The organism is Vibrio sp. OY15 (assembly GCF_000742455.1).
Lineage (GTDB): Bacteria > Pseudomonadota > Gammaproteobacteria > Enterobacterales > Vibrionaceae > Vibrio > Vibrio alginolyticus.
In genome coordinates, this window is sequence record NZ_JPIL01000001.1 from 346,030 (window position 1) to 403,700 (window position 57,671).

Sequence of the window (57,671 nt, forward strand, 5' to 3'; positions counted from 1 at the left end):
CGCTGGTGAACAATGCGGTAGAATGTGGTGATCTTAAGTTTTCTCCCGCAATTGGTTCTGATGCTATTGTATTCGCCAACTGGTCTATTGCATTCGGTTCAAACGCTTTGGCGCAAAATGCATCGAACAGTCGATGTATTCAGCGAATTCAAGACCCATTCTCAGTACTGCACAACGCGAATATGTTACTTGATGGTTTAGGTTGGTCGCCTTTATCTACAGAATGGGACTACCGTAAAACCTGGCGTCGAGTGGAGCAGGAGTTATTTAGTGAAGAGCTTGCTTATTTAGAGTCAGTGAATCGCTAATAAACTGGAAAGGCCAATCTGACGTTATGGTTGGCTTTTTTATCGCACTATTGTGACGAATCGTCATTGAATCTCGAAGGTTGGCGTTCAGCCAATGATCACGAGAAGCATAGGAAGTTACTAAAAACTAACTTATGTAGCCAAATTCATTCGATCTAAAGTTTGCATGTCGAGTTTGTCTGGTTATTTACAGCATTTGCTGTTTTTTTTAGTTTTTAAATTTGACGAAACGTCACAAAAGGAGAGTGTGATGCCACATCACAACGTTCAACAATACGCCCGTTCAGGGTGGGGTAAGCTACCAACGAATTACAGTGTATTGGTGATGCTTGCTACCGTTTTATTGATTTTCATAGCAACCATTGGAGGAAAAAATCTTTACTTTAGAGGAGATTACGACATCTTCTTTGATGGAACAAATGAGCAGTTACTTGCGTTTGATGAAATTCAAACCACCTTTGCAAAATCTGACAGTCTTGCTTTGGTTATAGCGCCAAAGAGCGGCACTGTTTTTACTCCTAGCACATTATCTCTTATTCAGCAGATCACTGACGAGGCGTGGCAAGTTCCATACTCCACCCGCGTTGATTCCCTCGCTAACTACCAGCATACCGAAGCGTTTGAAGATGATCTTCTTGTCGAAGATTTACTGTATAGCGAATATGAATTGACACCTCAACGAATAGAGAAAGTCAAAAGTATTGCGTTGAGTGAGCCGGTTTTGAAAAGTTCACTGATTTCTGAAAAAGGAGATGTCACGGTCGTAAACATTACGGTCCAACTCCCTGAAATAGATAAAACTGCTGAAGTACAAGAGGTGGTTGCTTACATAAACGGAATGATTGAGCGTTATCAGCAAGTGTACCCAGACACGGAATTCCACAAGGCTGGTATTATTGCAATGAACTACGCGTTTATGACCGCAGCCCAAGACGATAGCGCAACATTAGTGCCAGCTATGTTACTAGTGATATTGGTGTTTCTGACCATCATGTTGCGCTCATTGCTTAGCGTCATCGCGACGCTCATCGTTATTATCGGCTCGGTTATGGTTACAATGGGCTTGTCAGGATGGGCTGGTATGTTCTTAAGCACGGCGACCGTTAATGTGCCTACCTTGGTGATGACGCTTGCCGTCGCAGACTGTGTACACATCATCGCGACAATGCGTCAGTCTATGCAAAACGGCTTTAGTAAAGCCCACTCTATTGAGCGAAGTATTGCGCTCAATTTCATGCCTATCTTGATTACCTCCATTACCACCGCGATCGGCTTTTTAATGATGAATATGTCGGATTCTCCAATCCTGCGAGATTTCGGCAACCTATCAGCCCTTGGCGTCATGGTTGCTTGTTTCCTTTCCATCACGTTACTTCCCGCCTTGCTTAATATCCTTCCGGTTACGGTGAAGTCGGATACTTCTGATGAAAGAAAGCACTTTATGGATCATTTAGGAGATTTCGTGGTGTCAAAGCGACATGCGTTATTGCCGTTGTCGGTGCTTGTTATTGTCGCGAGTGCGAGCTTGATTCCGCTGAACAAAGTCAATGATGAATCCGTCGAGTACTTTGGCCATAGCAATGAATTTCGCCGAGCGGCTGATTTTATGGAAGAGCGAATCAGTGGCATGGCGAACATCAGTATCGCGATAAAAACCAACGAATCGCAGGGCATTGCCGATCCTAATTTTCTCAGTTCCGTGGGTAAATTTACTGACTGGCTAAGGTTGCAGCCAGAAACGGACCATGTTGCGACCTTGAGCGATGTTTATAAGCGCCTAAACAAGAACATGCATGGAGATGATCAGGCTTATTACTCGCTCCCTCAAGACAGAGAATTAGCGGCTCAATATCTGCTGCTTTATGAAATGTCACTACCGTATGGTTTAGATTTGAACAACCAAATCAATGTAGATAAGTCGTCGATCAAGATGGTTCTCACCGTGGAGAACTTGGGCAGCGTCGAGCTTGTTGATTTGGAAAATCGCATTTACCAATGGTTTAACGAAAACGCGCCTCAATATGATGTTGTTGCGTCTAGTCCTTCACTGATGTTTGCGCATATTGGTGAAACGAATATGGCCAGCATGCTGTCAACCTTGCCCATTACTCTTGTCTTAATCTCTGCATTACTGATCTTTGCCTTGCGTTCGTTCAAGCTTGGCTTAATTAGTCTTGTCCCGAATATTGCTCCTGCGCTTATTGGTTTTGGTATTTGGGCGCTGGTTTCTGGCGAGATTAACTTGGGATTGTCTGTCGTTGTGACATTAACGCTTGGTGTTGTTGTCGATGACGCCGTTCACTTTCTTTCTAAATATCAACACGCTCGTAAAGATGGCCACAGTGCGGAGCAAGCGGTTCGCTACGCCTTTCGTACCGTGGGGCGCGCACTCTGGATTACGACGGTCGTGCTTGTTGCTGGTTTCTCTGTTCTGGCGATGTCGAGCTTCCGTTTAAATGCCGATATGGGACAGCTGAGTGCCATTGTCATCTTTATTGCCCTTGTTGTGGATTTCATCTTCCTACCGACTCTACTGATGTTGTTTGACAAAGGCGTTTACGACGAGGTGGAGCGCCGAAATAAGCTTAAATCAACTGACTCTCAAACCAAGACTGTTACTCAGTCATAACGAATTAAAGGATCGAACATGAATTTAGTAAAAAATGCCTTAAAAGTATCAGTACTTTCTGTCTCGCTTATTATGAGTCATGCGGTGTTGGCGGATGAAGCCAAAGGACTAGAAATTGCCCAAGAGCGCAAAGCCCGTGATGAAGGGTGGGGGGATTCTGTTGCTACGATGCAAATGATTCTGCGAAACGCGCAAGGAGAAAGCAGCACACGTTTAATGCGCTTACAATCACTCGAAGTTGATGGCGATGGTGACAAAGGGCTCACGATATTTGATGAACCGAGAGATGTAAAAGGCACGGCGTTTCTTAACCATTCTCATACGGTGGGTGCCGATGACCAATGGCTTTACCTTCCTGCACTGAAACGTGTGAAACGTATTTCCTCGCGTAACAAATCAGGTCCTTTTATGGGCAGTGAATTCGCGTATGAGGATCTCAGTTCCTTTGAGATTGAAAAATACCGTTTCAACTACCTAAAAGATGACAGCATAAACGGGCAAGATGTTTTCGTCGTAGAGCAAATTCCGACCGATAAGAACTCAGGTTATACCAAGCAAACGGTATGGTTAGATAAAGCGCATTATCGTCCACTTAAAGTTGAGTTTTACGACCGCAAAGGCTCTTTGTTAAAAACGCTTTCTTTTTCCGATTACAAGCAATATCTCAACCAATATTGGCGAGCGCACACTATGGCGATGACAAACCATCAAACAGGAAAAAGTACTGAGCTAACGACTAGCGAAATGCGTTTTAACACTGGATTACAAGACAATGACTTTCATAAGAATGTGTTGAAGCGAGTGAGATAGTGGAGGAAAAATGAAGCGATTAAATGCTGGGTTGTTGCTTAGTGCAGCAGCCTTTTTTTACTCGATGCCTCTGACTGCCGTCGAGCTTGCAGGACAAGTCAATATTGAGCATCGTCAGTTTTTTAAAACGGGCTCTCAGGGTCAGAGCAAAGCGCAAACGTCATTGGTTTTGCAGCCAGAATTTTACTGGGAGATGCAAAATGGTGATGCAAACTTTACTTTCACACCTTTCTATCGTCTGGATGGTCTAGACGATGAGCGAAGTCATGGTGACATACGAGAGGCACTTTATCTGACTTATTGGGATGATTATGAGCTTCGAGTTGGGATTAGTAAGGTCTTTTGGGGAGTGACTGAATCAGCCCATTTAGTTGATGTAGTAAACCAAACAGATACCATTGAAGCCGTCGATGGTGAAGATAAACTCGGTCAGCCGATGTTACATTTTACCTCTTTCAAAGACTGGGGCACCGTCCACGCAATGTTGTTACCTTACTTTAGGGAACGAACGTTTGCGGGTACAGATGGCCGCTTGCGAACCGACCCCGTTGTCTATGATGATGCTATCTATGAATCAAGCAGAGAAGAGAAGCACGTAGATGTGGCTTTTCGATATTCGAAAATGCTTGGCGATTGGGACGTAGGCCTGAGCTATTTATATGGAACAAACCGGGATCCTTACTTTCGTTTTGAGTACGGAGAATTAAAGCCTTACTACGCTCTGATGAGTCATGTCGGTCTGGATGTGCAAGGAATCGTTGGCGATTGGTTATGGAAACTAGAAAGTGTTTATCGAGATAGCGCTGATAATCATGTCGGTCTTGTGACGGGTTTTGAGTATACCTTCGTCGGTGCATTTGACACGGTTTGGGATGTGGGAGTTATTGGTGAGTACCTCTATGACAGTCGTGGGAACAACGCACAAACTATCGGTCAAAATGATGTGTTTGCAGGTATTCGTTGGGCGCTCAATGATGAGGACGGAACGGAAGTATTGACGGGAATTACGAAGGATTTAGATAACGATGATGTTTACAATGCTAAGTTAGAAGCATCGAGCCGAATATCGAATCACGTTAAGTGGCAAATTGATGCTTGGTTGTTTAAAAATGAAACACCAAATGATTTGCTCTACTTCGCTAGAGATGACGATTTTATCGAGCTATCTATTCAATACTATTTCTAAAACAAAAGGGCACAACTAAACGGCAGATTAACTAAAGATGACATTTTTGACGTTTTTGTGCTCTTTTTATTCAATAACCTCTTCTTTTCGTAATTCAATTTGGCATTGGTGCCCGGTTTGGCTACTATGTACAGCTATCAAAAAACCAATCACTCCCTTATGGACACTACCTACAGGTAGATGAGGAAACGATGCAACATCTAGAAGAGATCATTGCTAGCGCGAGCACTGCAATTGAAGCTGCCGAATCGCTAGTCGCACTTGATGAAGTGCGTGTTCAGTATCTGGGTAAAAAAGGTGAGCTAACTGCTCAACTTCAAAGCCTAGGCAAACTACCACCAGAAGAACGCCGTGAAGCTGGTCAAGAGATCAATAAAGCGAAAGGCGTAGTTCAGCAAGCTATCGCAGCTCGTAAAGATGCACTACAACGTGCAGAGCTTGAAGCAAAACTAGCAGCAGAAACAATCGACGTAACACTACCAGGTCGTCGTATTGAAAACGGTGGTTTACACCCAGTAACTCGTACTGTAGAGCGTATTGAGAAGTTCTTTGGCGAACTTGGTTTTAACACCGAGGCTGGACCAGAGATCGAAGATGCATTCCACAACTTCGATGCGCTAAACATCGCAGCTGATCACCCAGCGCGTACTGACCACGATACTTTCTTCTTCAACCCAGACTTGATGCTTCGTACTCATACGTCAGGCGTACAGATCCGTACGATGGAAAATGGTAAACCACCATTCCGTTTCATCGCACCAGGCCGTGTATACCGTAACGACTACGACCAAACGCACACGCCAATGTTCCACCAAGTGGAAGGCATGCTGGTTGATGAGAACGTAAACTTTGCTCAGCTGAAAGGCATCCTGCACGATTTCCTATGTAACTTCTTCGAAGAAGAAGTAGAAGTACGTTTCCGTCCATCTTACTTCCCATTCACTGAGCCTTCAGCTGAAGTAGACGTGAAAGGCAAAAACGGTAAATGGTTAGAAGTACTAGGCTGCGGTATGGTTCACCCGAACGTGCTACGTAGCGTAGGTATCGATCCTGAAAAATACTCTGGTTTCGCATTCGGTATGGGTGTTGAGCGTCTAACAATGCTTCGTTACGGCGTGAACGACCTACGTGCGTTCTTCGAGAACGATCTTCGTTTCCTAAAACAGTTCAAGTAATCCAGAGGGTTCATCAACATGAAATTCAGCGAATCATGGCTTCGTGAGTGGGTAAATCCTGCGGTTACTACTGACGAGCTAACTCACCAAATTACAATGGCCGGCCTAGAGGTAGACGACGTTCTTCCTGTTGCTGGTTCTTTTACTGGCGTTAAAGTCGGTCACGTTGTTGAATGTGGCCAACACCCAGATGCAGACAAACTGCGCGTAACTAAAGTTGACGTGGGTGAAGAAGAGCTTCTAGACATTGTTTGTGGCGCACCTAACTGTCGCCAAGGTCTGAAAGTAGCAGTAGCAACAGTTGGTGCTGTTCTTCCAGGTGATTTCAAAATCAAAAAAGCGAAACTACGTGGCCAGCCATCTCACGGCATGCTTTGTTCATTCACTGAACTAGGTATCGACGTTGAGTCAGACGGTATCATGGAACTAGCAGAAGACGCAGTAATCGGTACTGATTTCCGTGAATTCCTAGGTCTAAACGACGTAACGGTAGACGTAGACCTAACAGCAAACCGCGCAGACTGTTTCAGCATTCGTGGTCTAGCTCGTGAAGTTGGCGTACTAAACCGTGCTGACGTGACAGAGCCATTAGTAGAAGCAGTTGCCCCTTCAATCGACGATAAAGTGTCTATCGAAGTGAAAGCGCCAGCTGCGTGTCCACGTTACCTAGGTCGTGTAGTTAAGAACGTAAACGTTCAAGCTGAAACGCCACTATGGATGCAAGAGAAACTGCGTCGTTGTGGTATTCGCTCGATCGACCCTGTAGTAGACATCACTAACTACGTTCTTCTAGAGCAAGGCCAACCAATGCACGCATTCGATCTAGCGAAGATCGAGGGTGGCATCGTAGTTCGTATGGCTGAGCAAGGTGAGAAGCTAACGCTTCTTGACGGCAACGAAGCAGAACTAAACGCAGATACACTAGTAGTTGCTGACCACAACAAAGCACTTGCAATCGCAGGTATCTTTGGTGGTGAAGAGTCTGGTGTAACAACTGAGACTAAAGACGTTCTACTAGAGTGTGCATTCTTTGCACCTGACCACATCCGTGGCCGCGCACGTAGCTACGGTCTTCACACTGATTCTTCAATGCGTTTCGAGCGTGGTGTGGATTACGCACTACAAGTGAGCGCAATGGAGCGTGCAACACAGCTTCTTGTTGAAATTTGTGGTGGTGAAGTAGCACCTGTTGTAGCTGTAGAATCTGAAGCAGACCTACCTAAGCCAAACAAAGTTGCACTACGTCGCACGAAACTAGACAACCTACTAGGTCACCACATCGTTGATGCTGATGTAGTAGAAATCCTAGAGCGCCTAGGTTTGACTGTTGAAGCTTCAGAAGAAGGTTGGGTGGCAGTAGCGCCAACATGGCGTTTCGATATCGCTATCGAGCAAGATCTGATTGAAGAAGTTGGCCGTATCTACGGTTACGACAACATTCCTAACCAAAACCCAGCAGCAGCACTTAAGATGCACAACCACGTTGAAGCGGATCTTCCACTGAAACGCGTTCGTGATCTTCTTGTTGACCGTGGTTACCACGAAGCAATCACATACAGCTTCGTTGAGCCTGAGCAGCAAAAGCTAGTTGTACCTGGTGTTGAGCCTCTAGTACTTCCAAACCCAATTTCTGCAGACATGTCAGCAATGCGTCTTGGTCTTATCCAAGGTCTGCTGAACACGGTTGTTCACAACCAGAAGCGTCAACAGCCACGCGTTCGTCTATTCGAATACGGCCTACGTTTCATCCCATGTGAATCTGCAGAAAACGGCATGCGCCAAGAGCCTATGCTAGCGGGTGTTATCGCTGGTACTCGCGGTGAAGAACATTGGGATATCGAAACTAACACGGTTGATTTCTTCGACCTTAAAGGCGATCTAGAAGCGATTCTAGAGCTATCTGCGAACGAAAAAGCGTACTCTTTCGCTGCACTGTCACCTGAAAGCAAAAAAGCTAACCCAGCACTTCACCCAGGTCAATCTGCGGCAATCATCGTAGATGGCAAAGAAGTGGGCGTGATCGGTACCGTTCACCCTGAGCTTGAGCGTAAGTTCGGTCTAAATGGTCGTACTATCGTATTCGAAATCGAATGGTCTGCAATTAACAGCAAAGTGATCCCAGAAGCGGTAGCACTTTCTAAATTCCCTTCAAACCGTCGTGATATCGCGGTAGTAGTGGATGAAGCTGTTGCATCTGGTGACATTGTTAACGCTTGTCTAGAGCAAGGTGGCGAGTTCCTTAAAGATGCAAAACTGTTCGACGTTTACGTAGGTAAAGGCGTTGAAGAAGGTAAGAAGAGCCTAGCAATCGCTCTGACTCTACAGTCACTTGAGCGTACGCTTGAAGATGCAGATATCGCTGGTGCGGTTGACGCTATCGTTGCTCACGTTTCTGAGAAGTTTGGTGCGTCTCTACGTGACTAATCTCGCGTAACGTATCTTCTTAAGAAATGAAAACCCTGCCAGTTTGGCAGGGTTTTTTTATTTTTAGGATTACCTTATCGTTGTTCAAGTTCCTTACTGCTCGCACCATCCCTCATTACTTTAAAATACTAGACCAAACTAGGGATGGCCCTTACCCGAGATTAGGCACGTATTGTTTTTCAGCTAATACACGCTAACGATAGCTTGTTGGCGGTTAGGCAGCGAGTGAGAGGGTATAGCTAAGCAGAAGAGGCAGCGTAAGAATGCTGAAAAAGTTGCCAAATAGTACCATTGACGCCACTTTCATGGGTTCTATATTCAGCCTTTCCGCAAATAGGTAATTCATGACGGCTGGCGGCAGCATTGTGAAGAGCACCATCATTTGCAATTGCATCGTTGGAAGGGGAATTAACCAATAAATAAGTGCAAAAGCGACAGCACCAGTTGCCAGTGACTGCACGGTACACAACACACCAATCTTTAAACCGTCCAACCTTAAATGACACATTTGTGCCCCCAGAGATAAAAGCATCACGGGTACGGCCGCTTGCCCAAGTAGAGCCGTGGCTTCGCATAAAGGCGCCCATGCACCCACATTTGACACGTTGAGAAACAGAGCCAACGACGCTGCTAAAAAGATTGGCATCTTGACTATTTGCTTAAAAGGGTTGCCATGACTAAGCAGCATTACGCCTAAGCTGATATGCAAGCATGCTGACACGACAAATAAAAGCACTGCTGACGACAGCGCAATTTCTCCAAACGTATAGGTAAACAAAGGAATAGCTAGATTTCCGCTATTCCGAAACATATGTGGTGGCGCCCAGGTTTTAAACGAGAGTGACGTCCATCGACATACCGGGATCATGAGTAGTGCGGGAATTAAAACCGCAACAATTGCCGCCAAAAGAAGCGGCCCCTGATTTGAATCGAGCGGCATGCTAACGAGTGACGAAAATACCAGTGCTGGCGTAAACACCTCAATATTAATGCGGTTTATTGGGCGAAAGTCAGGCTTGATGTAACGACCGACCAAATAGCCAACTCCGACAAGAGCAAAAACAGGGAAAAGAATATTTATGATTTGATTAATCATGGTCGCCTAGAAGCAGTGTAAGAAGCTAATGAGGAAATACACGAACTTCCACATTATCAATCTTTATATATGGCGTCATCGTTAAACAGCGAGAAGCGTGGGTTTAATCAAGCTTTCAAAGCACAGTTGCAAAGTACAGGTGGTCATACCTTTTAATCTAATTGTTACGTATCGAGTTACATACAAATCACTGAATTTACGACAAGTTCTATGTCAAGTGTCTGTTAAATAACCAATATCTGATATTTTTATTAAATAGTGTTTAATGTTGATATTTAAACTACTTTTAGTTTTATAATCTGGATGTTTTTCCTGATAAAGATGAAACAAAAACAAAAATATCAAATTTCTGGCGTTTAACAATAATTTACGTAGTGCTATTCCTTTTGTTTGCCAAGAAAAAAGTTGGCGAAAATCATAAGCTTGTCATACACTTCCTGATGTAACCCCGATATGTTGTTGAATTGGTAGGGTAAAACTGCTCTGGCGCTACACTAACGTAGCATTGTTTAACATAGCTTTGAGGAAAGTTTTATGGCGCTCACAAAAGCCGAACTGGCAGAAAACCTGTTTGATAAATTAGGATTTAGTAAGCGGGACGCCAAGGAAACGGTGGAAGTGTTCTTTGAAGAGATTCGTAAGGCACTGGAAAGTGGCGAACAGGTAAAACTGTCAGGTTTTGGTAACTTTGATCTTCGTGACAAGAATGAACGACCTGGTCGTAACCCGAAAACTGGTGAAGATATTCCAATTACTGCTCGACGTGTAGTGACTTTTCGCCCGGGTCAGAAGTTAAAAGCTCGTGTAGAAAACCTGAAGAAAGTACAGTAAGCCGAATAAATGGATCACGCTAAGGCGTGGTCTTTTTTTGCGTAAAATTCGTGTGCATACAAATGAAAACCACCGCAATGCGGTGGTTTTTCTGTTTATGAGAGACGCTTAATGATATCGGTTACGCCGCTTCTAGATGCGTTGTTAAGTATGGTTGCCATGCTTGTTGGTACAAGTTCTTAGACTGTGTACGCATGTTGCGAATAGAGGCAAGCTCTATTTCGCTTAGCTCACGTTTTTCCAACATCGCTTGACGTTCTAGTTTCTGGATTTTTTCGTATAGGTCGTGTTCGGGACCGCTTTTTACATCTGCGATTGCTTTCAAGTGCAGTTGAACTTCGGCTACTAGGTTTGTTTTTGGTAAACGAACGAGCAAGTTCAAGTCTCTATATCCTGAAGGGCCAGGTTTTTTGAATCGATTTTTTACTTTCACAATCGTTGTTTCACGCTCTAACGTTTCATAAATGGAGACTAAGCTCGCGACGTCTTCAGCTACAATCGTTGCACGTGCTAGGTCAGTAATACGTTCAACTTTCCCATCTAACTCTAAAGCTATCTTTTCTTCTGCTCGTTGTTTGGATTTCACGCCTGCGAAGTATGGCTGAGCGTCATTAAGAAGTGCGGTACTCTTACAGATAGTTTCAAGTTCAAATTGTGCTTGGTGAGCTTTGCTGTAAAGGATGTCGAAGTCAGAATATGGCTGAGTTGGTGTGGTGTCGATTGACTGAATGCCATATAAACCGCTAAGGCTGTGTTTAAAAAGTTTCGAACAAACTTCGTTTTGGCTGGTTGAACGATTTTGTTCGCCATTAGGCGCAGGGGTAATTGGAAGTGCGGCAAATGCCGGTGCACGGCTAAGTACCAAAAGCATCAATGCTGTAGTACGAAGAAATAAGCTCATTCACTCTCCTTAACTTGCTTGTACTTAGAAAATAGGGAACATAAAGGTCGCTAAGTTCGGCAAATCAGGTACTAACTTATAAATGGGGCCATTACGAAAGATTCCAAGGTTTCAGTTTTATCTTGAAGTAGAATCGTGCGTTAGATCACCATTTATCTTTTCTTTATTCTGATTATCAGATAAAGGCGCGTCTCCTATGAGACCGATTACATCCTATCACCGCAGTATTAACCAAAGATGAACGGCATAGACAAATTGAAAAAAAACGTTAGTCTTACCTCTCAAAATGAAAACAGCCGACAAGTAGAAAGTAAAATGAGAGACCAAGAATTTTGGCATAACAAATGGGCCAGCAATCAGATCGGATTTCACTTGGAAGATGTAAACCCGCTATTACCAGTATATTGGAAACACACTAATCCAAAGCGTGAAGATAAAGTGTTAGTTCCTTTATGTGGAAAGTCAGAAGACTTGATTTGGCTAGCGATGAAGCATGATTCGGTTGAAGGTGTTGAGCTAAGCCATATTGCTGTGCGTGCCTTTTTTGCTGAACATTTTTACACGCCAACGGTAACGCCTCTTAATGGCATGCACGAGCTTTATCAATTTGATGAGCTCTCTATTTATACTGGGGACTTTTTCACTGCACCAGTATCTCAAGCCGATATCATTTATGATCGCGCCGCGTTGGTTGCTTTACCGCAAGATATGCGAGAGGAGTATGTAGAGCGTCTCAAGCAACTTTTGAACCCAGGCGGTCGTATTTTGCTTGTTACACTCAACTATCCTCAAGAAGAGATGGCGGGGCCTCCATTTAGCGTGCCGGTCGAAGAGATTGAGCAGTTATTTTCAGGTTACAAAGTTACTTGTTTGAACGTAGATGAAGCTGACGAGAATCATCCTAAAATTGCGAAAAAAGGCTTAAGTCGCTTCTCTGAAGAAGTGTACTTAATCGAGAGTGAATAGGCTCTCTTCGGTTTGGAACACGAAATAGCGCAGCAATTTGAGCTGCGCTATTTTTGTATGAGTGGTTCGTATTTAATAAATGATATTCACTTTTGAAGCACTTTCAACAGCATCTTGAACGGCTTCTTCGGTGGTTTTTCGTCGCGTAAGGACAACACCTAAACGGCGGCGACCATCGATTTCTGGCTTACCGAATAGACGAACTTGTGTTTGAGGTTGAGCTAAAGCTTTGCTTAGGTTTTCAAAGCGAATGTTTGTGGAAGTCCCTTGTCCAAGAATAACAGCAGACGCAGATGGGCCATATTGTACAATATTATTAATTGGCATTCCGGTAAACGCGCGCACGTGGAGAGCAAACTCAGACATTTCCTGCGAAATCATTGTAACCATACCCGTATCGTGAGGGCGAGGAGAGACCTCATTGAAAATGACTTTATCGCCTTTGACAAACAGCTCTACACCAAAGATGCCGTAGCCACCGAGCGCGTTTACCACTTTCTCAGCCGTGTATTCAGCTGCTTTTACTGCGTTTTCTGACATAGTTTGCGGTTGCCATGATTCGCGGTAGTCGCCATCTTCCTGACGATGACCAATTGGAGCACAGAAATGCACACCGTCAACGGCTCTGATGGTCAATAAAGTGATTTCGTAATCGAAGTCGATAAAACCTTCCACGATAACGCGACCTGCACCCGTACGCCCGCCTTCCTGAGCGTAATCCCATGCTTGTGTAACGTCGTCTTCGGTCTTGATAACACTTTGCCCTTTACCTGAAGAGCTCATCACAGGCTTCACCACGCACGGAATACCCACATGCTCAACCGCGGCTTTGAAGTCTTCAAAGTTATCTGCAAAACGATAAGGTGAAGTCGTCAATTCCAGTTCTTCTGCTGCCAAACGTCGGATACCTTCACGATTCATTGTTAGCCTGGTTGCCTTAGCGGTTGGAACAACATTCAGTCCTTTTTCTTCAAGCTCTACCAGTTTGCCGGTTGCGATGGCTTCAATTTCTGGTACGACGTAAGTAGGTTGTTCCTTCGTAATAACTTCTTCTAAGGCGTTCCCATCTAACATGTCGATAACATAACTACGGTGAGCGACTTGCATCGCTGGAGCATTGGCATAGCGATCACAAGCAATCACTTCTAAACCAAGTCTCTGGCATTCAATGGCGACTTCTTTACCGAGTTCGCCAGAGCCTAAAAGTAATACACGGGTAGCATTTGCGCTAGTTGCAGTGCCAAACATAGTGTTCCCTTACAAAATAGAGTGATGAGACAGAAATTGCAGGAGATCATACTGAAGTTTTATGACAAAGCAAACGTTTGCTTTTGGTTTTTAGGTAATAAAAAAGCTCTACATGTTGTAGAGCTTTTTGTTGAATTTGTCGTTTATACGTTGACAAAACTAAGCGGAATATCTGGATTCAACGCTTCCAACGTTGATTGCGTATCGGCTAAGTGACTGATCTTACCTTCAGAGTTTTCTACCAATGCAGCGGCTTTGATGCTGTCAAAGGTTTCACCCGCAAGTAAAACTTGGATTAGCGCAACTTGTAGCGGTGGCAAGCTAGGATTAAACGCTGCATTTTCTGCATAAGCGCCTTGGAATACACGGCCGCTAGTCATCTCTAATGCTAAACCACTCAAGTTGTTGGTGTATGGAGAGTGGCTCATGTTCATCGCTTCAACTGCACTTTGGATGAGTGCGTCTTCATCATCACATGAGAATTGGTGTTTAACTTCTGCCATTAAGCCGGACTCGATACCGAGATCGTTTGGTCCAAAGGCTTCAGGCAGGTATTCATGAAGTGACTTTTCTTCACGTTCTGGGAGCTGGATTTTAAGCTCGTTTGCGGTAGATAACTCATTCATGAACTGGCGGCAGTGACCACATGGGCTGAAGTTGATAGTGATATCCTTAACACCACGTTCGCCTTTCATCCAAGCATGGCTAATCGCAGACTGCTCTGCGTGAACCGTTTGACCCAACTGTACACCAAAGAATTCCATGTTGGCACCGAAGTAAAGGCGACCTGAAAGACCACGAACGATAGCGCCGACATAAAAGTCAGAAAGGGGAGCATAGGAGTACGCTGCGGCAAAAGGAAGTAGCGCAACACGAAGCTCTTTGTCTGATAGACCGGTAGCTGAAAGCAACTGCTCAAATTGTTGAACTGAAAGCGTAGCATCAAAATCATCAGCTTGGATGATAGGAGCAAGTTGTTTGGAAAGTGCTTCTGGAGCGCCTGCTAGCGCCTGTTCAATGCGACTTTTCATGTTGAATCCTTGTTATTGCATGGACAGTTATTCTATGTGAAAGATAGAAATGTTCCGTGCGTTAGATCACGATAAATAATGCAATTGATAATTCTGTTACATAATTAGAGTGAGCTCACACATGTATTCGATTGCACAGGTGTGAAGCGTTATCTCCGTCTCACAATTAACCATATCAGTATATATTCATATGACCAAGGAGCAGGAGTATGTTACCAACGCGACTTTTACCGCTATGCTACTTTATACTTACGTAATCTAGAGCGAGTGGTAGCAGCTAGAATGCTAATGCTATGAATGTATATCTCAGTCAAGTCCCTTCACGATATTACTGGGTGAGTTTGATAGATAAGATAGGGTTTTGAAAAGGGATAAGTAAGAAACGTAAAGGCTATGGCCTGCCGGAAGGAGGGCAGACCGAGAGCGCTTAACTATTGATATAGCCAGACCGCCAAAGCAAAAAAACTTGGAGCCAAAATAGAAGTTATGATCCCACATAAAACCAATGCGAGTGATGAGAACGCGGCATCTATGGGCTGTTTCTCTGCACATGTCGCGGTGCCTAAGGCATGAGACACGGTACCCATTGTTAGGCCACGTGCAATCGGGTGTTTAATTCCAATTAAGTTGTAAATTGGGTATGCCAAAATCGCGCCCAATAAACCAACAATCAGAACCAAGATCGCCGCAACGGCAGCTTCACCACCGAGGTGACTCGAAATTTCCATTGCTATTGGCGTAGTGACGGATTTACCCACTAGACTTGCGATTAAACTGATATCCGCTTTGAAAGCGACTGCGAACAAGGTGGTTGTCATCATCGACATCACACTGCCTACTGTGCAAGCGAAAGTGATGATTCGCCAGTTTGCTTTAATTTGTGGTAGTTGTTCATATAGTGGATAAGCCAGAGCAACTACAGCAGGTTGAAGCAAAAAGCTAATTCCTTCGTTATCCGCATAATACGTTTCAAATGGCACATTTAAGTAAGTAAGCAAAGGAATGAGCACTGCGATACTGATCAGCAAAGGGTTTGCTAGAGGATTGTTCACTTTGATTGCGATTTGACGAGCGATAAGAAAAACCGCAATGGTAACAACTAACCACATATCAGTGTTTCTCCTGTAGCAAGTAATCTAGCAGCCAAGCGAGGCTGACCAGTACAATGAGTGAACCGCCAACCGCGCTAGCGATGATAGGGAGCGCATTGGCGAGTAGTAGGTCGAAATGCTGCATTAATCCGACGCTGATAGGAACGAACAATAAGATCATATAGCGGATAAATAGCGTGGCGCCCGGTTTGACCCAGTCGACTTTTACAAGCCCAAGAGTCATGGAGAAAAACAGTACGAGCATACCGATGACACTTCCTGGAACGGAAACGCCAGTGAACTTTTGAATGGTAATTCCGATGCCAAGTGCTCCCATGATGAGGAAGATTGAAATGAGCAGTTGGATCAGTTGTAAGAATCGTTCTTTAATCATTTTGACAGTATATAAACAACAAGCACACCATAAGGTGCGCTTGTATTAGGAGGAGTTAGGAAGCTAAGCTCTCTACATAACGGTACACGGATTTTAATATCGCAATCTTCTTTTCGTCACTTTCATGTTCGTGAACTAAGTTTTCTAAATTCAGCATGTACTCTTCAATTTGGCTTTCAAACACTTCTCGACAGTGTAGTGCCCAGCGTCTTTGTTCTTGCTCGTCTAATGTGCCTGGGAAGTTACGCGCACGATAGCGGAACAATAGAGGTTTAATACGCTTGTCATCAAATTCAATGTCTAATGCAGCAAGATTATTCGGGTCGGTTTCTCGAATGATATCCATAGCTGCGCGATCAGCCGGAGAAAAGAACCCGTCGTAAAGCTGTGTATCGACGTCATCACTTTTATCGAATTTACGCTCGACGGAAAAGAGGCTAATCAGCTTTTCTCTAATTTCAGGATGTTGGCGCAACAAAGCGAGATTGGCGAGACATTGTTGGCGATCAATGCCAATAGACTCTGCATTTTCAGCCGTTAACGTTTTTGCAGGGGCGAGAATAGGGCATTTGTTCAAATGAACTAGTTTAACTGGCACTGGTAGCAATTCACCAAGATCTTCGCGCTTCGTGTAGAGTCTTTCGTGCAGCTCTTCTGCGGATAGCTCAAGAATAGGTTGAGGGTCTTTCGCTAAATCGATGGTGATAACGGCGTTATTATTGGTTGGATGCCAAGCAACAGGCACAATCCAGCTAGTGTACTGACATTCGCGCCCTAGCATGCCTGAAACGTGCATCAACGGTGTCATGTTGACGATGTCGACTAAATCATTGAGCTTGCGCTTTTGGCGCATAGAAAAAAAGTAATCAAACAATTTTGGTTGCGCTGCTTTTACTTTCTTTGCCATTTCGATAGTCGCAACCACATCTGCCATGGCATCGTGCGCGTTACTATGTTCTATGCCGTTAGCCACAGACAAGTGTTCTAATTTAAAGCTAGTGAAGCCATCTTCGTTTTCTGGCCATTCTACGCCTTCTGGGCGAAGGGCATGGCACGCGCGTAGTACATCGAGTAAATCCCAACGTGAGTTACCGTTTTGCCAACTCCATGCGTATGGATCGATAAAGTTGCGATAACAAGTATAACGGGTCACTTCGTCATCAAAGCGAATGCTGTTGTAGCCTAAACTGGTGGTATTTGGTCTCGCGAGTTCAGTGTGAATCTTAGCGATAAACTCTGGCTCAGAAAGGCCTTCTTGAACCGTTTTTTGCGGAGTAATACCAGTAATAAGCGCAGCTTCAGGAGACGGAAGATAATCAGCCGGTGGTTGACAGTACATGACTAAAGGCTCGCCGATGATATTAAAGTTTTCATCTGTACGAACACCAGCAAACTGGCTTGGGCGATCTTTCGCGGGGTTGGTTCCCCATGTCTCATAATCAAAGAAGAAAAAAGTGGGCTGATTATCTTGGTGCATTCTGCTTACCGTTTACAAAACCGATGACAGTATTAGACCATTCAACGCCTTGACTAGCAACGAAAGATGCAAGTTGAATTTTTGAAAATGAAAAAAGCCGATGGCGAACCATCGGCTTGATATTTTACGTTTTATCGCTTTGGAAGGAATTTGAGTTCTATGCTCGTGTTTCTTCCAATGTTGCTTCACTTTCTGGTGACTTCAGCACTCGGCTAGCAATTGTACCCGCAGTCATTGAGCCTGAAACGTTTAGTGCGGTACGTGCCATGTCAATCAGTGGTTCAATAGAGATAAGCAGTGCCGCGATGGTCACAGGTAAGCCCATTGCAGGAAGAACAATCAAGGCTGCAAACGTCGCACCGCCGCCGACACCTGCAATACCAAATGAGCTGATGGTGATAATCGCAATCAATGACAGGATAAAGTGTAGATCAAGTGGGTTGATACCCATTGTTGGAGCTACCATCACTGCAAGCATTGCAGGATAGATACCCGCACAGCCGTTTTGGCCGATAGTGGCACCAAACGATGCTGATAGGTTTGCAATCGCTGGTGGTACGTTAAGCTTGGTGATTTGCGCTTCTACGTTTAGTGGAATTGTTGCTGCTGAGCTACGAGATGTAAACGCGAAGGTCAGTACAGGCCAGATTTTCTTAAAGTATTCCGCAGGGCTAACGCCAACAAAAGAGACCAATACGCCATGAACAACAAACATCAGTGCGATAGCAACATAAGACGCCACAATAAAGCCAAGTAGGTTTAGGATGTCGCCTGCGCTTGATGTCGCTACCACTTTTGCCATCAGTGCTGCGATGCCGTATGGCGTTAGGGCCATGATCATCTTCACTAATCGCATAACGATAGATTGAGCAGCTTCTACGAAAGTACGAATCGGTGATTCCAACTCTGCTTTTTCCATCATCACTTTACGAGCGGCGATACCAGTTAACACGCCGAAAATCACAACAGCGATAATTGATGTCGAGCGAGCACCTGTTAGATCAGCAAATGGGTTGGTTGGAATGAAGCTAACTAGCATTTGAGGAATAGTTAAGTCACTTACTGTACCGGCACGGCTTTCTAAAACGGCGATACGAGCGGTTTCACGCGCGCCTTCAGTTAAACCTTCTGCTGAAAGGCCAAATGTTGTTGTCACCAAGATACCGATGAGTGCAGCAATTGCAGTCGTTACTAGAAGAACAGAGATGGTCAGGCCAGAAATTTTACCTAATGATCCACCTTTCTCCAATTTAACAACTGCAGAGATCATCGATACCAACACCAGTGGCATGATGACCATTTTCAGTAGACCAACGTAGCCACTGCCTACAATGCCTACCCATTCAAGTGTTTGAGCAATTGCGCTGTTGCCTTCACCGTGAATGAGTTGCAAAGCAAGACCAAAAAGAGAACCGGTAACAAGACCGATTAAAACGAGACGAGAGAGTGTGTGTTTCTTTTGTTGTTGGTTAAATAGAAAGAACAATATGCCAACAAAGACGGCTAGAGAGGCTATCACTGCAAAATTCATAATCTGACCTTATCAACCTGCCGAAATGGCGGTTGTTTTTTATACGGGGTTTTATACGGATTTGTTTATGGGGCGTAAGATAACGCTCGTGATATAACTTTAAAAATGACAAACGGGTATTAGCTAGATCTAAAATGAATATAAAAACGAGATCTAAGTCGCGTGAGAGCGTGAATTAGCACGTTAATTGTACAAAATGGTTATTCGTAGTGATGCAGTAAGTCACGCATTTCTTTCCTTTGTAAGTAAACCACCGAGTCTTCTTGATAACTGAAAAGTTGATAAACCATCGCTTTGGCGACATCTTCTGCTCGAATCGGTAAAAAGTTGGACAGTTTGCCAAGCATGAATGGGCGAATTACCTTAAACAGAGTTTGTACTAACTTCTCGTCCATTCTTGGGCTTTGACGTTGACCAACAAGCGGGCCTGGGCGAACAAATACGATTTCCTCAAAATCCATAGCTTCGATTCGTTGTTCCATTTGTCCTTTACAAGCTAAGTAATGGGATGGCGATTTACTATTTGCACCGAGGCTAGAAACAACCGCAAGGCGTTTGACTCCGATTGTTTTCATTTGTTGGGCGACTTTACACACCAGATCAACATCTACTCTACGCAAATTATCCTTACTGCCTGCTTGCTTAAGGGTCGTGCCTAAACAGATAAAGCCGATGGTTGGTGTTGGTTGGTTCTCATCCCATTGGTGGATAGAAAGGTCTGCATCAATGAGAGGAATAAGCTTGTTGTCCACATCTAGGACGCCATCGAGTGGGCGGCGAGAAAGATAATATAATGTTCCAACACCTGATTGATTTATGAGGTTTGCAATGACTTTTGAGCCTACTAAGCCAGTTGCACCGGCGATGATTGCGCAGGTGTTGTTATCCATATCTTTTCTCCTATATGGGAACATAGTCTAAGCTATTGTAGCGGATTTCAACGAGTTACTTATAATCTCGTGCAAGAAAGGTGAGACGCTCTGCGAACTCGGCAGACTATCCTGAGATAAACTTGATTAGCGCTGCCCCAATTGGATGCAAGTGTATACAATAGTGGGCGCGCAAAAACTGTCGCTGAACAAGACCTCTTGAACAACAGAACACCTCTCACCCAGACAACATCAAAGGAACGTAAAAAATGGATGACTCTTTTGCTGCGGAGATACAAGCACGCATAGATAACAAAACCAAACCCGTCGGTTCTTTAGGCTTATTGGAAAAGGTGGCACTGCAGTTAGCTCTTATTCAAAGTCAGGATAAACCTCAGCCAGTTGATTCCATCGCTATCTGCAAACCGAGCATGCTGGTATTTGCTGGAGATCACGGCGTTGCAGAGGAGGGTGTGAGCATTGCGCCAAGCGAAGTCACTCAACAAATGGTGGCTAACTTTCTCGCTGACGGCGCAGCCATCAACTGTTTTTGCGACATTAATGGCATTCAACTCAAAGTAATAGATTGCGGCATGTTGGCTCCTATTGATGTGCTGGTTCCAGAATTTAAATCCCATCCCAACTTGGTTGAACAACGGTTGGGTAACGGTACGGCTAATTTTTCTAAACAATCAGCGATGTCCCCAGAACAAGTGGCGTTAGGTTTAGAATATGGTGCGAAGATTGCTGAGCAAACCATTTTGCATGGTTCAAACCTCTTGATGTTCGGTGAGATGGGCATCGGTAATACCAGTTCGGCCTCAGCACTGTTATCGGCACTGAGCTCATTAGATATTGATTATTGTGTTGGCGTTGGCACCGGAATCAATCAACAGCAGTTGAGCCGCAAATATAAACTGGTAGCACAGGGGGTAAACCGATGTCGAGGTCTTGATACCAAAGCGATTCTCGCACAGGTTGGGGGCTTTGAAATCGTACAGATAGTGGGCGCTTTTTTAGAAGCCAAGCGGCTTAAAACTCCAGTTTTAGTGGATGGGTTTATCGTATCGGTAGCGGCTTATATTGCGACGTTGTTAGACGAAGAAACGCGTGAATACATGTTGTTTGCCCATCGCTCTGAAGAAAATGGACATAAATTTGTATTGGAACATCTAAAAGCAGAACCTCTGCTCGACCTTGGTTTACGGCTAGGGGAGGGAACAGGAGCCGCTCTTGCCTTGCCTCTGTTAAAAGCTGCTGCCCAGTTTTACAACAAAATGGCGAGCTTCGAGAGTGCAGGAGTTACAGTTTAGTGTCAGTCCCTGATAATTCTGAGAAAGTCATGCCGTCATCGTTAAGATACCAGTGGGAGTTATTTCTATTAGCTACCAGTTTTTTTAGCCGCTTACCCGTGCCCCAAGCGTTGCATTACAGTGAAGAACGCATGAATCAGGCAGGCCGTTACTTTGCGTTAGTTGGTCTCGTGCTTGGAGCACTTTGCGCTTTGGTATTCTCGCTCACCTCAATTTTTTTCCCAGAGTCGGTTGCCATAGTATTAACGATGGTGTTTAGCTTATTGTTAACTGGGGCTTTTCACGAAGACGGCTTGACCGATATGGCGGATGGCATTGGCGGTGGCATGACCGTAGAGCGACGCCTCTCTATTATGAAAGACAGTCGTATTGGCACTTATGGTGCCGCCACTCTCATTATGGCGTTATTGGCTAAGTATGTTTTTTGGAGTGAACTGGCTAACTTGCCGCACTTTTGGTTGGTCATTGTCGTCGCTTACACCGCAAGCCGAGCACTAGCAGCGACGCTTATTTATGACATGCCTTATGTCAGTGACAGTGATACGTCGAAAAGTAAACCGCTAGCAAGTCGCCAGTCTTCTCTAGAAGTCTCCATTTTGTTGTTTACTGGTGGCATAACATTGCTTGTGCTTGGTATCGCGGATGCGATCTTGATATCGCTTGTTCTCGTGGTATTTCGTTTGATGTTCAAACGTTGGTTAACCAAGAGAATTGGCGGCTTTACGGGGGATTGCCTTGGCGCAGCGCAACAGTTGTCGGAACTGCTTATTTATCTCACTATGATTGGGTTGTATCACTCCTCATGAAGCAATTGATACTCGGTGGCGCGCGCTCTGGGAAGTCGCATTTGGCAGAAAAAACAGCTAAGCAATTATCGGTCGCTTCTCATCGATCATTACACTATGTTGCAACCGCGCTGCCATTTGACCAAGAAATGCGAGAGCGAATAGCGCATCATCAAAAGCAACGCGGGGGCGAGTGGCAAGAGCATGAATGCCCCCTTAATTTATCTGAGTTACTGACAAATTTCGCTACCACCGATGTTGTATTGGTCGATTGTTTAACCTTGTGGCTCAACAATTGGATATTTGAGTTAGGTGATGAATGTTCCAATGAGAAGCTAGAAGCAGAAATTGAAAAGCTTATACAGGTGGTGCGTGGCTCAGATGCGACGTTAATATTCGTCTCTAACGAGGTTGGAATGGGCATTGTACCTTTGGGGGCGGTTAGTCGTTATTTTGTGGATAATGCAGGACGGATGAATCAAAAACTAGCCAGTGTTTGCCATCGCGTTACCTTTGTTGCTGTTGGTTTGCCGTTGGTTCTTAAAGAGTAGGATGGAACAAAATGAAAACACTCAATATCTATCTTGTGCGTCATGGAAAAGTAGACGCTCCACCAGGACTCCATGGCCAAACAGATGTAAAAGTTACGCCTGCTGATCAAGAGAGTATTGCTCGGGCTTGGGCCGAGAGTGGACGAGGTGTGGGTGGAATAATTTCTTCTCCGCTTTCACGCTGTCAAGAACTGGCAAACATCATTGCTGAACAGCAATTATTACCAGTAATGACGGATGAGTCTTTACAAGAGATGGCATTTGGTGATTTTGATGGTATGCCTTTTGATATGCTCACTGAGCAGTGGAAAAAGCTAGATGCTTTTTGGCAATCGCCAGCACAACATACGTTGCCGAATGCTGAGAGCTTAAGCACATTTTCTGAGCGCATATGTCGCGTTTGGTCTCAAATCATCAACGATATCAATGACAATCTACTTATCGTCACGCATGGTGGCGTCATTCGTATGATTCTTGCTCATGTATTGGAGTTAGATTGGCGTAACCCAAAGTGGTATTCGACGTTGTCGATAGGAAACGCTTCTGTCACGCATGTAACAATTACCATAGATGAGCAAATTTACGCCTCGGTGCGTTCGATTGGCGTACCTCTTTTAACTCGTTAATTTATAAATATTAAAATGCCCAGAACGATATTGCTTACGGGCATAGTCACGGAAGATGTCAGTGGAGGCCCATCTGCTAGGTGCAGGAAGCGAAAATTGACTCAGTTACTTAAAAAGGAAATATAGAAATGACAACGCCGAGTTGGGATTTGTCCATCGTTTATAACGACCTTTCTGACCCACGAATTCAAGACGATATTGCTCTTGTGGAACAATGTATTGATCTTTTGAATAAACAATCAGCAGATTGTGGCAACGTAGAGATCATGCAAAATGCGATTTTAACCAATGAAGCCGCGAGTCGTTTAGCGGGTACAGTTGCAAATTTTGCGAGTTGTTATGCTTCTGTTGATGCAACAAACGCCGAAGCGAAATCGTTACTTGGTAAAATGACCCGCATCTTTTCGGAGCTTTCCCAAGCGTTCAGTCCCTTTGATTTGACATTAACTCATGCCGACAAAGAGTTTATCTTGCGCGTGTTAGACCATGAGAATCCTGATATCAGTGGGCAAGCTTTTTCTATCTTGAATTCTAGAAAGTTGGCGGATACTCGTCTTAGCAACGCAGAAGAACAGTTACTGGCTGCGATGAGTGTGGATGGCAAATCGGCTTGGGGTAACCTATACGATAACCTGACTGGCTCATTGAAAGTGAAGCTTGAGTACACAGATGGTAATAGTGAAGAGCTTGGATTTTCTCAAGCGGCAAGCATTCTTTATGGTTCTGAATTCGAGCGTCAAGAAGCCGCGTGGCGTGGCGTACAAGATGCAATGCAAACGCACCAAGAATCATTCGCTGCGATTTTGAATGCGTTAGCAGGATGGCGCTTAACTGAAAACAAAAAGCGTTCTACGAAGCGTGAAGTTCACTTCCTAGAGCCGAGTTTGCATGGTAGCCGAATCCAAGCTGAAACTTTAAATGCGATGATGACAGTAGCCAAAGACAGTCGAGCTATTGGTCAGAAAGCAGGTTTATTGATGGCGCAAGTACATGGTCTGGATGAGATGAAACCTTGGAATCATCTGGCGGCTATGCCTGCTTTGAGCGGTGAAGCGAAGGTTTACGACTTTGATGAAGCGATTGATGTTATTTGTGAAGCATTTGAAACAGTAAACCCTGAGATGTCGGAGTTTGTCCGTTTGATGGTACAAAATGGTTGGATTGATGCCGCGCCAAATGCTAACAAGCGTCTTGGCGCATACTGCACCAAACTGCCAGCAACGCGAACACCACTTGTGTTTATGACTTGGAGTGGCAGCCGTTCAGACCTTATGACTCTGGCACATGAACTTGGCCATGCGTTCCATAACTGGGTTATTCGTGATTTGCCACTTTGCCAAACTTACTACCCAATGACGTTAGCAGAAACCGCCTCTATCTTTGCAGAAAACATCGTTCGTGATCATTTGATTTCGAAAGCTGAGAGCGTTGATGAAAAGCTCGAGATGTTGTGGGAAGAGTTGTCATCTGCGCTAGCTTTAATGATCAACATTCCGGTTCGCTACGAGTTTGAAAAATCGTTTTATGAACGCCGCCAGGATGGAGAGTTAACCGCAGATGATTTCTGTGAGTTGATGTCAGAAACTTGGAAAGAATGGTATGGCGACGTAATGAGCGAACCGGATCCGTACTTCTGGGCAAGCAAGCTGCACTTTTCTATTGATAGCGTGAGCTTTTATAACTACCCATACCTATTTGGCTTCTTGTTTAGCAAGGGTATCTATGCACAGCGAGAAACCAAAGGCGAAGCGTTTTACACCGATTACATCAATTTGCTGCGCGATACAGGCTGCATGATGGCGGAAGATGTCGTCGAAAAGCATCTGTCTATGGATTTAACCCAGCCAACGTTTTGGCAGCAGAGTGTTGAGCTAGTGCGTGAAAAAGTCGATGAGTTTGAGCGTTTGCTCGTACAGCGCGGCTAAGTTTTTCGCAGTGTTGATGCATAATCTGCTTTATAGCTACAAAAATTTGATCAAATCATAATGATCTTAATCAGGGCTGTGGTAAAGTTCACAGCCCTAACACTTTGTAATTGTTTGAAAATTAAACGCTTCAATGCTTGATTTGAGTGCCTGGCGCGAAAAGGCATCGGATTTTCGAGGGAAATAGTGATTTCTACTCATAAGTGAGATCGCAGCAACAAAAATCCTTTGTACAATTTATTAACATATCCGCCGTGCTATTAAGGAGTAACGCATGACGAAGTCTCTCTTTCGCCAATCGTTTTTAACTGACACGTTAGATGTTCATATTGATGTTGCACCAGCGGAGCAGGTGCTTTCTAGCGGTGTAAAACTTAAACTCTATCAGCGTGGTGTATTAGAAGTAATCCCTGCGAATTATACTCAGGATACGAAGAACATCATCATCTCTTGTGGAGTTCACGGAGATGAAACCGCACCGATGGAGCTGGTGGATTCCATTATTCAAGACATAGAATCTGGGTTCCAGACGGTCGATACCCGTTGTCTGTTCATTATCGCTCACCCAGAATCCACTCTGGCGCACACGCGATTCCTCGAAGAAAACCTCAACCGTCTGTTTGACGAAAAAGAACACAAACAGACAAAAGAGCTTGTTATCGCCGATACACTTAAGCTGCTTGTTCGAGATTTTTATCAGGATACCGACCCGACAACACGCTGGCACCTTGATTTACACTGCGCGATTAGAGGCTCGAAGCACTATACGTTTGCAGTAAGTCCTAAGACTCGTCATCCAGTGCGCAGCAAGGCATTGATCGATTTCTTGGACAGTGCACACATTGAAGCTGTGCTCCTGTCAAACTCACCATCGAGTACGTTTAGCTGGTACAGTGCTGAGAACTTTGGTGCGCAGGCTCTCACGATGGAGCTTGGACGTGTGGCTCGTATTGGTGAAAATGACCTCGATAAACTGACCGCGTTTGATTTGTCTTTACGTAATTTGATTGCGGAAACGAAGCCAGAACACCTACCAAAACCATGCATTAAGTATCGCGTAAGTCGCACAATCGTTCGTTTGAACGAAGACTTTGACTTTATGTTCGACGACAATGTTGAAAACTTCACCTCATTTGTTCACGGCGAAGTGTTTGGTCATGATGGCGACAAACCATTAATGGCAAAGAACGAAAACGAAGCGATTGTCTTCCCAAACCGCCACGTCGCAATAGGTCAACGCGCAGCTCTGATGGTTTGTGAAGTGAAAACCCGTTTTGAAGAGGGTGAGTTGGTTTACGATTAATCCAACATTGCTTTGAGAAGTTAATTGCAATTTACCGAGGCTTAACTGTAAGGTTAAGCCTCGTCTGTTTTTATCGGCTGCTATGGATTTTCAACAACTTATCCTGAACAAGGAGCGACGCTGGCAACGTAACCTGATGGTTATGTCGATCGTGCTCGCTGTACTCTCTGCCATTCACTTGATGGTCGGAGAAATTTTCCTTTCTCCTTTTCAATCCTTATCTGCATTTGAACAGAAGTTATTGGTGGACTTGCGTTTACCGAGGTTAGTGTCTGCGGCAATTATTGGTGCTGCGTTAGCGGTATCTGGCGCGACGTTACAAGTGTTGCTTGGGAACGTGTTGGCTGAACCTGGCGTGCTTGGTATCTCTGGTGGTGCAAGCTTAGCAATGGTCTTAATCATGTTCGCGTCACCTGTTCTTCCTACCCCGATTGTTTTTATGTTGGCAGCAATTGCAGGCTCGATGGTATTCACGTTTGTTTTGGTGGCGATAGCAAGGGCAATGCACCTGACGACGGCTCGATTGCTTTTGGTTGGTGTCGCATTGGGTATTTTATCGAGCGCGATTGTGACGTGGGCATTTTACTTCAGTGATGATCTCAGCTTACGCCAACTGATGTATTGGTTAATGGGCAGCATTGGCGGTGCGAGTTGGTATCAACATACCGTTACTTTGGTGATGTTACCAGTGCTTACCTGGTTGTGCTGTAAAGGCAAGTCGCTTGATAAATTGATGCTGGGTGAGATTCATGCGACCCAATTGGGTGTCGACGTGCATCAAATGCGTTGGAAATTGATCCTCGCCATTTCTATTTTGGTGGGTAGTTCAGTCGCTTTGGGTGGCATCATCAGTTTTGTTGGTTTGGTGGTCCCGCACTTGTTGCGTTTGGCTTTTGGTACGGAAAACCGTTATTTATTGCCACTTTCTGCAATATCTGGTGCTGCGTTGCTTGTATTTGCTGACATCGGCGCAAGACTGTTATTGGACTCCGCAGAGTTACCTTTAGGTGTCATGACAACATCGATTGGCGCACCTATTTTCATCTGGATGCTGGTGAAGAGTCATGATGCACGTTAAACATATGTCGGTTGGTAGTCGATTATTGCCTCTTTCTTTTGAATGCAAAGCTGGCGAAATCGTACATATCGTTGGGCCTAATGGTTCCGGTAAGAGTACTTTATTGGCTGCGATTTCTGGTACGTTAAGTCACCGAGACGGTATGAGTGGTGAAGTGTACGTGGGCAACAAAAACTTGCTTACTTTACCGTTGTCAGAGCAAGCTCATGTTCGAGGTTATTTGTGTCAGCAATCGCGCCCAGCGTTTAATGTTGATGTGTTTCAGTATCTAGCCCTATCTCTGCCGAGTGGCGCTGAGATTGCGGATATCAAAGTGCGTGATGCCGTCAATATGGTGGTGGAGCTGGTACAACTGCAAGATAAGCTTCATCGCAGTATTCAAACATTATCCGGTGGTGAGTGGCAGCGTGTCCGATTAGCAGGTGTATGTTTGCAGGTGTGGCGTACCATTAATCCTTTTTCGCAGTTTTTAATTTTGGATGAGCCAGCAGCACCGTTAGATATTGCGCAAGAGGGTCTGCTTTATCAATTGATTAACGCTATGGCGGCGCAGGGAATTGGAGTATTGGTTGCTAATCACGATCTCAATCGCACATTAAAGCACGCAGATAAAGTATTGCTGCTTAACAACGGTGTGCTGCACTCATCAGGAAGTGCCGATACTGTGCTAACGGAAGAAGCTCTCGGGGAAGTGTTCAATACTCAAGTCAAAAAGGTCATTGTAGATGAGCAACCTTATTTAATCTTTGATTAATATTTAGGGACAATAAAAAACGACCTACTTGAGGTCGTTTTTTTTTAATCGAGATAGCCAAACTCAACGCTTATTGAGTTAACGGTTTTAGATCTGCAGGGCGGTAGTAAACAGATTTGAGTACTTTGCCTTTACGAATGGTTTTACCTTCCGATACGAAATCTTCGGCGCATTTCGCGATGATGTATTCACCTTTCTGCACCGCCATCAACTTGATGCCTTGTTCCGCGTAGAATGCTTCTGTTTCTGAGTACTCTTGCTCGTTACGGCATACTTTGCTCATGTTGCTTGAATGTACTTCATCCCAGCAAGGAATAAATTCGATACCACGGTTTACCGCAACGTTTAATAGAAGATCAATTAAGTAGCTGATCGCCAGGTTGTCTTCTACTTTGCTGTGGCCAAGATGAACGAGACGTCCCATTAATACATACACGCTGTCTACGATGGCATCTGCTTGCTCAGTTTTACAATCTGCTTCTGCTAGCTCTGTTAGCTCTTCGATCGCCAAAGAGGTGTGTAGTGTGTCTGCTTGCGTATCAAGGCTTGCAGCGTCTGCGACTGGTAAGTCGAACGTACTACGGAACTCGGTGATATCACGGTATAAGTGATCAAAAATCTCTTGGGTTAGCTTTGACAGTTGCATTCTAATTTCCATTGAATCGATTGAAGCGGCAATGATACCAAACCGCACTTTGAACCCCAAGGGCATTGCATCTAACTGGTGATAAATCTGCCTTTGGGAATGGTGGTGCTTAACGAAATAGGTAAGGGAACAGCTTTTTACGTTCTTCCTCTGAAAGGGAGGAAACACGAGCGATGTTTGTATCGGGAATGGATTCAGGATCAGGATAGTGTTTTAGTACCTTTTCCATACTCTCTTCGCGAATCAAATGGAAGATCGGGTAAGGAGAACGATTGGTTAGGTTTTCGTCGTCTTCAGGCCTTGCGCCGCCAAAACAGTAATCAGGATGGAAAGTCGCTACTTGGAAAACACCTTCCCAGTTTTGTTGCTTAATTAATCCTTCAACCCAATCGATACAAAAGTTGTAGTCCCAGAAATCTTGTAGCATGTTGGGAACCACAACCAACGTGGTCTCAAGTTGTTCGGGTTCTGTGTTACTCAGCTCAATCAGCTGCAATAAAATATCTTCAAGAAGCGCTTCTTCTTGAGTCGCTTCACTAACAAAGATTTTGATTTGTTTATTACGTTGCGGTTTGGCAGCAAACGGACAAAGGTTGAGCCCGATTACCACATCGTTGAGCCATTGGTTGACCTGTTGAGTGATCGCTTCGATATCTGTGTTTTGTGTTGAACGCGTTGACATACGACTTTCTGGTTTTATTAAAGTAGCGCAAGCATAGCAGAGTTGGTTATCCAAGTAACCAGAGAGGTATTACGTAAATGAGCGTACCTTAGCTACTCTTTAAACTCGCAGTGTCAGGTGTTTGGTCAGTATGCTTTCTTTCGGCAATGTGTTTCAAATACGCAATTGCAGCAAACATTGCTAGGTAGACGGCGCTTCCCCCCATAAGAACACTCGACCAACCTCCATGCTGCCAACAATAAAGAAGTAAGAATCCTCCTAAGCTACCGCCTACGTAGTAGTGTACTAAGTAGAGCGCTGTCGCGGTGGCTTTGGCACGAGTGGCATTCTGACCGACCCATCCGTAGGCGAGGGTATGAGTAAAGAAGGCACCAAAACTTATCAACAACAATCCAAATAGCATTGCAGTCAAGCTTTCAACCGCCGCAATCCACATCCCCGTCATGCTCACTATCGCGCCTAAGAACATACCGAGGATTGATGAATAACGTTTACTCCAGTGGCCTGCGCAACGAGAGGAGAAAGTCCCTCCCAAGTAACAAATAAAGATCAGTGAGGCCAACCCGACGGGCACATTGTGAGGTTCACTCACCAGACGGAAACCCATGACGGAGTAAAGGTTGACGAACAAAGCAAAGTTGAGTCCTCCTATCAGCATCGCGAACCACACGCGTTGGTTTTTAAAATGACCAATAAGCGCACGATTTTGATGGCGCAAGCTGCTTGATGACGGGGTGAAGTTGCGCTGTGTTGGCAATAAATAGTGAACGCCAATGACACCAAGAAGAGTGAACACCATCATAACTTCTATGGCGACATCAACACTGAAATTGTCCGCCAATAAGCCGCCGCTAATACGCCCTGCAATACCGCCTAGTGAGTTAGCCGCAATGTACGTTCCAATTGCCATCGAGAAAGCGTGCTTGTCGAGCTCTTCTGCCATGTAAGCCACGGCGACCGCAGCAAAAGCTGCGAGCGCGACACCGATCAGTGCTCGACATACCACCAAAAACAGAAATGAGTCACCAAACAGCATCAAAGCGGAAAGGGTAGGAATCGAAAAAAGACCAGCCATCATGACTGGCTTTCGTCCCACTGATTCTGACAACACAGCCATTGGAACGAGGCTAAAAGAGAGAGCGAGTGTTGAGGCCGCAAATAACCAGTTCACTTGCGTTTCTGAGATCGTGAAAATTTGGGCAAAAGTGGGCAGCATTGGCTGTAGTAGGTATAAATTTGAAAAAACCAAGAAGGAACCAAGCGCTAGCGAGAGCGTAATGCGTTTGTATTCCGGTGTGCCAAAACTGACCATGAATCCTGCCTAATGTGAGCAAATGGAGAGACTGTGATCAATCTATCAGTTCGTTATAAATTAAAAAAATATATTAAAAATATGGACACCATATATTTATGATCTAATGGAATCGAAACAACTTAAACATTTTCTGGCGGTCGCTGAACATGGAAATATTACCCATGCGGCGAAAGCCCTGCATATTGCCCAGCCCGCATTAAGCATTTCTATCAAAAAGTTTGAGCAGTCTTTGGGCGTTACCCTATTTCGCCGTGATGATAAAAAAATCAGCTTAACGAAAGAGGGCGAAACGCTACTTATACATGCCAAGCGGGTGATTCAACAGTTGCACGACGCGCAGCTCGCGATTGATGAGTTGAAAGGCTTAGCGAAAGGCGAAGTAAGGCTCGGGACGCCATCAATGATGGGCAGTTATTTCTTTCCACGAATTGTGATGGCGTTTAAAAGCCAGTTCCCGGAGTTAAAATTGACCTTGGTCGAAGCTGGGACTCAATCGATTCGTCGTATGCTGCTCAATGGTCAACTCGATATCGGTGTGATCAGTTGTGATAACGTGCCTGATGACCTAGAAACTGACCATTTGTTTACTAGCCAAATGGTCGCAGTTGTTTCACCTGAGCATGAGTTAGCCCAGCGACACGCTCTTACTTTTGATGAGTTCTTTGAACACGATTTGGTTATGTTTCAGCATGGCTATTTTCACCGCGAATTTTTGGATCAGGTGAGTGAGGAGCATGGGTTTACCATGAAGTCATCATTCGAGACCAACTTACTGCCTTTGATTTTGAGTATTGTAAAACAAGAGTTTGCGATTACCGCGTTACTGGAATTGGTGACTCAACATGAGTCGGGCGTTGTTGGCTTACCGTTTGAACCACCAGTGACGCTGGATCTGGCACTTGCTTGGCGCAAGCAGGGGTACTTATCAATAGCAGATCGAACGTTTATCGACTTTATCAAGCGCTACGTTTAAACGCAGCGCAGATTCATCGTCCGAGCACTAGTCGCCTTTGTACATCTTCTCGAAGTTCTTTGGGTTCCAGCCAATCATTACCCGATCACCAATTTTTAAAACTGGCACTGAACGAGCACCAAGCGCATCAAGTTCTTTGCGACCGCGTTGCATCTTAGCATTGCACAAACGATAGTTAATATTTTTCGAATCCAGATAACGTTGAGCATCTTTGCAGTGAGGGCATTTGTCTTTGACATAAAGAACGACACGTTTCATTGAATTTCTCTCCATTATCATTGGGAGGCGAAGTTTAAAGGCCTTTCACAATAAATGAAAGGCGAAAGCTAAGGTGAAACTGTCCTTTATCTCAGGTATATTGAGCGCCTTTATTTTGTCATAAAAGACGTTAACTCTATGCATCCGTCACTTCGATACATTCAAGGCTACCCACAAAACATCGTAGAGCAGGTGAGCTCATTGATAGCGAGTGGCAAGTTTGTTCCTTGGTTCGAAAAGCGTTATCCCGACAGGCACCAAATCAAAAGCGAAAGGGCGCTCTATGAGTACGCCATGGCAATCAAAAACCGCTACATGAAGAAAGCCGCGCCAATCAGTAAAGTCGTCTACGATAAGAAAATTCACGCGGTAAACAACGCGCTTGGTTTGCACAGTGTAATCAGTAGAAACCATGGCGGTAAGCTGAAGTCGAAAAACGAGATACGCATTGCCAATGTATTTAAAGATGCGCCCGAGCCACTATTAAGAATGCTGGTGGTACATGAGTTGGCACATACTCGTGAGAAAAACCACGACAAGGCGTTCTATCAGCTATGTTGCTACATGGAGCCTGAGTATCACCAACTCGAATTTGATGCTCGTTTGTTTATGATTTACCTCGATTTAAAAGCGAATTTGAATGAAGAACAATAATCACAACGCGAAGCAAGCAAAGCCAAAGGCTTCAATGACGGGTCAGAAGAAAGACGCGAATAAAGCCAAGCCGAAGCGTGTTAAAGACAAAGTTGCGCGCAAATCCTCGCAGCCTGCAGGAAAGAGCGAAGTCGAGTTCATAAAAATAGCGAAGAATGGTTTGCATGAGCGTAATGTTCATCGAGGTCGTTACGATTTTAAAAAACTCGTGGAAAGTGAACCACAGTTAAAGCCATTCGTTATCAAAAATCCGAAAGGGGAAGACTCCATAAACTTCTCTGATCCTAACGCTGTTAAAATTCTCAATAAAGCATTGCTTGCTGCGTATTATGGTATCGAGTTCTGGGACATTCCCGACACCTACCTTTGCCCACCGATTCCGGGCCGCGCTGATTACATTCACCGAGTGGCAGAACTACTTGATGGTGAAGTAAAAGGTCAGTACGCGCACCAAAAAGTGAAAGCGTTGGACATTGGCGTGGGAGCAAACTGTATTTATCCGATTGTTGGTGTAACAAAATACGGTTGGCACTATACGGGCAGCGATGTCGATCCAAAATCCATCCAATCGGCTCAAACGATCGTAGAGCACAATCGTGTTTTGACGGGAAAAATTGCACTGGTACAGCAATACAATGATGCCAATATTTATCGAGGTATCATTCAACCGAATGATCGTTATGATGTGACGACATGTAATCCGCCATTCCACCGTTCGGCGGAAGATGCCGCTATGGGCAGCCAGCGTAAAATCGATAATCTAAAAGCAAACCAGCTTAAGAAAGGGCTAAAACCTCAAACCACACAAGTAAAGACAAGTAAACCTGCGTTGAATTTTGGCGGTCAAAACGCTGAATTGTGGTGTGAAGGCGGAGAAGCGGCGTTTATCCGAAAAATGGCGAATGAAAGCCAAGCTTTTACCGCACAGGTCTTGTGGTTTACGACACTTATATCCAAAAAAGACAACGTTCGCCCGATGCGCAAGCAGCTTGAAAAATTGGGTGTGAAGGCCATTCGTGTGGTTGAAATGAGTCAAGGGCAGAAAGTGAGCCGCTTTGTAGCTTGGTCATACATGGATAAGCAACAGCGCAAAGCATGGATTGAACTAAAGTAACGTTGACCGTTTCACACTGAACAATAAAGTAGGAAGCCCGCTGATATCAGCGGGCTTCTATTTTGGGAGATCTAAAACTTAATGATGGGCTCACAATCTAGTGAACTGAGAGAGACAAAAGTATCTGTTTTGGCATAGTACAAGCCACAGGTTTCACCTCTTATCTGCAACGTATATTGGTCTGGAAGATCCGTATAGCTGCCATCCAACAGTTGATTGTTGTTCCCTTTTACTCGTCCTTTTTCAATCAACAAATGCGGTGAGGATTCAAATACGTTATTTGCGATTCTAGGTGCTGGTGTCCCTTGGATTTCTGCGATCGCGTTTTGAATCTCTATGACTGTTTCCGGAGAGTTCTTTTTACTTAATGCTTCAACGGGTTCTTGTGACATAGCTTGGCATCCTATCAAAGAAATCGAAGTGCCTAAGAAAAGCGCAACCCGAATCAGCATTCGTAAAAAGTTAGTTGATCTCAACATGAATTGCCTCTGTTCGTAGCGGAGAGCGAACATCGCTTAACTCCGGAGATGAAATGTTACGCGGCATGGCGTTGAAACTTGAAGGGGATACTGGCGGACAGGTTCCTGTTTCCATGTAGTTTAGCGCCGCAGAAAGCATACCTTCAGACGGATCGCCTAACGGTTTTGTTAGGTCGTCATTGACCCAGCAACCTTCCACTCTATTGTTTAAGCCTAGCTCGGTATTGATTTGGCTCTTTGGAGTAGGAATAAAACCATCAGCGAAGTCGCCAAATTTTTTCTCGTTCGCCGACTTGAACTGAATAGTGTAGTACATAGTGCCGCAGTTTTGTTCTGGTGAGAACCCATACGGTTTACCTGTGGTTGTTGAGCCTATTTGGATAACCTCCACATCAATGCCGCGTAAAGCGTTGATTAGCAGTTCACTAGAGGAAGCTGTGCCTCCTGAAGTCAGCACATATACGCGCTTTTTGTTCAGTGTCGGAAGCACTTGGTCCGAATATTTCTGTGCTGCCCAGTCTATTGCTAGATTTGTAAAGCGATAGATGTTATCCCCATCTTTAATGGTACGCATCACTTTGTCATTATGAATCAACTCACTGAAGACTCGGTTCTGACCAGCACCGCTTAGCATGTAGCCTACTTGCGAGGACTGAAGGACTAAACCACCGCCGTTGTAACGTAAATCAACGACGATCTCGTCAACATTCTCTGCTGAGAGCGTACTGAATGCCTCAATAAGCGGGGCTTGAGCGCTTGGTTCAAAGGAGTTGTATTGCAGATAGCCGATCCGCATACCATTGTGTGTAATCACTTTGGCATTTTTAACTGGAGAGGTCATGACATCAGAGGCGGTAAGCGTCACGGTTTTCTCTAGACCGTCAACACTCTCAAATGTGAAGGTGTAATCTTGATTGATGTCAGGGTTAAAGAGCGTTTTGTTAATAAAATCAATGTCGGACTGACTACCGGTGTTAACCACATCAATATTATTGATTTTCAGAAGCTTATCACCACGAGCAATGCCGCTTCTATCAGCTGGCGAGGCTTCTTCATTGTAGGAAATACGAACGTCTCGAGGTTGTACGCCACGTAGGAATGCCCAGTTAAAACCAAATCCAGCAACTAAACCGGATTGCGATGATTTCATATCATCTTCATAGGGGACGGTAAAATGGAAGCGATCTTTTGGTTTACCCGTCGCGGTAGTAGCAGAGGTGACCAGCGTATTGAAGTAATCAGTAACAGTTTTGTAGTTTGCTGGATTATTATCAGGAACCTCGTCATACCATAGATACGTTTCGTTAGTAAAAGCTCTTAAAAAGAGTTTTTCGTGCAATGTAGAGCCCAATTTATCTGGATAGGCGGCATAGTTGTCATATGGGTCCAGTCCGACGCGGGGCGTTTCACATTGGTTAATAAACGTTTTCGACGGTTGGCTAAAATCATGAACTTTCCATGTTGGACCGTTTGCACTGCTAGTGGACGGAGTAGGTGATGAGCTATCACCGCCGCCACCGCCACAGCCTTGTAATAATGCGAGAGTGACTGCCGTTGCTAAAGAATACTTAAATTTCACTTTTCTATGTCCTTATAAATAATAGAATTATAATTATGTGTTTTGCTTTTGTTTTTATTAGCTAGGTGAATGTATTAATTTAATTTGTTCGTCTGCAAATTTATAGTTAAATAGTGTGAGGTAAATAACGTAAAAAAGTTGTCTTTTATCCTTAAGCTAAATTAGTCATTACTTAAGTTTTCTGTCTATTTCAAAAGATCTAACAAGATAATTAATAAGTGTGAAATTAAGACAAGTTCTTAGTTGACTAAGCGATGCTTGCTAAATCAGAATTAGATTCAGGAAACGCTTTGAATCAATAGTTTGGTAGGGATATATGATGTTATCAGGGGTTTGTTTGATTTATTTGTCTGATGCTTTAACTTAATTTAGTGAGTTGAGCGACGTGCTTTAATAGGCTTCCGTCAATGTTAGGTAAATCATCAGCGAAAAATATCTGAGAACCAGGAGTGCAGCGCATTAATATATTTGTTAGTTCACCTTCATTGTTGGAAGTGTTAACTGCGTTAAGTTTCGCTAATTTATTACAAAGCTCGTCCTCTATTTGCACTTTCTGCTCTTCGGTGAGCCTAATGCGACCTATACATACGCCTGGGTTGATATCATGAGAAAGCGAATCTTGTTGAAATCGCTCTTTGAATAAGGTGTCTAATGCCGTACCTTCTTCCATAATAAATCGACGACCAGAACGGTAAAACAAGCCGTCTCCGAAGTTTTCGACATATCCTAGAATTTCCGCGATACGCAAATAGAATCTTAAGCTTGTATCAGAAAGTCCGTAAGTTTGGGCTATCTCTTGCGGTTTAATATCACGAGAAGTCAGCATATAAATAAAATCAAGTAAATAAGGATGCTCAACGAAAAGGGCGCTCTCTTCATCTGTTAGCATTTGCTCGTTTTGGTGCTGAAGCTCGTTGGCTAAGGTTGCGAGTTCGATGAGATCGGTATTCAGGTAGTTCAGATAAATAAGTACTTTATCCAAACCTAAAGCTGGATTATGTAGGTGGCGTTTAATACTAGATAAAGGGATGCCACTTTTCTCTGACAAGGAATTGTAGCAAAGCCCTTCTTCTTTAATCTTTTGTCGTAGCGCTGCAAGTAAAAACTTTGGTCCAACATTCATCCTTGAATATCACCTTATTCGTTATTCCGTTTACTGGCTGATATTTTGCCTTTCAAGCAGCAGGTTTCGAATCGCTGTGCCTGCTTCTAGAATGTGCTTTTTCAGTAGGTACTTGGCGCCTTCGATATCGCGATTTTGGCACATTTCAAACAAGCTTAAGTGCTCTTCTTCTGCCTTTTTAATGCCTGTAGTAAACAATAGCTGCATGCGTATGTATCGGTCACACTTTGTGTTCAGGTTGTAAATGACGTCCATAGTTTCAGGCATGTTGGCTGGCGCATATAGGGCTTTGTGGAACTCGTAGTTGTAGTTGCTCCATTCTTCTACTTCGTCGCCACTGTTCACTACTGACTCGAAACGTTCGCGAACTTCGCGCGCGCGTTCAAGGTCAGCGTCTGTCATATTTTGAATCGCGCGCTCTAAAATGTGGCATTCCACGACAGCGCGCAGTTCAAATAGCTCATTGATTTTCTCTGGAGATAGCTCAGTGACCGTCGCACCTTTGTGAGGTTCAAAGCTAACGAGTCCTTGTGCTTCCAATTGAACTAACGCTTCACGCACAGGAATTCGGCTAACATTAAACTCTTTTGCTAACGCATCTTGACGTAAAGGTTGACCAGTTTTTAACTCGCCCTTCAAGATCTGAGTTCGAATTGCTTCCTCAACGAGCTGAGTGCGCGTTTTAAAAACAGGTTTCTGTGACATTGAAGTCTCCCGTGAAATTAATATTGTATCCAATCCATTTTACTTTAGTAGTTTATTGTTTTTCTGGCACAAACCAACTAGGAAAGAAGGTTTTGAGAAGTAGAGTGAAATAAAAGGCATCAGTTGATGCCTTTTTGAGCCATTTGGTGGGCTTATTGGGACACACTGCCATCTATGGCGCGTTGAATACCCAGTGGGTTCGACGCTTTTAATGAATCCGGCAATAAAGATTCTGGCAAAGCTTGATAAGCGACCGGACGCAACCAACGATGAATAGCCTCCGCACCGACAGATGTTGAGGCAGAATTGGTTGAAGCCGGATATGGTCCACCATGAACCATAGCGTAACCAACCTCGACGCCAGTTGGCCAACCGTTGAATACAAGGCGTCCGGCGATTTCTTCCAAACTTGGAAGCAGTTGCTTCGCTTGTTCTTCGTCTTCAGCGGTAGTGTGAAGGGTTGCGGTGAGCGAGCCAGTCAGTGAATCACTCAGTTTCAACATGTCATCGAAATCTTCACAGATTACGATTAACGATTGAGGACCAAATATTTCTTCCTCCCATTGTGGGTTTTTACGCCAGTTTTTACTGTCCGTCACGAACAGTGCTGGTGAGACATTGGTCGCTTCTGCTTGTTCAGAACGAGTGACGTTAATGCCTGTTTCGGAAGTTCGCTTATCCACTTCGGATTCATACGTTTCCCGGATTCCTTGCGTTAGCAAAGTGGCCGTTGATTGTTGTCGAATTAACCCTTGAGCGGTTTCGATAAAGGCTTGCGTTTCTGGGCAATTCAAGACAAATACAACGCCTGGTTTTGTACAAAATTGTCCACAGCCCAAAGTCATAGAAGCCACAAACTCTTCAGCCAATGAGGCGTTTGCTCGTATGGCTGAAGGGAGAATAAATGTTGGATTAATCGCCCCTAGTTCACCATAGAAGGGGATTGGCTCTGGTCTTTGCTGAGCTAGATTGAACAGCGCACGGCCACCACCGACGGAACCTGTAAACCCAACCCCTTTAATTTTTGGATGGGTAACGAGTGCTTGGCCAAGTGCGCGTTTGTTGCCTTGCAATAGCGTGAAGATGGCTTGCGGTAAGCACTCTTTCTCAAGTGCAGCCTCAATACACTCTGCAACAAGTTGACTGGTGCCAGGGTGGGCGGTATGGCCTTTTACAATCACAGGACAGCCAGCTGCCAGTGCCGAAGCCGTATCACCACCTGCCGTAGAAAATGCGAGCGGAAAATTAGACGCACCAAACACGGCGACAGGGCCAATTGCGATTTGCTGACGACGAATATCTGGTTTCGGCAGTGGTTGACGGTCTGGGTTTGGCGTATCGAAAATTGCTTGATGGTGATTACCCGAGCTCACAACCTCGGCAAATAGTCTTAATTGGCTCGCTGTACGTCCTATTTCACCGCTTAAACGTGCTTCGGGAAGGGCAGTTTCTAAATGAGCACGAGCAACGATTTCTTCACTCTTCACTTCCAATTCAGAGGCGATAGAGCAAAGTAAGCTCGCTCGCTTTGCATTGCTTAGTTGGCGAAACTCACGCGCAACGTTTTGGGCGGCTGAGGCGGCTTGATTAACTTCTTGCTCTCCATGTACCGGAAACGCAATAGGTAGAGGCTCACCAGTAAAGGCGTTGACTGCGTAAAAAGTGGTTGGTTCTTGTGGGTTCATCATTCTTCCTTACTATCCTTATTACTTCACTTCAAATCCGTACGCATATGGGTCTTCATCGTCTACCCATATTGTGTTGTGACCGTATACTTGTGCCCATCCTTCAATACTTGGCAAAATAGCGGCTTTGCCATTCACTTCGGTAATGCCTTCTATACGTCCTTGAAATAGGCTGCCGATGATACTTTCGTGAATAAAGTCTTCTCCTTGATTGAGTTTGCCTCTTGCATGCCATTGCGCCATGCGTGCACTAGTACCCGTACCACATGGCGAGCGATCCAACGCTTTGTCGCCGTAAAACACAGCATTTCGAGCGGTGGCGTTTTCTTGAGTGGGCTCTCCGGTCCATAGCACGTGAGAAACACCGCATACTGTTGGATCTTCTGGATGTACGCACTCAACCGCTCGAGATACCGCTTCGCGAACTTTTGGTGAAAGCATCAAAATTTCATCTGGAGAGTAGTGTTCAAGTCCGGCATAGTTTTCTTGAGGATCGACGATTACGTAATAGTTTCCGCCATAAGCAACATCGACAGTGAGCTCACCTAAGCCCTCTATGTCCACGGTTACGTCTTGGTGGGCAAGGTAAGCTGGTACGTTAAATATCCTCACTGACGTGACCTTGTCACCTTTTGTTTGGTAGTGCACTTCGATTTGTCCTGCTGGGACATCAAGTATCAAACGGCCTTCTTTTTTGGGAGTGATAAGGCGATTCTCGATAGCGGTAGTGACGGTTCCAATGGTGCCGTGGCCACACATTGGTAAGCAGCCACTGGTTTCAATAAACAGAATTGAAGCGTCTGCGTTATCGCTGCAAGGAGGCAAGACAACTGACCCCGACATCATTGAGTGTCCGCGAGGCTCAAACATGAGTGCCTGACGAATCCAATCATAATGCTCAAGAAAGTATTGGCGCTTTTCGCTCATGGTATTGCCTTCGAGTGGAGGCACACCGCCTGCGACCAGCCTAACTGGGTTGCCGCAGGTGTGGGCATCAATACAGAAAAAAGTTCCTTGTCTCATTTTTCGCTCCTTGCTGAAAAAATGGTTGAATTAAACAATAGTGATGTTAACGTAATGTAAAATATATTGTATACAATCTACGTTTTCAAGTGTGACTCGGAGCATATTTATGTTGGTCAAGGATGAAACAAAAAAGGAAAGGATCGCCGTGATAGGTGCGGGGATTATTGGCTTATCAATTGGATTGAAGTTGCAGCAGCAAGGTTATCAAGTCACAATTTTTGATCCCAATGGCGTGGGGAATGGATGCTCTAAGGGAAATGCAGGTCATATCGCGACTGAGCAAATCTTCCCTCTTGCAACGCCAGCGCTGCTTCCACAATTACCTAAAATGCTGCTAGATCCCAAAAGTCCGGTTTCGATCCGTTGGCAAGATATTCCAAGCACTATCGGGTGGATGATTCGTTTTCTATTACAAACAAAGCCATCAGCCGCGGAGCAGGCAAAAAACGCGATTAAAACTCTTAACGAGCGGTCAGTGGCAAGTTGGCGTGGCGTGCTTGATTCAATCGGAAAAGCGCATCTAATAAAAATGAATGGTTCATTGCTCACTTTTGAAAACGAGAAACTGTTTAAAGACTACCAAAGTACGCTTAACTCACTGGCCAAAAACGGTGTGGCGTATCAAGTTTGGACGCAAGAGGCGATTCGAAAGCGGATACCTGATCTCAGCCATAAGGTTCGTGTCGGCGTCTTTTTTCCCGATACAGGACATACGCTAGACCCTTATCAGATCTGTGTTGAGCTAAGTGAAGCTTTTGAAGCTCTTGGCGGTAAGATTTTACAAAAAGGTGTATCTGCGTTGGAGAAAAATGGTGATGTGTTGGTTGAGTCTCAAACACATTCATTTGACCGAATCATCGTTGCCGCTGGTGTACATTCTAAGCCTTTGATATGGCAGCTAACCGGAGTCAAAGTGCCTATTCAAGCCGAGCGTGGTTATCACCTAATGGTGGATGACAAGCGTGATGTACTGCCATTTCCTATTAGCTCTGCCGATAGAAAATTCATCATGACTCCGATGTCTGGCGGGCTACGCTTGGCAGGCACTGTTGAGTATGCCGATGTAGAATCACCACCCAATATGAAACGTTCAGAAATGCTTTTTCAGTTAGGTGATGAGATGTTTGAATCGGAGTTAAATCCACTCAAGCAAGGAGAAAAGTGGATGGGTAATCGGCCTTCAACAGTCGACTCGTTACCGGTTATTGATAGCATTTGGGATGGAAATGTATTACTGGCATTTGGCCACCAACACCTTGGATTAACTCAAGCGGCGATTACGGCAGATCTCCTTTTAGAGCTTATCGAAGGAAAGCCGACATCGATTGATCTATCACCTTTTTCATTACAACGATTCGCCTGAAAAATTTAATATTAAATATTGTATAAAATATATTAAATGCTAATGTTAACTTAATTTTAACAAAAATGGTGTCCAACAGCCGTACTCGGATGCCTCCAGAAAAACAACCAAAAGGAGTAAAACATGTCACGAATGACCAAAGCACCATTGGCGCTGTTGATTTCAGGAATGCTGTTGGGGGCCTCTGCTTATGCTGAAGACAAATTGACGGTCGTATCTTGGGGTGGTGCATTCACCAAGAGCCAAGTGGAGGCATATCATAAGCCTTTCATTAAAAGAACAGGTGTTGAGATCGTATCCGAGGATTTCAGCGGCGGATTAGCTGAAATTAAAGCACAGGTGGAAGCGAACAACGTGCGCTGGGATTTGGTTTCTCTCGACAAGCCAGACATTGTTCGTGGTTGCGCCGAAGGGTTACTAGAACCAGTGAACCCAAGCATTTTGCCTCCGGGCGCAGATGGAACACCAGCACAAGAGGATTTTATTGATGGTGCGATTCACGAGTGCGCAATCAATACCATCGTAGTGTCCACTGTATTAGCGGTGAACGAAGACGCGTTTAAAGGTAAGGCTTTGCCAAGCAAGTTGACCGATCTTTTTGACCTAAAAACTTTTCCAGGTCGACGTGCATTGCAAAAACAACCTCAGGGCAATCTTGAGTGGGCACTATTGGCTGATGGTGTAAAGCCAGAAGAGGTCTACAGCCTGCTCGAAACCGAAGCGGGGCGTGAGCGTGCTTTTGCTAAGTTGGATACGATCAAATCAGAAGTACTGTGGTGGACAACAGGTGCCCAGCCACCTCAAATGCTTGCAGACAAAGAAGTGGTGATCGCCTCGGCGTTTAACGGCCGAATCCACAATGCCCGTAAGGATGAAGGTCAACCATTTCGGATTATATGGGACCGTCAAATGGGTTACATGAATGGATGGGCGATACCTAAAGGGAGTGAGAACACAAAGCTTGCATTGGACTTCATTGCTTTTTCTTCAGGAACAAAACCATTAGCTGATCAAGCTAAGTACGTTGCCTATGGGCCTACGCGTAAGTCGTCTTCGGCGGAGGTGAACCCAGACATTTTAGCGAACCTTCCTACCGCACCTCAAAACTTCCAAACCGCCTTCCTGATTAACGATGAATGGTGGTCAGACTACGCGGATGAACTCAATGAAGAGTTCAATACCTGGCTGCTTAACTAGGCGTTAATTTGTGTATGGGGTCGAGTTTTCATCCATAAGCGAGGTTCCGTACTTTCCTCAACTGTATTTATGTTTTCGGAGAAATAATGAAAGTCATCGAAGCACAGCAAGTCGCGCAATGTTTAACAATGGAGTCTCTTATTGAAACGATGCGTGAAATGTACTCGCGGCCAGCAACAATACCTCAACGCCGAGTCATGCCCTTAGAAGAGGGAGAATACGAGGCGTTTGCGCTACTTCCAGCTTGGAACCAGGAGTTGATTGCGGTGAAAGCCTTTACGTATTTCCCGCATAACCCTGAGCAAGGCAAAGATACGCTTGCATCTAAGCTGCTTGTTTTCAGACGAAACGATGGTGAGCCGCTCGCACTCGTGGACGGTAAAGTTTTAACGTTTTGGCGCACCGCCGCAGCTTCTGCGTTGGCAGCGGACTATTTAGCGCGTCCCGATGCTGATCGTTTGTTGATCTGCGGAACGGGCAATCTTGCGCCTTATTTTGCTTGGGCATACGCTGCGGTTCGCCCGCTTAAGCAGGTTTACATTTGGGGGCGCAACTCAGACAAAGCCGAGGCGACGGTAGATGCCATTGTGTCATCTTCAGAGTATCAGTCGCTTCCTGATGAGCGTCGGTTTCGCGTTTCAGTCGTAGAAAATGTGGACCACATTATCAAACACGTTGATATCATCAGCTGTATTACCGCATCAGCAGAGCCTTTGTTTAATGGCGCAGACGTGCAGCCGGGCACCCATATTGATTTGGTCGGTAATCATGACTTGGACAAGCGTGAATGCGACTCTAAAGCAGTGCAACGAGCACAGGTGTATGTTGATAGCCGTATTAATGTATTAGCCGAAGCGGGCGATCTTCTCATTCCAATTCAAGAGGGCGTGTTCACTTCAGACGATATCAAAGGGGAATTACCGCAGCTTTGCGCCCAACAAATCTCAGGACGTCAAAACGATGAGGTCATTACTTTATACAAATCAGTTGGCAGTGCTTTGGCTGATTTGGCCGCTGTAAAGGCGGTGTTGTTAGAAAATGGCATAGATAGCCATGTCTGAGCATTTTCGCTCGTTCATTTAAATTGCATACAATATACATATAAGGAAAGTAGTTTATGAAAATTGATTGGAAAGGTGTTTATCCGGCGGTCAGTACGCAATTCCGTCAAGATCAGTCAATCGACTTAGACGCAACGCAAACTGTTATAGATAACCAAATTAAAGATGGTGTGAATGGCATTATCTGCTTGGGTACTGTCGGTGAGAACTGTGCGTTGTACCCGGAGGAGAAACGCCAGGTCTTGCAAGCGGCAAAAGAAGTCGTAAATGGCCGTGTGCCTTTGATTGCTGGTACAGCAGAGTCTATTACCACAGCAGCTGTTGATTACATGCAGGATGCGCACAAAATTGGTATTGATGGTTGTATGGTGATGCCTGCCATGGTTTACCGCACGTCTGAGAGCGAAACGTTCGAATATTACCGCACGCTAGCAGAAGCAACGCCAGAAATGCCAATCATGATTTACAACAACCCGGTTGCTTATGGTGTAGATGTAAACCTCGATATTATGGCGAAACTGGCTGAGTTTGAAAGTATTGTAGCTATCAAAGAGTCGACCACTGATACTCGTCGTATCACTGAGCTTTACAATAAATTCGATGACCGCTTTACCGTGTTCAGTGGTGTTGATGACATCGCTCTTGAATCATTGATGCTAGGTGCGACCGGCTGGATTTCTGGTTTAACCAACGCATTCCCAGAAGAGTCCGTTGCGATTTATAAACTGGCAAGCCAAGGTCGTTATGCTGAAGCGTTAGAGATCTACCGTTGGTTCTTACCCCTACTGCGTTTAGACACCATTCCTACGCTGGTTCAGTGCATAAAATTGGCCGAGCAAGTCTGCGGACGTGGCTCTGAACAAGTTCGTGCGCCACGCCAACTCTTACAAGGTGAAGAGCGTCAACAAGTCATTCAAATGGTTGAACATGCGTTAGAAACCCGCTTAGACCTATCCAAATACAATCTGTAATTGTGCTGTTTAGTAGAGCGTTAACTGACGCTCTACTCATTCGTAATATTCAAAAAATGAGAAGAGGGAAGTCATGAGCACGGAAAACAAGGACTATGTCAGCTTTCAACACGTTAAGAAAACCTACGATGGCACGAATTTGGTGGTGAAAGACTTCAACTTAGATATTGCTCCTGGAGAGTTCGTTACTATGTTGGGGCCGTCAGGATCGGGCAAGACCACTTGCTTGATGATGCTAGCAGGCTTTGAAACTGCGACAGGTGGAGACATTTATATCGATGGCGTTCCTGTCAATCATCTCGCGCCGCACAAGCGCGATATTGGTATGGTGTTTCAAAACTATGCGTTGTTTCCACATATGACCATTGCTGAGAATCTTGCGTTTCCTTTAAAGGTGCGAAAACTCGACAGTGACACGATTCAAAGCAAAGTTCGGAGTGTATTAGAAATGGTCGAGCTTGAGCATGTTGCGACTCGATACCCGAAGCAGTTATCAGGTGGTCAACAACAGCGTGTTGCGTTAGCGCGAGCATTAGTGTTTGAGCCTAAACTCGTGTTGATGGATGAACCACTAGGCGCGTTAGATAAGCAGCTGCGTGAGCAAATGCAGATGGAAATTAAACATTTGCATGAAAAGCTTGGCACTACCATTTTGTATGTGACGCACGATCAAGACGAAGCTCTCACTATGTCCGACCGTATTGCGGTTTTTAATCACGGCGAAGTGCAACAACTCGCGACACCAACCGAGCTTTATGAATCTCCGAGTAATACGTTTGTTGCGCAGTTTATCGGAGAAAACAACCAACTCTCAGGTTTAGTCAAAGAGTGGAACGGAAAGTATTGCCAAGTGCTCGTTGGGAAAGAGTTATTTACTGCGAAACCTGTCAGAGTCTCTGAGCAAGGGCAGAGAACAACACTTTCCATTCGACCAGAAAAGATTGTTATTCAACCAGAGAAAGCGTCTTGTGAGAACCAAGTCTCGGGCGTCCTACGAGAATTGATTTATCACGGTGATCATTATCGTCTGGTCGTCGAAGTAGAGAGCGTTGGTCACTTCATCGTTAAAGCACCTAACGATAATCGTAAACACTTGCAGTTAACGCCTGGCTCAATTTGTCGTATTGGTTGGCAAAGTGACGATTGCCATGCTCTTGATGGGACACAAACTCAAAGTAGCGAGGTAGCAGCATGAGTAGAGAGCTAACCGCATTAGATTCTGTATTGGAAATCGAACGCCAAGTTCATGAGCAAGAAACCAATTTGAAAGCGCAGTTGCAAAAGGCCGAGCGCCGAAAAAAGCTTCGCTCCATTATGCTCACAACGCCATTGGTGTGTTTTATTCTGCTTACGTTTGCTTTTCCTATCCTCGACATGCTTTATCGAAGCGTGGATAACCGAGAAATATCCCTGTCACTACCACAAACTATTCAAGCCTTAGAAAGTTGGGATTATCAAGGTCAGCCTCATCAAGAAGTCATTGAGGCATTCTCTGTTGAAGTACTTGCGCTTTATCAAAGAAAAGAGCTGCCGAAAATAGCCAACCGGATGAATATTGAAGAGTCTGGTATGCGCAGTTTACTCATGAAAACCGGCAGAAAGTTGTCTCGTTTGACGTCGCTGCCGAGCTCGGTGACACAGCTAGCTAAGCTGGATAAGCGTTGGGCTAATCCTAAATATTGGGCGGCGTTTAAGAATCTTAGTGGCGCATTAACATTCAGTCATTATCTTGCAGCGCTAGACTTGCAAGTGAATGAGTTTGGAGACATTGAACCCCAACCAGAAAAACGCCAAATATACGTCGACCTTTTCTTTAAAACTTTTTGGATGTCTATTTCAATCACCTTAATTTGTTTGGTGATGGCGTACCCCGTTGCTTACCTGCTTGCCAATTTACCTGATAAGCGCGCGAACTTACTTTTAATCATTGTGCTGCTGCCATTTTGGACATCATTATTAGTCAGAACCACGTCTTGGATTGTTCTGCTGCAAAACCAAGGGGTCATTAATGATCTCCTTATTTGGTCGGGTTTTACTTCTGAGCGAATTCAGATGATTCACAATACCTTCGGAACGGTGGTGTCTATGGTGCACATTCTGTTGCCTTTTATGATCCTGCCTCTGTATAGCGTAATGAAAGGAATTAGCCCAACTTATTTCCGTGCCGCTCGTTCTCTAGGCGCGACGCCTTTCATTGCGTTCATCAAAGTTTATATGCCGCTTACGTTACCGGGGATAGGTGCGGGGGCCTTGCTTACTTTCATTCTTTCTATTGGCTTCTACATTACGCCCGCTTTGGTTGGTGGAAGAAGCGGACAGATGATCTCCAATATGATTGCCTATCATATGCAGACATCACTGAACTGGGGGATGGCTGGCGCATTGGGTGGACTGCTTTTGTTCGTTGTACTGGTTCTGTTTTATATGTTCAACCGTGTGGTTGGTATTAATAACCTTAAGGTAGGAGGATAACCATGGCATTACCAAACTATGCATCAAAAGTAGAGCGAGTTGCTTACGCAGGTTACTTAGCTTTTTGTGGGTTGGTGCTGTTCTTTTTAATCGCTCCAATTCTGACCATCATCCCGTTATCGTTTAATGCAACGCCTTACTTTACTTTTACCGAGGGGATGTTAAACCTTGATTCGGAAGCGTATTCTACTCGCTGGTATCAAGAAATGTTTACTAGTGATCAGTGGCTGTTGGCGCTGAAAAATAGCACGTTCATTGCTTTTATGGCGACACTCGTTGCAACAGGGCTGGGAACTCTGGCGGCGTTGGGTTTAGCCAGTAGTAATTTGCCTTTTCGCAATACGATTATGGCGCTGTTGATCTCACCCATGATCGTACCAGTCATTATCTCTGCTGCTGCGATGTACTTTTTCTACACGCGCCTTGGCTTGTCACAAACTTATCTAGGCGTCATTTTGGCACACGCTGCTTTAGGTACGCCTTTTGTCGTCATTACCGTTACTGCGACGTTAAGCGGCTTTGACCATAGCTTGGTAAAAGCGGCGGCTAGCTTAGGCGCAAACCCTTTTTATACTTTCAGACACATTACCTTTCCTCTGATTCGTCCGGGGATGATTTCTGGCGGCTTGTTTGCCTTTGGCACATCGTTCGACGAGGTTGTGGTGGCGTTATTCCTGACTGGGGCAGAACAAAAAACCGTTCCGAGGCAGATGTGGTCAGGAATTCGAGAGCAAATTAGTCCGACCATATTGGCGGTCGCTACGTTGCTGATTTTTATGTCGGTGTGTTTGCTCGTGACATTAGAAGTTTTACGTAGACGTAATGTACGCATTCGAGGCATTCAAGAATAACCAGACTTTTTCTTTGTTGGTCACTTTGCACTTTTGTTTAGGGGCACCTCAATTTTTGATCAAATGCGCCTCATTGTAGGCGCTTTTCTTTTGTGTTTGTCGTCAGCGATGACTGACATATCACTCTTGTAGCTTAATGCCAGCTTGCTCGAAACGTGCCAAAGGCGACTTGTTTGATTGCTGATACCAACTAGCTGGCATGTTTGATTTAAGTCGCGCTTTTTCTTCCTTGCTAATCACAACATAGTGTAAAAACGCATCAAGTGTGGTTCCCACCACGTCAAACGTCATTTCCCCGTCTTTGCTGATGGCTTTCAATAACCCAACGACGGTTTCCTCAGAGACTAACGGTTCAACCACCGCGTTTTTTCGCTCTTTTATTGATGTTGAAGCGGGCAGGTTTGCACGTGCCGTCTCCCAGCAAACTTTGTTGGCTTTACTGACAAGGTTGTGCTTGTAGCAGTAGTAACTGAATAAAAAGCGTGGCAGGTTTTGCCAGCGTTCGGCTTGGACTTCTAACCAAAGGTGTTGTAGCTCAATATCAGCGTCGGTCATAGGAGTTGTTTAGCAAAAAGAAAAGAAACCATTTTATAGCTTTTGTGAGGAGCAATAAAAGATATTTGAATGGAAAGATAAACAACTAGTTGATCAATATTATTAAAGCAAATCGATTTCTGGCAAGCTCGTGCAACGGCAACTCGAGTACCAAAAACTGACACCGCCACATCTAGTTGTTAACAAAATGTTTCTTCTTGTCTTGCGAGTAGATTATATGGTGATGCTCTTGCAGTAATAAGGGCAGTGGCGATGCAAAAGACGTAATGCATCTAAGGAAAACTCAATATAGAAGAAATTAGATGGAACTGAAGACTTTGAGTGTCGCGATTGCGACAACATTAACCAGCACTGGCGTATTTGCGTTAAGCGAGCCAGTTTCTCAAGTTACAGAGCAACATGCACATTCGGCTCATACACACGGTGTTGAATCCAATCGAGTTGAATACCAACCAACCGCAACTCTCCCTATTCAGCCCTCCAAGGCAACTCGAGTACAGTCACTTGAAAGCCTTGATGAGTCGAGCACTGCTTGTGATTTGGAAGCATTGGTTACCGAAAGCAGTAACCAATTGATCGGCGAAATTTTAAGTCAGGGCGCGACGTGTGTGAACCAGCTATTCTCTGCTGAAAGTCGGATTCAAGAGTCGGTATTTAGCTCCGATCATATGTACAACATTGCGAAGCGTACTACGACATTGGCGAAGGGGTATACAGGTGGCGGGAGCGATGAACTAGAAACGTTGTTCTTATACTTGCGCGCGGGTTATTACGCCGAGTTTTACAATGACAACATCTCATTTATTGAATGGGTCACACCAGCGGTGAAAGAATCCGTGGATGCGTTTGTTAACAACGCAAACTTCTACGAGAACAGCGATCGTCACGGCAAAGTGCTTAGTGAAGTCATCATCACTATGGATAGTGCGGGCTTGCAGCACGCGTACTTACCACAAGTGACCCAGTGGCTTACTCGTTGGAATGATCAATACGCCCAGCACTGGTATATGCGCAATGCGGTTAACGGTGTTTTTACTATTTTGTTTGGTGGGCAGTGGAACGAGCAATTTGTGCAAATAATTGGCAATCAAATGGACCTTGCCAAAGCTTTAGGCGATTTCGCTCTAAGGGCGTCATCAATCGGTGCTGAAGATGAGTTTATGGCCGCGAATGCGGGGCGAGAGCTCGGGCGTTTGACCAAGTATGCGGGTAACGCGAGTTCTGTGGTGAAGAGTCAGCTAAGTCGAATCTTTGAACAGTATGAAATGTATGGTCGGGGTGACGCGGTTTGGCTTGCGGCGGCGGACACCGCCTCATATTACGCAGATTGTAGTGAGTTCGGAATTTGTAATTTCGAAACTGAGCTAAAAGGCTTAGTGCTATCGCAAACTTATACTTGTAGTCCAACAATTCGAATATTGTCCCAGAATATGACGCAAGAGCAACACGCGGCCGCATGTTCTAAAATGGGTTACGAAGAGGGTTACTTTCATCAGTCATTAGAAACTGGTGAACAGCCAGTAAAAGATGACCACAACACTCAGCTCCAAGTCAATATCTTCGATTCAAGCACCGATTATGGTAAGTACGCAGGGCCAATTTTCGATATTAGTACTGACAATGGCGGTATGTACTTGGAGGGCGATCCTTCCCAGCCGGGGAATATTCCCAACTTTATTGCTTATGAAGCCTCTTATGCGAACGCGGATCACTTTGTCTGGAACTTAGAGCACGAATACGTGCATTACTTAGATGGTCGATTTGATCTCTATGGAGGGTTTAGTCATCCAACTGAAAAAATAGTGTGGTGGAGTGAAGGCATTGCAGAGTATGTCGCTCAAGAAAATGACAACCAAGCAGCACTTGATACGATTTTAGACGGCTCGACGTATACCTTAAGTGAGATTTTCGAGACTACTTATGATGGGTTTGATGTCGATCGAATTTATCGTTGGGGGTACTTAGCTGTACGTTTTATGTTTGAAAATCATAAAGATGACGTAAACCAAATGCTGGTGGAAACACGCCAAGGGAATTGGAGCAATTACAAGGCCACGACCACCCAATGGGCGAATTTGTATCAAAGTGAGTTTGAGCAGTGGCAGCAAGCCCTTGTCTCAAATGGTGCACCTAATGCAGTCATAACCGCAAACAGTAAGGGGAAAGTCGGTGAAAGCATTACATTTAGCAGTGAAAACAGTACAGACCCAAACGGGAAGATCGTCAGCGTCTTATGGGACTTCGGTGATGGCTCGACAAGTACACAAACCAAGCCGACGCACCAATATGGGAGTGAAGGGGAGTATTCGGTCAGCCTAAGTGTGACAGACAGTGAAGGCTTGACGGCAACCGCCACTCATACTGTTGTTATCTCAGCGTCGGGCGGTAATGACACATTGCCACAAGACTGCGCGGTGCAAAGTAAAGTAAGCGGTGGGCGCTTAACAGCAGGAGAACCAGTTTGCTTGGCAAATCAACAAACCATTTGGCTGAGCGTGCCAGCGGTGAATGAGAGCTTAAATCTGGCGATAACGACGGGGAACGGTACGGGTAACTTAAAGCTTGAATACAGTAACTCCGGTTGGCCGGATGATACTAATCTTCACGGATGGTCAGATAATATTGGTAATGGAGAGTGTATTACGTTGTCAAATCAGAGTAACTACTGGGGCTACGTTAAAGTATCTGGTGACTTTGAGAATGCCGCCATCGTCGTTGATTTTGATGCTCAGAAGTGTCGTCAGTAGGGCATTTTAACTGCATCATTTTAATTTAATTTAATTGATCGCCTCGCAAATATTGCGGGGCGTTTTTGTTTTTCACACCGTTATCTCTATAAAAAAAGCCAGCCCGAAGGCTGGCAAACAAGGAGTTTGAGATGAAAATGAAAACGTTATAAAGCTTGCTGATATCCTATTTCTCAATAAGTTGGGTTGTGCGTTGAAGCCAGTTTTTATCTTGCGTATCAAGAAAAGGGCTAAGTGCTTGATAGACTCGTGAATGGTAATGATTGAGCCAGTCTAGCTCTGCTTGATCTAGCATTGATAAATCAAGGGCGTTGGTCGCAATTGGAGCAAGAGTGATGGTCTCAAAACCGTAAAACGTGCCGAACTCATTTTGTTCTACTTCTACAACTTTAAGAATGTTCTCTATTCTTACCCCGTACTCACCTTCGCGATAAACGCCTGGTTCATTAGTAATGACCATACCCGGTTTTAGTTCAACCTCGTGGTGGCTTTGCGAGAAATTTTGTGGGCCTTCGTGAACATTCAAGCAAATGCCCACGCCGTGTCCAGTGCCGCACTTGTAATCAATACCATGTTGCCATAAGACGCCACGCGCCATGATATCAAGATTGGCACCCGTAGAGCCTTTCATGAATCGAGTCTGAGTCAGTCGGATGACCGCTTTGAGCACCAAGGTATAATCTTTGCGCTGCTTAATGGTCGGTGACCCGAAGTGGAAAGTACGGGTGATGTCTGTTGTCCCGCCAAGGTATTGGCCACCAGAATCGACGAGAAAGAAGTTGCTTTCATTGACTGCCGCATTGCTTTCTTCATCGGCGGCATAATGCATTTTTGCCCCGTGAGCCGCGAAGCCTGCGATAGTGCGGAAACTGTCACTCACATAATGTCGGGTTTGACGGCGATAGTGATTCAGTTGTGCCTCAGCAGACAATTCTGTAACGAGTCCGCTTGGAACTTGCTCTTCGAGCCAGTTCATAAACCTTACGATTGCCACACCATCATCTGTTAATGCCTGTTCTAGGCTAGTTAGCTCGGTCGCATTTTTTATGGCCTTCATTGCCGTTACAGGGCAAGCCATTGGCTTTAGATTCACATTCCCTTCAATCGAACTCACCAATAAGCTGTCTGTGTGGGTCGGGTTAAAAGCGAGCGATAATCCCTCACATTGCTGATTCAAATACTGACTTACGTAGTTGTAATGGCGAATGTGTACACTCTGCTCGGTCAGCGCTCTTTCAACGTCTTGAGGCAGTTTGGCTTTATCAATAAACAGTGTCGCAAGTGATTGCTCTACGACTAGATAGGCTTCAGAAACTGGGCAGTAATTCGTATCACCACCTCGAATATTCATTGTCCACATGACATCATCTAGCGTTGACACTAATAAGCTATCTACTTGGTTCTCGGTTAACCAAGAACGGATTCTCGCTAACTTATTTTCAGTGTCAACGCCAGCAAAAGCGGTGGGGTGCTCGAATACGGGTGCACTTGGGCGAGGTGGTCTTTCAAGCCAAATCGGTGTGAGTAAATCCAGGTCGACAATGATCTTAATGTTTTTCGTTTCAAAGGCTTGTTTGAGGCCTTGATAAAAAGCGTAACTGATGGCGCGACCGTCAACCGCGACAATACTGTTTTCTGGGAGCGTGGTAGCCAGCCATTTGGCAATTGTCGGTGTTTCTGGTTGTTTGGCTTTAAACAGTTCAAGTCCTGTGCCGTGTAACTGTTCTTCAGCTTGAATATAGTAACGACCATCAGTCCACAGGCCACCACCTTGTTGGGTAATGACGACATCGCCTGCAGAACCGGTAAAACCTGAAATCCAGCTTCGCGCTAACCAATGATCCGCTGAGTATTCACTGTTATGTGGGTCATTGTTGGTCACGATATATGCAGACACGTTGTGAAAGGACATTGCCTCACGCAATAACGTAAGGCGTTGGTTTACTGAGTTAGTATTGTTCATTAAATGGTTCCTAAAGTCATATTTGAGCAATAGATATGATGCTGCTCCGAGCCTGTTTTTATTGGGTTCTGTTGCTCGCATACTTCTGTGGCTTCTGGGCATCGAGTACGAAAAACGCAACCGCTCGGTGGATTAAGTGGAGAAGGAAGGTCGCCGGGCAATAGTTGTATTTCACGGTCACGTGCTAATTGCGGATTAGCTATCGGGACAGCAGATAACAGTGCTTTGGTGTAGGGGTGTTGTGCATCATCAAATACTTGATCGTAACGTCCTACTTCCATAGGTTTACCAAGATACATCACCATAACGCGGTCGCTGATATGGCGCACCACGCTTAAGTCGTGCGCAATCATTACCAGTGTTAACCCCATTTCTTGTTTAAGATCGTCTAGAAGATTGATGACCTGAGCTTGTATGGAGACATCTAGTGCGCTAACGGGTTCATCACACACGACCAAATCTGGATTGAGAATTAACGCTCTAGCAATGCCCACACGCTGGCATTGACCTCCGGAAAATTCATGTGGATAGCGGTTTCGCTGGCTCGCCAAGAGACCCACTTTATCCATCATAGCGATGACACGCTTTTCTACCTCTGCCCGTTTAAGTTGTGGCTCGTGGGTGAGCAGTGGTTCGGCGATGCATTCTGAGATGGTTAATCTCGGATTCAAACAAGCGGATGGGTCTTGAAACACCATCTGAAATTCTCTACGTCGAGAGGAAAGCTCTTTTTTACTAAACCCGAGCATGTCTTGACCTTTCCAAGTCAACTCGCCATGTGTAGGTTCAATTAAGCGAAGTAAGGCGCGTGCAAGCGTTGATTTTCAGCAGCCTGATTCCCCCACAATGCCAAGTGTTTCGCCTCGATAAACATCTAAGTCGATACCATTGACCGCTTTCACGATTTTACGTCGACTTGGAATAAGGTGACGCGAAACAGGAAAGTGGACGTTTAAATCACGAGCAGACATGAGGACTTCTTTTTTGTTCATAACGCCTCCTTAAGCTTTTATTTGAATAGGAGTGATAACACTGGGTGCGTTAACGTGACAGGCAATGGACTGGCTCGTGTTTAATGGAGAAAACCGTGGGGTTTCGTATTGGCAACGCGTCTCTCGATGCTCGCACCGCTCTCTAAACGGACACCCTTTATGGTTAATCAACGCACTTGGTGGGTTACCTGGGATGGTTGGTAAACGTGGCATATCTTCAGTGATAGAAGGAATAGCCTTTAGCAGGCCTTGAGTATAGGGGTGCGCAGGTTGAGCGAACAATGTCTCGGTATCTGATTGCTCCATTTTTTGACCACCATACATGACCAATACGCGATCACACATCTCGGCGACGACGCCCATATCGTGAGTGATCAGTAAAATTGCGGTGTTGAACTCTTGTTGTAAGTCTCGTAATAGCGTCAAAATTTGAGCTTGAACGGTTACATCTAATGCGGTGGTTGGTTCGTCTGCAATTAACAACTCGGGCTTACACAACAACGCCATCGCTATCATGATTCGCTGACGCATTCCGCCAGATAGCTCGTGAGGGTATTGATTCATCCGAGTTTCGGGAGAGGGAATACGCACCGCATCCAACATGTGAATGGACTCCATTTTTGCTTGTTTTCGGCTCATTCCTTTATGAATCATGAGAACTTCACAAAGCTGCTTGCCAATTTTCATGAATGGATTAAGTGACGTCATCGGATCTTGAAAGATCATTCCGATTTTCTCTGCACGGATGCGGTTGAGCTGCTTTTTAGACATCGCGAGTAAATCATCACCGTGGAACATTGCGCTTCCAGACACAGCGCCGTTGTCCGCGGTTAACCCCATTAATGCGAAAACAGATTGGCTTTTTCCCGAACCTGATTCCCCAACAATCCCAAGAGTTTCGCCCGCTTTAATCGAGTAGGAGAGATTACTGACCGCTTGCACTTGCCCATCTGGCGTATCGAAGCGCACGTTCATGTTTTCAATAGATAGCATGGGTTTGTCCTTATCGGTCTTTCGGGTCAAGAGCATCACGCAAGCCATCGCCGATGAAGTTAAAACAAAAGAGGGTGGCAACTAAAAACAGAGAGGGAAAAAGCAGCATCCACAATGCAACGTCAATCGTTTTTGCGCCTTCGGAAATTAGGATTCCCCAGCTCGTGTCTGGTGGTTGAACACCAAGCCCTAAGAAGCTCAAAAACGATTCGAACATAATGAATCCTGGTACCATTAAGGAGGAATAAACCATCACGATCCCAAGCACATTAGGCAGAACATGGCGTCGGACAATTGTCAATTTAGAAACCCCAATAGAGTGTGCGGCTTCGATGAACTCTCGCTTTTTTAGACCGAAGGTGACACCACGTACAACACGGGCAATGCCCAGCCAAGATACCATTCCGATCACGATAAAAATCAGGTAGATGTTGTTGCCAAAAAGGGTAACAAACAGGATAACCATAAACATAAATGGCACCGAATCGAGCACCTCAATAATGCGCATCATTACGCTATCGACAACGCCGCCAAGATAGCCGGAAATACTTCCCCAAATCGTACCAATAACAACGGCGACTAAGGCGCCAACAAAACCTACCAAAATAGAGAGCCTGCCACCTTGCATCGTGCGAGCGAAGACATCTTGCCCGAGATCATCGGTACCAAAGTAATGGCCACTGCTCAGTGAAGGTTTCCCTAGCTCGTATGGATCGATGAGCACTTCCCAGTCAATTTCATCATGGCCAAAAGCGGCAAGAGAGGGGCCGAAAGTGATGCATAAGGTAATGAAAGCCAAAACATACACTGATGTCATCGCGGCTCTGTTTTTACGAAATCGAGTCCATGCATCCTGCCAAAGACTGCGACCTTCGACGGCTTCAATATTGTCGACGACTTGATCTTGAAGAGCTTGTGTATCCAGTTTTTTGATCGTTAACATACCGGACTCCTAAACGCGTATACGAGGGTCGATAATCGTATATAGCAAGTCGACCACAAGGTTAAAGAAGATAGTGAGTGAAGCGACAATCAGAGTAATGCCCATTACTAGGCCGTAGTCGCGGTTGAGAGCCCCAGACACAAAGTGTTGTCCCATGCCACCTGTACCAAAGAAAATGTCGATAATTACCGAGCCTGTCACGACAGACACAAACGCAGGGCCGAGCATCGCAACGACGGGAATCAGGGATGGTCGCAAAGCGTGATGGAATAAAATGTAGGTTGTGGACAAACCTTTGGCCTTTGCCGTTCGAATGTATGGTTGGTTGAGTGTTTCAATCATTGCGCCACGCATGACGCGTGCAATACTCGCAATGGAGCCAATCGCTAGGCTGAGCACGGGAAGAACAAGAAAAGCCAGCTTTCCTCCTTCCCAACCACCAGCAGGGAACCAGCCGAGCTGAATAGCGAAGATCATGACTAAAACTGGAGCAAGCACGAAAGCCGGAACTACAACTCCAGTCATCGAAAGTGTCATCAGGCCGTAATCTAGGCGGCTATTTCGGTTCAATGCCGCAATGGTGCCAAGCAACATGCCAAGTGGAACGGAAATGCAAAAGGAGAGTACGCCTAATACTGCTGAAACTGGCCATGATTGTGCGACGAGCTGTGTAACACTGAAGTCTTGATAAACGAAGCTCGGACCGAGATCTCCTTGTATGAAATTACCAATGTAAATCCAAAACTGAGTAAGGAAGGGCTGGTCCAAATGGAATTTTGCTTCGATATTCGCACGTACCACTTCTGGCATAGGCCGTTCCATATCAAATGGTCCCCCTGGTGCAATGTGCATCAGCCAAAATGATACGAGTGCGATGAATAGAAGCGTGGGGATAGCGATAGCTAATCGCTTAACAATGTACCAAATCATGATCCATCATCCTTTGGTCATCCGAAATCACTTCGAACGGTTATGAATAAAAAATGGTCTGAGCTCAGGTTGCCTTCTCCACCGAGAGATAT

General features: G+C 45.0%; 51 protein-coding genes and 1 pseudogene (1 of these 52 running past the window's edge). 27 read left to right on the plus strand and 25 right to left on the minus strand.

Annotated elements, in window-relative coordinates:
* From IJ23_RS01510 to pheT, 6 genes are all read left to right on the plus strand, one after another.
* Nucleotides 1–308, plus strand: partial view of a TetR/AcrR family transcriptional regulator gene (locus IJ23_RS01510; protein WP_005377913.1) — the final stretch only. Its footprint begins 481 nt before the window's first position; only the last 308 of its 789 coding nucleotides appear in the window; its start codon lies off the left edge, out of view; it ends in the stop codon at nucleotides 306–308.
* Nucleotides 309–558: 250 nt separating this feature from the next.
* Nucleotides 559–2,937, plus strand: a complete 2,379-nt coding sequence (locus IJ23_RS01515) for an efflux RND transporter permease subunit (protein WP_033905146.1) — start codon at nucleotides 559–561, stop codon at nucleotides 2,935–2,937.
* An 18-nt stretch (nucleotides 2,938–2,955) separates the two neighbouring features.
* Nucleotides 2,956–3,747, plus strand: coding sequence for an outer membrane lipoprotein-sorting protein (locus tag IJ23_RS01520; protein ID WP_025766823.1), 792 nt, complete (start codon nucleotides 2,956–2,958; stop codon nucleotides 3,745–3,747).
* A 10-nt stretch (nucleotides 3,748–3,757) separates the two neighbouring features.
* Nucleotides 3,758–4,933 carry a hypothetical protein gene (locus IJ23_RS01525; protein WP_050550045.1) on the plus strand — a complete coding sequence of 392 codons (1,176 nt, stop codon included), beginning with the start codon at nucleotides 3,758–3,760 and terminating at the stop codon, nucleotides 4,931–4,933.
* A 191-nt stretch (nucleotides 4,934–5,124) separates the two neighbouring features.
* Nucleotides 5,125–6,108, plus strand: coding sequence for a phenylalanine--tRNA ligase subunit alpha (gene pheS, locus IJ23_RS01530; protein ID WP_005385470.1), 984 nt, complete (start codon nucleotides 5,125–5,127; stop codon nucleotides 6,106–6,108).
* An 18-nt stretch (nucleotides 6,109–6,126) separates the two neighbouring features.
* Nucleotides 6,127–8,532 carry a phenylalanine--tRNA ligase subunit beta gene (gene pheT, locus IJ23_RS01535; RefSeq protein ID WP_033905147.1) on the plus strand — a complete coding sequence of 802 codons (2,406 nt, stop codon included), beginning with the start codon at nucleotides 6,127–6,129 and terminating at the stop codon, nucleotides 8,530–8,532.
* A gap of 214 nt (nucleotides 8,533–8,746) precedes the next feature.
* Here pheT and IJ23_RS01540 read toward each other — a convergent pair whose 3' ends face one another.
* Nucleotides 8,747–9,628: an AEC family transporter gene (locus tag IJ23_RS01540; RefSeq protein WP_033905148.1), complete on the minus strand. Its 882-nt coding sequence runs from the start codon at nucleotides 9,626–9,628 to the stop codon at nucleotides 8,747–8,749.
* Nucleotides 9,629–10,162: 534 nt separating this feature from the next.
* Here IJ23_RS01540 and ihfA point away from each other — a divergent pair.
* Nucleotides 10,163–10,459: an integration host factor subunit alpha gene (gene ihfA, locus IJ23_RS01545; RefSeq protein ID WP_005377899.1), complete on the plus strand. Its 297-nt coding sequence runs from the start codon at nucleotides 10,163–10,165 to the stop codon at nucleotides 10,457–10,459.
* 121 nt (nucleotides 10,460–10,580) lie between these two features.
* Here the strand turns inward: ihfA and IJ23_RS01550 are convergent, their stop codons facing one another.
* The gene (locus IJ23_RS01550) at nucleotides 10,581–11,360 is read right to left on the minus strand and encodes a phosphoribosylglycinamide formyltransferase (protein WP_005377897.1); all 780 of its coding nucleotides are present in this window, start codon (nucleotides 11,358–11,360) and stop codon (nucleotides 10,581–10,583) included.
* Nucleotides 11,361–11,675: 315 nt separating this feature from the next.
* Between IJ23_RS01550 and IJ23_RS01555 the strand changes: the two genes are divergently transcribed.
* The gene (locus IJ23_RS01555; RefSeq protein WP_021707633.1) at nucleotides 11,676–12,326 is read left to right on the plus strand and encodes a thiopurine S-methyltransferase; all 651 of its coding nucleotides are present in this window, start codon (nucleotides 11,676–11,678) and stop codon (nucleotides 12,324–12,326) included.
* A gap of 72 nt (nucleotides 12,327–12,398) precedes the next feature.
* Here the strand turns inward: IJ23_RS01555 and purT are convergent, their stop codons facing one another.
* The 7 genes from purT to IJ23_RS01590 form a co-directional block, all read right to left on the minus strand.
* A complete protein-coding gene (gene purT / locus IJ23_RS01560) occupies nucleotides 12,399–13,574 on the minus strand; it encodes a formate-dependent phosphoribosylglycinamide formyltransferase (RefSeq protein ID WP_033905149.1) in 1,176 nt (391 codons plus the stop codon).
* Nucleotides 13,575–13,717: 143 nt separating this feature from the next.
* Nucleotides 13,718–14,605, minus strand: a complete 888-nt coding sequence (cdd, locus tag IJ23_RS01565) for a cytidine deaminase (RefSeq protein ID WP_005377892.1) — start codon at nucleotides 14,603–14,605, stop codon at nucleotides 13,718–13,720.
* A 431-nt stretch (nucleotides 14,606–15,036) separates the two neighbouring features.
* Entirely contained in the window at nucleotides 15,037–15,714 is a 678-nt protein-coding gene (locus tag IJ23_RS01570; RefSeq protein ID WP_017820875.1) for an LrgB family protein, read from the minus strand.
* Nucleotide 15,715: 1 nt separating this feature from the next.
* Nucleotides 15,716–16,090, minus strand: coding sequence for a CidA/LrgA family protein (locus IJ23_RS01575; RefSeq protein WP_005377887.1), 375 nt, complete (start codon nucleotides 16,088–16,090; stop codon nucleotides 15,716–15,718).
* A 55-nt stretch (nucleotides 16,091–16,145) separates the two neighbouring features.
* Entirely contained in the window at nucleotides 16,146–17,567 is a 1,422-nt protein-coding gene (sbcB, locus tag IJ23_RS01580) for an exodeoxyribonuclease I (RefSeq protein ID WP_017820876.1), read from the minus strand.
* Nucleotides 17,568–17,724: 157 nt separating this feature from the next.
* A complete protein-coding gene (locus tag IJ23_RS01585; RefSeq protein WP_005377885.1) occupies nucleotides 17,725–19,098 on the minus strand; it encodes an L-cystine transporter in 1,374 nt (457 codons plus the stop codon).
* A 200-nt stretch (nucleotides 19,099–19,298) separates the two neighbouring features.
* A complete protein-coding gene (locus IJ23_RS01590) occupies nucleotides 19,299–19,988 on the minus strand; it encodes an NAD(P)H-binding protein (protein WP_017820877.1) in 690 nt (229 codons plus the stop codon).
* A 248-nt stretch (nucleotides 19,989–20,236) separates the two neighbouring features.
* On the opposite strand from IJ23_RS01590, the gene cobT reads away from it, so the two are divergent.
* The 8 genes from cobT to btuD all read left to right on the plus strand — a co-directional run bounded on the left by cobT (nucleotide 20,237) and on the right by btuD (nucleotide 28,302).
* Nucleotides 20,237–21,280: a nicotinate-nucleotide--dimethylbenzimidazole phosphoribosyltransferase gene (gene cobT / locus IJ23_RS01595; RefSeq protein ID WP_033905151.1), complete on the plus strand. Its 1,044-nt coding sequence runs from the start codon at nucleotides 20,237–20,239 to the stop codon at nucleotides 21,278–21,280.
* 29 nt (nucleotides 21,281–21,309) lie between these two features.
* Nucleotides 21,310–22,086, plus strand: a complete 777-nt coding sequence (locus tag IJ23_RS01600) for an adenosylcobinamide-GDP ribazoletransferase (RefSeq protein WP_031777196.1) — start codon at nucleotides 21,310–21,312, stop codon at nucleotides 22,084–22,086.
* On the plus strand, nucleotides 22,083–22,616 hold the full coding sequence (gene cobU, locus IJ23_RS01605) for a bifunctional adenosylcobinamide kinase/adenosylcobinamide-phosphate guanylyltransferase (protein WP_017820879.1): 534 nt from the start codon (nucleotides 22,083–22,085) through the stop codon (nucleotides 22,614–22,616). Before IJ23_RS01600 ends, cobU begins: the two co-directional genes overlap by 4 nt.
* A gap of 11 nt (nucleotides 22,617–22,627) precedes the next feature.
* Entirely contained in the window at nucleotides 22,628–23,242 is a 615-nt protein-coding gene (gene cobC / locus IJ23_RS01610; protein ID WP_017820880.1) for an alpha-ribazole phosphatase, read from the plus strand.
* Between the two features lie 128 nt (nucleotides 23,243–23,370).
* Nucleotides 23,371–25,167 (plus strand): M3 family oligoendopeptidase, encoded by a 1,797-nt coding sequence (locus tag IJ23_RS01615; RefSeq protein ID WP_017820881.1) that lies wholly within the window; start codon nucleotides 23,371–23,373, stop codon nucleotides 25,165–25,167.
* Nucleotides 25,168–25,441: 274 nt separating this feature from the next.
* Entirely contained in the window at nucleotides 25,442–26,470 is a 1,029-nt protein-coding gene (locus tag IJ23_RS01620) for a succinylglutamate desuccinylase (protein ID WP_017820882.1), read from the plus strand.
* An 82-nt stretch (nucleotides 26,471–26,552) separates the two neighbouring features.
* Nucleotides 26,553–27,548, plus strand: a complete 996-nt coding sequence (gene btuC / locus IJ23_RS01625) for a vitamin B12 ABC transporter permease BtuC (protein ID WP_017820883.1) — start codon at nucleotides 26,553–26,555, stop codon at nucleotides 27,546–27,548.
* Nucleotides 27,535–28,302 (plus strand): vitamin B12 ABC transporter ATP-binding protein BtuD, encoded by a 768-nt coding sequence (gene btuD / locus IJ23_RS01630; RefSeq protein ID WP_017820884.1) that lies wholly within the window; start codon nucleotides 27,535–27,537, stop codon nucleotides 28,300–28,302. Before btuC ends, btuD begins: the two co-directional genes overlap by 14 nt.
* A 70-nt stretch (nucleotides 28,303–28,372) precedes the next feature.
* On the opposite strand, the gene IJ23_RS01635 is transcribed toward btuD, so the two are convergent.
* The 3 genes from IJ23_RS01635 to IJ23_RS01645 all read right to left on the minus strand — a co-directional run bounded on the left by IJ23_RS01635 (nucleotide 28,373) and on the right by IJ23_RS01645 (nucleotide 30,942).
* On the minus strand, nucleotides 28,373–28,948 hold the full coding sequence (locus tag IJ23_RS01635) for a nucleoside triphosphate pyrophosphohydrolase family protein (protein WP_005377875.1): 576 nt from the start codon (nucleotides 28,946–28,948) through the stop codon (nucleotides 28,373–28,375).
* 109 nt (nucleotides 28,949–29,057) lie between these two features.
* Nucleotides 29,058–29,630, minus strand: a complete 573-nt coding sequence (locus tag IJ23_RS01640) for a DUF1415 domain-containing protein (RefSeq protein WP_017820885.1) — start codon at nucleotides 29,628–29,630, stop codon at nucleotides 29,058–29,060.
* Between the two features lie 88 nt (nucleotides 29,631–29,718).
* Nucleotides 29,719–30,942 carry an MFS transporter gene (locus IJ23_RS01645; RefSeq protein WP_017820886.1) on the minus strand — a complete coding sequence of 408 codons (1,224 nt, stop codon included), beginning with the start codon at nucleotides 30,940–30,942 and terminating at the stop codon, nucleotides 29,719–29,721.
* 106 nt (nucleotides 30,943–31,048) lie between these two features.
* Here IJ23_RS01645 and IJ23_RS01650 point away from each other — a divergent pair, with 106 nt between their 5' ends.
* Nucleotides 31,049–31,918, plus strand: a complete 870-nt coding sequence (locus tag IJ23_RS01650) for a LysR family transcriptional regulator (protein ID WP_017820887.1) — start codon at nucleotides 31,049–31,051, stop codon at nucleotides 31,916–31,918.
* Between the two features lie 27 nt (nucleotides 31,919–31,945).
* Here the strand turns inward: IJ23_RS01650 and IJ23_RS01655 are convergent, their stop codons facing one another.
* Nucleotides 31,946–32,176 carry a glutaredoxin family protein gene (locus IJ23_RS01655; RefSeq protein ID WP_005377871.1) on the minus strand — a complete coding sequence of 77 codons (231 nt, stop codon included), beginning with the start codon at nucleotides 32,174–32,176 and terminating at the stop codon, nucleotides 31,946–31,948.
* 138 nt (nucleotides 32,177–32,314) lie between these two features.
* Between IJ23_RS01655 and IJ23_RS01660 the strand changes: the two genes are divergently transcribed.
* Nucleotides 32,315–32,830 (plus strand): M48 metallopeptidase family protein, encoded by a 516-nt coding sequence (locus tag IJ23_RS01660; protein WP_005377870.1) that lies wholly within the window; start codon nucleotides 32,315–32,317, stop codon nucleotides 32,828–32,830.
* The gene (rlmF, locus tag IJ23_RS01665; RefSeq protein WP_033905153.1) at nucleotides 32,817–33,944 is read left to right on the plus strand and encodes a 23S rRNA (adenine(1618)-N(6))-methyltransferase RlmF; all 1,128 of its coding nucleotides are present in this window, start codon (nucleotides 32,817–32,819) and stop codon (nucleotides 33,942–33,944) included. The genes IJ23_RS01660 and rlmF overlap by 14 nt, the downstream gene beginning before the upstream one ends.
* Before the next feature lie 71 nt (nucleotides 33,945–34,015).
* Here rlmF and IJ23_RS01670 read toward each other — a convergent pair whose 3' ends face one another.
* The 6 genes from IJ23_RS01670 to IJ23_RS01695 all read right to left on the minus strand — a co-directional run bounded on the left by IJ23_RS01670 (nucleotide 34,016) and on the right by IJ23_RS01695 (nucleotide 40,538).
* Nucleotides 34,016–34,336 (minus strand): hypothetical protein, encoded by a 321-nt coding sequence (locus IJ23_RS01670; protein WP_005397755.1) that lies wholly within the window; start codon nucleotides 34,334–34,336, stop codon nucleotides 34,016–34,018.
* Nucleotides 34,337–34,406: 70 nt separating this feature from the next.
* The gene (locus tag IJ23_RS01675; RefSeq protein WP_033905154.1) at nucleotides 34,407–36,002 is read right to left on the minus strand and encodes a S41 family peptidase; all 1,596 of its coding nucleotides are present in this window, start codon (nucleotides 36,000–36,002) and stop codon (nucleotides 34,407–34,409) included.
* Between the two features lie 358 nt (nucleotides 36,003–36,360).
* Entirely contained in the window at nucleotides 36,361–37,125 is a 765-nt protein-coding gene (locus IJ23_RS01680) for a hypothetical protein (protein ID WP_033905155.1), read from the minus strand.
* A 30-nt stretch (nucleotides 37,126–37,155) separates the two neighbouring features.
* On the minus strand, nucleotides 37,156–37,830 hold the full coding sequence (locus IJ23_RS01685; protein WP_005377862.1) for a GntR family transcriptional regulator: 675 nt from the start codon (nucleotides 37,828–37,830) through the stop codon (nucleotides 37,156–37,158).
* Nucleotides 37,831–37,982: 152 nt separating this feature from the next.
* A complete protein-coding gene (locus tag IJ23_RS01690; RefSeq protein WP_033905156.1) occupies nucleotides 37,983–39,515 on the minus strand; it encodes an aldehyde dehydrogenase (NADP(+)) in 1,533 nt (510 codons plus the stop codon).
* Nucleotides 39,516–39,536: 21 nt separating this feature from the next.
* On the minus strand, nucleotides 39,537–40,538 hold the full coding sequence (locus IJ23_RS01695) for a 4-hydroxyproline epimerase (protein WP_017820891.1): 1,002 nt from the start codon (nucleotides 40,536–40,538) through the stop codon (nucleotides 39,537–39,539).
* A gap of 109 nt (nucleotides 40,539–40,647) precedes the next feature.
* Here IJ23_RS01695 and IJ23_RS01700 point away from each other — a divergent pair, with 109 nt between their 5' ends.
* The 7 genes from IJ23_RS01700 to IJ23_RS01730 all read left to right on the plus strand — a co-directional run bounded on the left by IJ23_RS01700 (nucleotide 40,648) and on the right by IJ23_RS01730 (nucleotide 48,456).
* Nucleotides 40,648–41,904: an NAD(P)/FAD-dependent oxidoreductase gene (locus IJ23_RS01700; RefSeq protein ID WP_033905157.1), complete on the plus strand. Its 1,257-nt coding sequence runs from the start codon at nucleotides 40,648–40,650 to the stop codon at nucleotides 41,902–41,904.
* Nucleotides 41,905–42,027: 123 nt separating this feature from the next.
* Nucleotides 42,028–43,101: a polyamine ABC transporter substrate-binding protein gene (locus IJ23_RS01705; protein ID WP_033905158.1), complete on the plus strand. Its 1,074-nt coding sequence runs from the start codon at nucleotides 42,028–42,030 to the stop codon at nucleotides 43,099–43,101.
* Between the two features lie 86 nt (nucleotides 43,102–43,187).
* On the plus strand, nucleotides 43,188–44,162 hold the full coding sequence (locus IJ23_RS01710) for an ornithine cyclodeaminase family protein (protein ID WP_033905159.1): 975 nt from the start codon (nucleotides 43,188–43,190) through the stop codon (nucleotides 44,160–44,162).
* A gap of 56 nt (nucleotides 44,163–44,218) precedes the next feature.
* Nucleotides 44,219–45,133, plus strand: coding sequence for a dihydrodipicolinate synthase family protein (locus tag IJ23_RS01715; RefSeq protein ID WP_033905160.1), 915 nt, complete (start codon nucleotides 44,219–44,221; stop codon nucleotides 45,131–45,133).
* Nucleotides 45,134–45,206: 73 nt separating this feature from the next.
* Nucleotides 45,207–46,328 (plus strand): ABC transporter ATP-binding protein, encoded by a 1,122-nt coding sequence (locus IJ23_RS01720; RefSeq protein ID WP_033905161.1) that lies wholly within the window; start codon nucleotides 45,207–45,209, stop codon nucleotides 46,326–46,328.
* Complete coding sequence (locus IJ23_RS01725; RefSeq protein ID WP_033905162.1) at nucleotides 46,325–47,605, plus strand: ABC transporter permease; 1,281 nt, start codon at nucleotides 46,325–46,327, stop codon at nucleotides 47,603–47,605. The genes IJ23_RS01720 and IJ23_RS01725 overlap by 4 nt, the downstream gene beginning before the upstream one ends.
* Before the next feature lie 2 nt (nucleotides 47,606–47,607).
* Nucleotides 47,608–48,456, plus strand: coding sequence for an ABC transporter permease (locus tag IJ23_RS01730; RefSeq protein ID WP_033905163.1), 849 nt, complete (start codon nucleotides 47,608–47,610; stop codon nucleotides 48,454–48,456).
* 120 nt (nucleotides 48,457–48,576) lie between these two features.
* Here the strand turns inward: IJ23_RS01730 and IJ23_RS01735 are convergent, their stop codons facing one another.
* Nucleotides 48,577–49,011 carry a hypothetical protein gene (locus tag IJ23_RS01735; RefSeq protein WP_033905164.1) on the minus strand — a complete coding sequence of 145 codons (435 nt, stop codon included), beginning with the start codon at nucleotides 49,009–49,011 and terminating at the stop codon, nucleotides 48,577–48,579.
* 302 nt (nucleotides 49,012–49,313) lie between these two features.
* Between IJ23_RS01735 and IJ23_RS01740 the strand changes: the two genes are divergently transcribed.
* On the plus strand, nucleotides 49,314–51,758 hold the full coding sequence (locus IJ23_RS01740) for a collagenase (RefSeq protein ID WP_033905166.1): 2,445 nt from the start codon (nucleotides 49,314–49,316) through the stop codon (nucleotides 51,756–51,758).
* A gap of 166 nt (nucleotides 51,759–51,924) precedes the next feature.
* On the opposite strand, the gene IJ23_RS01745 is transcribed toward IJ23_RS01740, so the two are convergent.
* From IJ23_RS01745 to oppB, 5 genes and pseudogenes are all read right to left on the minus strand, one after another.
* A complete protein-coding gene (locus tag IJ23_RS01745) occupies nucleotides 51,925–53,721 on the minus strand; it encodes an aminopeptidase P family protein (protein WP_033905167.1) in 1,797 nt (598 codons plus the stop codon).
* Nucleotides 53,721–54,713: pseudogene (locus IJ23_RS01750) on the minus strand (ABC transporter ATP-binding protein). Before IJ23_RS01750 ends, IJ23_RS01745 begins: the two are co-directional and overlap by 1 nt.
* Before the next feature lie 9 nt (nucleotides 54,714–54,722).
* Nucleotides 54,723–55,706, minus strand: coding sequence for an ABC transporter ATP-binding protein (locus tag IJ23_RS01755; protein ID WP_033905168.1), 984 nt, complete (start codon nucleotides 55,704–55,706; stop codon nucleotides 54,723–54,725).
* A gap of 10 nt (nucleotides 55,707–55,716) precedes the next feature.
* Nucleotides 55,717–56,649 (minus strand): ABC transporter permease subunit, encoded by a 933-nt coding sequence (locus IJ23_RS01760; RefSeq protein ID WP_005377839.1) that lies wholly within the window; start codon nucleotides 56,647–56,649, stop codon nucleotides 55,717–55,719.
* 9 nt (nucleotides 56,650–56,658) lie between these two features.
* A complete protein-coding gene (gene oppB / locus IJ23_RS01765; protein WP_005377838.1) occupies nucleotides 56,659–57,579 on the minus strand; it encodes an oligopeptide ABC transporter permease OppB in 921 nt (306 codons plus the stop codon).
* Nucleotides 57,580–57,671 lie beyond the last annotated feature (92 nt).

Coding starts and splice junctions, on each gene's coding strand:
- IJ23_RS01515 (WP_033905146.1), top strand. CDS start 559: ATGCCACATCACAACGTTCAACAATACGCCCGTTCAGGGTGGGGTAAG.
- IJ23_RS01520 (WP_025766823.1), top strand. CDS start 2,956: ATGAATTTAGTAAAAAATGCCTTAAAAGTATCAGTACTTTCTGTCTCG.
- IJ23_RS01525 (WP_050550045.1), top strand. CDS start 3,758: ATGAAGCGATTAAATGCTGGGTTGTTGCTTAGTGCAGCAGCCTTTTTT.
- pheS (WP_005385470.1), top strand. CDS start 5,125: ATGCAACATCTAGAAGAGATCATTGCTAGCGCGAGCACTGCAATTGAA.
- pheT (WP_033905147.1), top strand. CDS start 6,127: ATGAAATTCAGCGAATCATGGCTTCGTGAGTGGGTAAATCCTGCGGTT.
- IJ23_RS01540 (WP_033905148.1), bottom strand. CDS start 9,628: ATGATTAATCAAATCATAAATATTCTTTTCCCTGTTTTTGCTCTTGTC.
- ihfA (WP_005377899.1), top strand. CDS start 10,163: ATGGCGCTCACAAAAGCCGAACTGGCAGAAAACCTGTTTGATAAATTA.
- IJ23_RS01550 (WP_005377897.1), bottom strand. CDS start 11,360: ATGAGCTTATTTCTTCGTACTACAGCATTGATGCTTTTGGTACTTAGC.
- IJ23_RS01555 (WP_021707633.1), top strand. CDS start 11,676: ATGAGAGACCAAGAATTTTGGCATAACAAATGGGCCAGCAATCAGATC.
- purT (WP_033905149.1), bottom strand. CDS start 13,574: ATGTTTGGCACTGCAACTAGCGCAAATGCTACCCGTGTATTACTTTTA.
- cdd (WP_005377892.1), bottom strand. CDS start 14,605: ATGAAAAGTCGCATTGAACAGGCGCTAGCAGGCGCTCCAGAAGCACTT.
- IJ23_RS01570 (WP_017820875.1), bottom strand. CDS start 15,714: ATGTGGTTAGTTGTTACCATTGCGGTTTTTCTTATCGCTCGTCAAATC.
- IJ23_RS01575 (WP_005377887.1), bottom strand. CDS start 16,090: ATGATTAAAGAACGATTCTTACAACTGATCCAACTGCTCATTTCAATC.
- sbcB (WP_017820876.1), bottom strand. CDS start 17,567: ATGCACCAAGATAATCAGCCCACTTTTTTCTTCTTTGATTATGAGACA.
- IJ23_RS01585 (WP_005377885.1), bottom strand. CDS start 19,098: ATGAATTTTGCAGTGATAGCCTCTCTAGCCGTCTTTGTTGGCATATTG.
- IJ23_RS01590 (WP_017820877.1), bottom strand. CDS start 19,988: ATGGATAACAACACCTGCGCAATCATCGCCGGTGCAACTGGCTTAGTA.
- cobT (WP_033905151.1), top strand. CDS start 20,237: ATGGATGACTCTTTTGCTGCGGAGATACAAGCACGCATAGATAACAAA.
- IJ23_RS01600 (WP_031777196.1), top strand. CDS start 21,310: ATGCCGTCATCGTTAAGATACCAGTGGGAGTTATTTCTATTAGCTACC.
- cobU (WP_017820879.1), top strand. CDS start 22,083: ATGAAGCAATTGATACTCGGTGGCGCGCGCTCTGGGAAGTCGCATTTG.
- cobC (WP_017820880.1), top strand. CDS start 22,628: ATGAAAACACTCAATATCTATCTTGTGCGTCATGGAAAAGTAGACGCT.
- IJ23_RS01615 (WP_017820881.1), top strand. CDS start 23,371: ATGACAACGCCGAGTTGGGATTTGTCCATCGTTTATAACGACCTTTCT.
- IJ23_RS01620 (WP_017820882.1), top strand. CDS start 25,442: ATGACGAAGTCTCTCTTTCGCCAATCGTTTTTAACTGACACGTTAGAT.
- btuC (WP_017820883.1), top strand. CDS start 26,553: ATGGATTTTCAACAACTTATCCTGAACAAGGAGCGACGCTGGCAACGT.
- btuD (WP_017820884.1), top strand. CDS start 27,535: ATGATGCACGTTAAACATATGTCGGTTGGTAGTCGATTATTGCCTCTT.
- IJ23_RS01635 (WP_005377875.1), bottom strand. CDS start 28,948: ATGCAACTGTCAAAGCTAACCCAAGAGATTTTTGATCACTTATACCGT.
- IJ23_RS01640 (WP_017820885.1), bottom strand. CDS start 29,630: ATGTCAACGCGTTCAACACAAAACACAGATATCGAAGCGATCACTCAA.
- IJ23_RS01645 (WP_017820886.1), bottom strand. CDS start 30,942: ATGGTCAGTTTTGGCACACCGGAATACAAACGCATTACGCTCTCGCTA.
- IJ23_RS01650 (WP_017820887.1), top strand. CDS start 31,049: ATGGAATCGAAACAACTTAAACATTTTCTGGCGGTCGCTGAACATGGA.
- IJ23_RS01655 (WP_005377871.1), bottom strand. CDS start 32,176: ATGAAACGTGTCGTTCTTTATGTCAAAGACAAATGCCCTCACTGCAAA.
- IJ23_RS01660 (WP_005377870.1), top strand. CDS start 32,315: ATGCATCCGTCACTTCGATACATTCAAGGCTACCCACAAAACATCGTA.
- rlmF (WP_033905153.1), top strand. CDS start 32,817: ATGAAGAACAATAATCACAACGCGAAGCAAGCAAAGCCAAAGGCTTCA.
- IJ23_RS01670 (WP_005397755.1), bottom strand. CDS start 34,336: ATGTCACAAGAACCCGTTGAAGCATTAAGTAAAAAGAACTCTCCGGAA.
- IJ23_RS01680 (WP_033905155.1), bottom strand. CDS start 37,125: ATGAATGTTGGACCAAAGTTTTTACTTGCAGCGCTACGACAAAAGATT.
- IJ23_RS01685 (WP_005377862.1), bottom strand. CDS start 37,830: ATGTCACAGAAACCTGTTTTTAAAACGCGCACTCAGCTCGTTGAGGAA.
- IJ23_RS01690 (WP_033905156.1), bottom strand. CDS start 39,515: ATGAACCCACAAGAACCAACCACTTTTTACGCAGTCAACGCCTTTACT.
- IJ23_RS01695 (WP_017820891.1), bottom strand. CDS start 40,538: ATGAGACAAGGAACTTTTTTCTGTATTGATGCCCACACCTGCGGCAAC.
- IJ23_RS01700 (WP_033905157.1), top strand. CDS start 40,648: ATGTTGGTCAAGGATGAAACAAAAAAGGAAAGGATCGCCGTGATAGGT.
- IJ23_RS01705 (WP_033905158.1), top strand. CDS start 42,028: ATGTCACGAATGACCAAAGCACCATTGGCGCTGTTGATTTCAGGAATG.
- IJ23_RS01710 (WP_033905159.1), top strand. CDS start 43,188: ATGAAAGTCATCGAAGCACAGCAAGTCGCGCAATGTTTAACAATGGAG.
- IJ23_RS01715 (WP_033905160.1), top strand. CDS start 44,219: ATGAAAATTGATTGGAAAGGTGTTTATCCGGCGGTCAGTACGCAATTC.
- IJ23_RS01720 (WP_033905161.1), top strand. CDS start 45,207: ATGAGCACGGAAAACAAGGACTATGTCAGCTTTCAACACGTTAAGAAA.
- IJ23_RS01725 (WP_033905162.1), top strand. CDS start 46,325: ATGAGTAGAGAGCTAACCGCATTAGATTCTGTATTGGAAATCGAACGC.
- IJ23_RS01730 (WP_033905163.1), top strand. CDS start 47,608: ATGGCATTACCAAACTATGCATCAAAAGTAGAGCGAGTTGCTTACGCA.
- IJ23_RS01735 (WP_033905164.1), bottom strand. CDS start 49,011: ATGACCGACGCTGATATTGAGCTACAACACCTTTGGTTAGAAGTCCAA.
- IJ23_RS01740 (WP_033905166.1), top strand. CDS start 49,314: ATGGAACTGAAGACTTTGAGTGTCGCGATTGCGACAACATTAACCAGC.
- IJ23_RS01745 (WP_033905167.1), bottom strand. CDS start 53,721: ATGAACAATACTAACTCAGTAAACCAACGCCTTACGTTATTGCGTGAG.
- IJ23_RS01755 (WP_033905168.1), bottom strand. CDS start 55,706: ATGCTATCTATTGAAAACATGAACGTGCGCTTCGATACGCCAGATGGG.
- IJ23_RS01760 (WP_005377839.1), bottom strand. CDS start 56,649: ATGTTAACGATCAAAAAACTGGATACACAAGCTCTTCAAGATCAAGTC.
- oppB (WP_005377838.1), bottom strand. CDS start 57,579: ATGATTTGGTACATTGTTAAGCGATTAGCTATCGCTATCCCCACGCTT.